We start from the raw sequence: 42,377 nt of genomic DNA on the forward strand, positions 1-42,377 counted from the left end.
TGGCGAGGGCGGGCGCCCCGACCTGGGCGAGGCCGCCGTCCCCCAGCGACCCACCGGCGATCCAGACCAGCACGCCGCTGACCGCGCCCAGCAGGACGCCGCACAGCAGGCCGGCCAGGCCCGCCACCACCGAGCCGCCGTCGCGGTCGGAGAACCAGCGGCCCACGGTGCCGCCGGCCACCAGACCGGCCAGTGCCGGGACCACCTGGGAGACGAACGCGATGAGCGGCACGGCCTGGGTGTCGGGCAGGGCCGCCAACAACGGCAGCGCGGGGACGGCGCCGAGTGTCACCCCGTGCACCGACACCAGGGTTCCCGAGCCGACGAAGAACCCCGGCCCCGCGGCCAGGCCGAGCACCGCGGCGGCGGCGTTGGGCAGCAGCAGGAGGGTCAGCCCGAGCAGACCGAGGGCCCCGGCGCCCGCTCCCCCGAGCGAGCGGGAGAGGGATGCGTACCCGGAGGCGTCCGAGACGAGGGCGACCACGACCACGACGATGCACAGCGCCATCGCGGTCAGCAGGCCGGACAGCACCCCTCGCAGCACCGGGAGGACGAAGCCGGGCAATCGGTCGAGGAGGTCGTCGAGGAGTCCCGACTCCCGGCCGACCCCCCAGCCCACCGCCGTGACGGCAAGCAGGAGGGACCCGATCAGGGGGCGCAGGACCCCGACGCCCACGTCCGCGGTGTCGAGCGGGATCGTCAGCAGGACGCTGATCAGCACGTGCACCAGGACCACGACGACGGCGCCGCGCACCGCCTGCCGGGGAGTGCTCAGGTCGCCGAGGCGCACGATGCCCCGGCCGGCCTGGGCCAGCCCCCACGCGATCGTCAGCGTCAGGAGGAGCGGCGCGAGCACGAGCGGGCCGGAGCCGAGAGCCAGCTCTCCGCCCTGCGCGAGCAGCCACAACCGCCCGGCCAGCGCGATCGAGCCGCCGACGGCCAGCCCGCCGTCGGGGTCGAGGGTCTGGACGACGACGAGGGCGAGACCGAGCCCGAGCAGCCCGACGAGGCTGACCGCCAGCGACGCGGCACCGGCCACCCAGGGCAGCGGCACGGCCGGGTGCCACGAGGCGTCGCGTCCCCGCCGGGAGGTGCGTGCGAGCAGGGAGACCACGTCCCCACTCTCGCAAGCTCACCCGCCGGACGGCGGGCGCACGCGCCGGAGGCGCCCCGGGATTCGGGCGCCTCCGGTCGTCGGATCAGCCGTTCGGGCGCTCACCGGAACCGGGAGTACCCGACCCCTCACCGGACGCGGTCGAACCACCCGACGGGGGCGGTCCGCCGGGCGGGGGACCGTAGGACGACGTCGGCGGCGAGGCCGGCGGCGGAGGCGGAGGCGCGTACTGCTGCTGAGGCCCCGGGTGCCCGTAGCTGCCCTGTCCGTACGGCGGGCCGGGCTGTCCCTGCTGGCCGAAGTTCGGTGCCGGCTGGTTGGCCCACTGCGCAGCGTTGGCGACACCGCCCCGCAGCGCCGGGCGGTTGCGCAGCTCCGGGAGCAGCGAGAGGACGGCGAAGAGCAGGATCACCGTCGCCGTGATCATGCCGAGCAGCGCCCAGACGGAGAAGTCGCCGTCGAAGCTGTCGAGCCACGCGAACAGGGTGAGCAGCCACGCCAGCGCGGTGATGCCGACGGTGACCCACGACCGCGGGAAGCCCAGCTTGAGCTCCGTGAACGCGGGGAGGACCGCCCAGGCCGTCGCCAGCAGGAAGAGCACGAAGGCCGAGGTCACGTTGCCGGAGTCGAAGCCGCTCAGGCTGAACCCGAAGAAGTCGTCCCCGAAGGTGAACCACGGGAAGAACGCCAGGATGAAGTAGACGAGCGTGCCGCCGGCGATGACGTAGTCGGCCATCTTCAGGCGCTTGAGGTCGAACGAGAGACCACCGCCGGTGCCCGCGGGCTGCCCGAACGGGTTGTGCGCGGGCTGGCCGTACGCCTGCGGCGGACCGTAGCCCGGCGGGGGCTGCTGGCCGTAGCCGGGCGGCGGACCGTAGCCCGGGGGCGGGCCGTAGCCGGGCGGCGGCTGCTGGCCGTACCCGGACGGGGGCCCGTAGCCGGGCGGTGGCTGCTGACCGGGGTGCTGCTGACCCTGCTGCTGGCCGTAGCCGGGCGGCGGACCCTGCGGCGGCGGGGGCTGGTGCGGGGGCTGCGGCTGCGCGTGCTGCCCGTGCTCCGGCGGCTGACCGCCCGTGGGCGGCTGCGGCGGCTGGCTGGAGGTCATCGCAGGGGCTCTCCTCGCAGGGCGTCGGGTGTGCGAGGCGAATCGTGGTCGCACCCGGCGTCATGGCGCAACCACGGCACGCGCACCGTCGCCCGTCCGTGATCGTCGTCCCAGCTGCGCAGACGCCGCCGCCCGGCGACCTGGTCGAGGTCGCCGGGCGGCAGTTGGGAGTGGACCGGCCCTACCCTGCGACGATCTCCCGCATGAGCTGGGCCGTCTCCGACGGGGTCTTGCCCACGCGGACCCCGGCGGCCTCGAGGGCCTCCTTCTTGGCCTGTGCGGTACCGGCCGAGCCGGAGACGATCGCGCCGGCGTGGCCCATGGTCTTGCCCTCGGGGGCGGTGAAGCCTGCGACGTAGCCGACGACGGGCTTGGTGACGTTCGCCTTCACGAAGTCCGCGGCCCGCTCCTCGGCGTCGCCACCGATCTCACCGATCATCACGATGGCCTCGGTCTCCGGGTCGTCCTGGAAGGCCTGCAGGCAGTCGATGTGGGTGGTGCCGATGACCGGGTCGCCACCGATGCCGACGGCGGTGGAGAAGCCGATGTCCCGGAGCTCGTACATCATCTGGTAGGTCAGCGTGCCGGACTTGCTGACCAGCCCGATCGTGCCCTGCTTGGTGATGTTGGCCGGGATGATGCCGGCGTTCGAGCGCCCGGGGCTGATGAGGCCGGGGCAGTTCGGGCCGATGATCCGGGTGGAGCTGCCCTGGGCGTGGGCCCAGAAGTAGGTCGAGTCGTGCACGGGGATGCCCTCGGTGATGACGACGGCAAGGCCGATCTGGGCGTCGACGGCCTCGATGACGGCCGCCTTCGCGAACGGCGGCGGCACGAAGATGACGCTGACGTCGGCGCCGGTCTCCTTCATCGCCTCGGCCACGCCGCCGAAGACGGGGACGCTGGCGCCCTCGAAGTCGACGGTCGTGCCGGCCTTCCGGGGGTTGACGCCGCCGACGATGGCGGTGCCCGAGGCGAGCATGCGCTGCGTGTGCTTGCTGCCCTCGGACCCGGTCATGCCCTGGACGATGACCTTGCTGTTCTCGTTGAGGAAGATCGACATCTGTCTGGTGTCCTGTCGGGAGTCGGGGCGGCGATCAGGCGGCGAGTTCGGCGGCCCGGCGCGCGGCGCCGTCCATCGTGTCGACCACGGTCACCAGGGGGTGGTTGGCCTCGGCGAGGATCCGCCGGCCCTCCTCGACGTTGTTGCCGTCGAGCCGGACGACGAGCGGCTTGGTCGCCTCGTCACCCAGGATGTTCAGCGCGGAGACGATGCCGTTCGCCACGGCGTCGCAGGCGGTGATCCCGCCGAAGACGTTGACGAAGACGCTCTTGACCGCCGGGTCGCCGAGGATGATGTGCAGCCCGTTGGCCATCACCTCGGCCGAGGCGCCACCACCGATGTCGAGGAAGTTCGCCGGCTTGACGCCGCCGAACTCCTCACCGGCGTAGGCGACGACGTCGAGGGTGCTCATGACCAGCCCGGCGCCGTTGCCGATGATGCCGACCTCGCCGTCGAGCTTGACGTAGTTGAGGTTCTTCTCCTTGGCGGCCGCCTCGAGCGGGTCGGCCGACGCTGCGTCCTCGAGGGCGGCGTGCTCCGGCTGCCGGAACTCCGCGTTCTCGTCGAGGGTGATCTTGGCGTCCAGGGCGAGCACGGTGCCGTCGGGCGCCTTGGCCAGCGGGTTGACTTCGACCAGCGTGGCGTCCTCCTTGGAGAAGACCTCCCACAGCTGGACGGCGATCGCGATGACCTGGTCGCGGACCTCGGCGGGGAAGTTCGCGGCGTCCACGATCTCCGTCGCCTTGGCCTCGTCGACCCCGGTGGTGGCGTCGATGGGCACCTTGGCGAGTTCGTCGGGCCGCGTGGCCGCGACCTCCTCGATGTCCATCCCACCCGCGACCGAGGCCATGGCCAGGAAGGTGCGGTTGGACCTGTCGAGCAGGTAGGAGAAGTAGTACTCCTCGGCGATGTCACTTGCCTGGGCGACCATCACGCGGTGCGTGATGTGGCCCTTGATGTCGAGGCCGAGGATGTCCTGGGCGCGCGCCTTGGCGTCCTCGGGGTTGTCGGCGAGCTTCACGCCGCCGGCCTTGCCGCGGCCGCCGACCTTCACCTGCGCCTTGACGACGACGGGTTGGGCGATCTCCCGTGCGATCGCCTCCGCCTCGTCGGGCGTCTCGGCGACGCCGCCGGGGAGCACGGGCACGCCGTGCGAGGCCAACAGGTCACGGGCCTGGTACTCGAAGAGATCCACGAACAGGCACCGTAGCCCGCCCGTAACCAGGTCGCTCCCCCGGGCGTTGTAGGGGTGGGGGCCGGGTGGGCCGCATCACAAGGTGCGTCACTCCATCGGGCCCCCCACACTGCCCGGCACGTGCCTGAACGTTCCCCTCGACGACGAGGAGCTCCCAGTGCGACGAGCTGCGACCGCCCTGCTCACCGCCGCACTGACCTCCGCAGGGATCGCCGCGCTCGCGCCACCGGCGGCTGCGACGGGCGACAACGTGCCGCGGAACCTGACCATCACGGTGACGGACCTCGGACCGGAGAAGCGCACCTGCTCGATCGACGCCGACCTGTACGTGCCCGCGGGGGCGACGGACGCGAACCGGGCGCCTGCGCTCCTCACCACCAACGGCTTCGGCGGGACCAAGGTGGACCAGGCCGACTACGCACAGGGCTTCGGGGAGCTGGGCTACGTGACCCTGGCCTACACCGGCCTCGGGTTCGTGGACGGCGACAACTGCCCGATCACGCTGGACGACGTCGAGCACGACGGCGCCGCGGCCAGCCAGCTGCTGCGCTTCCTCGGGGGCGACCCCTCGATCGAGGCCGTCGACGACGTCACGAAGGAGAAGGTCGTCGTCGACTCGGTGCTCCTCGAGGGCGACCCTGCGCGGCACGACCCCGCGGTCGGCATGGTCGGCGGTTCCTACGGTGGGCAGATCCAGTTCGCGGCCGCCGCCGCCGAGCGACGCGCCGGAACCGACCGACTGGACGCGATCGTCCCGCAGATCACCTGGCACGACCTCTCCTACTCCCTGGCACCGGACAACAGCGGCCTGCCTCGCGGCTCGGCGACCAGCGGCTCGGTGAGCTCTCGTGGCACCGGGGTCTTCAAGTACCAGTGGGCGCTGCTGTTCACCACCCTCGGCGTCGGCAACGGTCTCCAGGACGCCCCGAGCGCCGCCGACCCGGCCGCCTGGCGTCAGTTCCTGCGGAACAACTGCGCGAACTTCGAGCCGCAGGTCTGCCAGGCGCTGCTGGAGGTGGCCACCCTGGGCTACCCCAGCGCCGCATCGATCGCCTTTTTGCGGTCGAACTCGGTGGCCAGCTACCTGAGGGAGGTGCGGGTGCCCACACTGCTCGGCCAGGGGCAGGCCGACACCCTCTTCAACCTGCAGGAGTCGGTGGCCACCTACACCGCGCTGAAGGCTCAGCGCACGCCCGTCTCGCTGACGTGGCAGTCGTGGGGCCACAGCGACTCCACCCCCGTCGCCGGCGAGCTCGACGAGCGGAACCCGCGTGGGACCGTGCAGGGTGACGCGATCCTGGCGTGGTTCGACCACTACGTCCGCGGCCAGGGCCCCGCGCCGGCGCAGGACTTCAGCTACTTCCGCGACTGGGAGTACGACGCCACCACCGGGGACGCAGCGGATGCCTATGCGACGGCGCCGTCCTACCCGGTCGGCAGGAAGCAGACGTTCTACCTCTCGGGAGGAGGCGCGAACGGCTCGCTCGTCACAGCCCGGAACCAGGTGCGGTCGGGCACCAGCACCTACAGCAGCGTGGCCCCGATCGGGCCGAACTACACGGAGACGTCCTATCTCGACCAGTCCCGGCCGGTGACCGATCCCCCCGGCACGGCCATCCGGTTCTCGACCGCCCCGCTGACCCAGCCCCTCGACGTGGTGGGCAGCCCGTCCCTCACGGTCACGCTGGACGCCCCGGCCGTCGCGGCGTCGCAGCACCTCGGCCCCGCCGGGCAGCTCGTCGTCTTCGCCAAGCTGTACGACGTCGGGCCGGACGGTGCCGTGGAGCTGCCCCACCGGCTCATCTCCCCCGTCCGCGTCGCCGACGTGACGAAGCCGGTCACCATCGAGCTGCCGGGCATCGTGCACCGCTTCGAGCCCGGCCACCGGCTCGCCGTCGTCCTCGCGGGCGGTGACTTCGCCTACCGCGGCTCGACGCTCCCGCAGCAGGTCAGCCTGGCCACCGGTACGGGCCGGAGCCAGCAGCTGACGGTGCCCGTCGTCCCCTAGGTGCCGGCCGGCGCTCCGACGTGCTGGCGGACCCAGTCGACGATCTGGGTGGTGGTCGCACCCGGTGTGAAGATCTTCGCGACGCCGACGCGCTCGAGTTCGGGGATGTCCTCGTCCGGGATGATCCCGCCACCGAAGACGACGACGTCGTCGACGCCCCGCTCGGCCATGAGCTCGTGCAGCCGGGCGAACAGCGTCATGTGCGCGCCGGACAGCACCGAGAGCCCCACGGCGTCGGCGTCCTCCTGCAGGACGGTCTCGACGATCTGCTCGGGGGTCTGGTGCAGGCCGGTGTAGACGACCTCCATACCGGCGTCCCGCAGGGCGCGGGCCACGATCTTCGCGCCGCGGTCGTGCCCGTCGAGGCCCGGCTTGGCGATGACCACCCGGATCCGTTCGTCCACCATGGCCCGCAGCTTATGGAGCCCGCGTGGGCCCCGTCACGCTCGACCGCGGCGCAGCCGCCAGGCGGCCGCGGTGAGCAGCGCGTAGCCGAGGCCGGTCAGCAGGAGGCCGGCGCCGGGCACCGTCCACTCCAGGTCGTCGGACGACGTCGCGTCCCGCACGCCCGCGAGGCCCGCCGACAGGACGGCGACGGAGATCGCGAGCAGCGCACCGACGGCGGCGAGACGGGGCCGCAGCGACGGGGCGATCACCGAGCACAGGACCAGCGCGCCGGCCAGGAGCAGCCCACCCAACAGCGCAAGTCCGGGACGTTCCAGCAGTGCCTGCGGCCCCTCCTGCGTCACCACCGTCTGCAGCCCCGTGGCCGGATCGGTGACCACGCGGTCGGGGACGTCGGCCGCCGGCAGGGTCAGGCACAGCACCGTGCCGACGCCGAGCAGGACCGCGCCGCCGGCGAGCAGCGAGCGCACCGGGTCCAGGGCGCCGCCGTCCTCCATGACCGTGCGGCCCCACGCGACCGCGCCGGCCATCCCGGCCAGCACGGTCAGGGCGAGCGCCACCAGGCCCAGCACCCAACCAGGCCCGACCTCGACGCTGCTGGTCACGACCCGCTCCCCTGCAAGGACCTCGACCGCCGGACGGGACGTCGAACTGCTGCCCCGGTACACCTCGATCAGCGCCAGGCCGAGGGCCAGCGCGCCCGCCACTCCGGCGTAGGCCAGGCCGAACTTGGGCACGGCGCCGCGCAGCAGCCAGGCGCCGACGGCCGCGGAGGCCACGGGGACGAGCAGGCTCGCCAGGACGCCGCTGACTCCGGTCGCGGTCGACAGCTCCTGACCACCGACGACCAGGTACGTGGGAAAGGCGGCGGCGACGCCGAGGAGCGCAGCCAGCACGAGCAACGCGCCGGTGAGGCGGGCGGCGGGCGGCACGGTCCCGACCACCAGCCCGTCGCCCCGGCCGTCCGCGGTGGCGGGCGTGCCGTTCCGGGAGCGGGCTGCACCGGAGCCGCCGGCTCCGGAACGGGCGGCGGCGGCGCTGCGGCGGGCGGTGCCGGCTGTCCGGCTCGAGTCGGCGCGGTCGCGGGCGGGCCCGGTACGGGCGTCGCGGGCGGACACGGTTCCCCCTTCGGCTGTTTCGGTCACGAACCGGCCTCGATCGGTGACACGTCGGGCACGTCGATGTGACGTCCGCCACACACGCGAGTTACCTTCGGGTCAACGGAGCACATAAGTCGTGCACCACCACCCGCGAGGCCGAACCAGTTGCCACCGCCGGTTGGTCCGACGGGGAGGTATTCGGCCATGCGCGCATCGAGCGGCCCGGGCTCGCGTCCAGAGTCGCACACGGCGGCCGTGACCGACGGAGCGCCACGAGGTGCCCTGCGGAGTCTCTGCAGCACCGCCACCCTGGCGGGCGGAATCACCGAGCTGGCCTGGGTCGGCGCGCACGTGCTGATGTACCCGCTGGGCACGCGGACGACCGTCCTCCGCCCCGATCCCCGCCACCGCCCGGGACTCCAGGCCCCGACGGCCCGCGCCCTGTTCGCCGCCGACCCGCTCGCCGCCCGGATCCCCGTCGTCCTGGTCCACGGTCTCGTGGACAACCGTTCGGTCTTCTCCGTGATGAACCGCAGCCTGCGCCGTCGCGGCTTCGCGCACGTCTGCAGCTGGAACTACAGCCCGCTCCTGACCGACATCGCCCGCGGTGCCGCGGATCTCGGCGCGCACATCGAGGCCATCTGCGAAGCGACCGGGTACGACCGCGTGCACGTCGTGGGCCACAGCCTCGGCGGACTGATCTCCCGCTACTACGTCCAGCGCCTGGGTGGCGACAGCCGGGTGGAGTCACTGGTGACGCTCGGGACCCCGCATGCGGGCTCGGTGTGGGCCAACGTCGCGCCCACCCCGCTGATCCGCCAGCTGCGCCCGGGCTCCCCCGTACTGCAGGAACTCGCCGAACCGGCGCCGGGGTTCCGCACGCGGATGACGGCGGTCTACAGCGACCTCGACCAGATGGTGATCCCGACGTCGTCGGGCAGGTGCGACCACCCGGACCTCGGCGCCCGCAACGTGCTCTTCCACGGGATCGGCCACCTGTCGCTGCCCCGCAACGGCGGCGTGGTCGACGAGGTCGCCGCCACCCTGGCCGGCCGGCGCGAGGCCCTCCCCGCAGCCGTCGCCGCCGTCTCCGTCGCCTGACAGGCCGGTCCGGCGCGTCGTCGTCACGCACTGCACACATTGCGACACGTCTTGTTCGGTGCTTGGTCGCGCCCTGACGCATCGTTACGGTTCGATCACGGCACCGGTAGCCACCGGCGGACACCGCCCCGCGGACCGTCCACAGCCGCCGTCGCTCCCCCGACGGAACGCCTCGCGGCGGCCCAGAGGGAAGCGCTCGTCCGGGAAGGTGCGCCTTGTCTCGCAGCAGTGCACCGCAGGTCCTCGAGCAGACCGTGCGCGAGACCGCTCGTCCCGACGCGGTGGCGCCCGCCATCGCCGAGGCGCAGGCCGCCCTCGCGTCCCGCCGCTCGGCCCCGCGGCTGCTGGCCGGCCGACGCCTCCCGCAGCCCCCGGGACGCCGCGCGCCGCTCTGGTTCGCCGCACTCGTCGCCGGCGCCCTCCTCGCCGCCGCGCCCACCGTGATCGGCAGCCCCCCGGACCACACCGCCACCGCCTCCGACTACGGCCTCGGCGGCGTCTCCGACATCTCGCTGTCCGGTGGCATCGACGATGCCGGCGTCCGCCGCAGCATCACCGAGGCCGAGGCGCAGGCCCGCCTCGGCGAGCTTGCCGCCTCCCGCGCCGCCCGGGCACCGAAGACCGTGCTGCCCACGCAGGGCCGGCTCACCACCTGCTACTGCCAGCGCTGGGGGCAGATGCACTACGGCCTGGACCTGGCCGCCCCACTCGGCACGCCCATCTACTCCGCCGCCGACGGCGTCGTCCTCAAGGCCGGACGAGTCTCCGGGTTCGGCAACGCCGTCTACATCCAGGACGCCGAGGGCTTCGTCCACATCTACGGGCACATGCGCTACTACGACGTCGAGGCCGGGGACGTCGTGCACGCCGGCGACCAGATCGCCAAGGTCGGCAACGAGGGCTTCTCGACCGGACCGCACCTGCACTACGAGATCCACAAGGGCGACATCAACGGCCGCCCGACCGACCCCGAGGCCTGGCTGGCCGACCGCGGCGTCTCGGTCTAGCGGTTGTCCTGTCGCGCCGAGTGGGGCCCGGAGGGCTCCGCGCAGGTGTGACGCAGCGGCTCATCCCGAGTCGGGAACGGCTCGTGGCTGCGGTGTCGTCCGGAGGACGACCGTGTCACAGCTTGACGAGCGGGGCGTACCTCAGCACCAGGCGCTTGGTGCCACCGGAGCCGAAGTCCACCGTGGCCTGCGCCTTGTCGCCGACGCCCGTCACCTCGACGACGGTGCCCAGGCCGAACGCGTCGTGGCTCACCCGGTCGCCCACGTCGACGGAGATGACCGCCCGGTTGCCCGCCCCGCCCCGCAGGCCGCCGGTCGACAGCCCGGTGGCCGCCACCCGGGACTGCGCCGACGAGTAGCTGTTCGACGCCGCCGGCGCCGGCTCGAGCCGCGACCAGTGCACGGTGTCCGGCGGCAGCTCGTCGAGGAACCGGGACGGCGGGTTGTACGAGGGCTGCCCCCAGCTGGTGCGCACCTGCGCCCGCGACAGGAACAACCGCTTCTGGGCCCGGGTGATGCCGACGTAGGCCAGTCGCCGTTCCTCCTCCAGCTCGCGCGGGTCACCGAGCGCGCGCAGGTGCGGGAAGACGCCGTCCTCCAGCGCGGTGAGGAAGACGACCGGGAACTCCAGGCCCTTGGCGGTGTGCAGCGTCATCATCGTGACGACGCCGGCGTCGTCACCGGTGACCGGGATCTGGTCGGCGTCGGCCACCAGCGAGACCTGTTCCAGGAAGTCGGTGACCGTGCCGCCCGGGCTGGCCGCCTCGAACTCCGCGGCGACGGAGATGAGCTCGTTGAGGTTGTCGACCCGGCCCTCGTCCTGCGGATCGGTGCTGGCCTGCAGCTCGGTGAGGTAGCCGGTGCGGTCGAGGATGCTCTCCAGGAGCGCCGCCGGGCCGGATCCCGTCTCGACCAGCTGCTCGAACTCCTCCAGCAGCGCCACGAACTCCTGGATGGCCTTGAGCGAGCGGGTCGCGAGCTCACCGACCTCCGAGCAGCGGCGCAGCGCCGAGGCGAACGGGATCCGCTCGCGGTCGGCGAAGTTCTCGATGCACGCCTCCGCCCGGTCGCCGATGCCGCGCTTCGGGGTGTTGATGACCCGGCGCAGGCTCACGATGTCGGTCGGGTTGGCCACGACCTTCAGGTAGGCCAGCGCGTCGCGGACCTCTTTGCGCTCGTAGAAGCGCACCCCGCCCACGACCTTGTAGGGCATGCCGACGCGGATGAAGACCTCTTCGAACACCCGCGAGGCGTTGTTGGTGCGGTAGAAGACCGCGATGTCCTTCGGCTGGGCCACGCCCTCGTCGACGAGGGCGTCGATCTGCTCGGCGACCCACGCGGCCTCGTCGTGCTCGTTGTCGGCGACGTAGCCCTCGATCAGCTCGCCGTCGCCGGAGTCGGTCCACAGGTTCTTGGGCCGGCGGCCGGTGTTGCGGGAGATGACCTGGTTCGCGGCCTTGAGGATCCGCTGGGTGGAGCGGTAGTTCTGCTCGAGCAGGATGGTCGTCGCGTGCGGGTAGTCGCGCTCGAACTCGTCGATGTTGCGGATCGTGGCGCCGCGGAACGCGTAGATCGACTGGTCGGCGTCACCGACGACGCACAGCTCGGCCTGCGGGACCGGGCCGTTCTCCGGGCCGACCAGCTCCCGCACCAGCATGTACTGGGCGTGGTTGGTGTCCTGGTACTCGTCGACGAGCACGTGCCGGAACCGGCGGCGGTAGTGCTCGGCGACGTCGGGGAACACCTGCAGCAGCTGGACGGTGTTCATGATCAGGTCGTCGAAGTCCATGGCGTGCGCCTGGCGCAGCCGCTGCTGGTAGAGCTTGTAGGCCTCGGCCAGCACCTTCTCCGGCGCCGTCTGCGGGCTGTAGCTCTCCTCGTCGATCAGCTCGTTCTTCAGGTTCGACACCTGCGCGGCGAGGCTGCGGCCGGGGTAGCGCTTGGCGTCCAGGTCGAGGTCGCGGGCGACCATCGTCATCAGCCGGACGGAGTCGCCCTGGTCGTAGATCGTGAACGACGACTTCAGGTTCAGCTTCGCGGCCTCGGCGCGGAGGATCCGCACGCACATCGAGTGGAACGTCGACACCCACATCGCCCGGGCGCGCGGCCCGACCAGCGCGGCCACGCGCTCCTTCATCTCCCCGGCGGCCTTGTTCGTGAAGGTGATCGCGAGGACCTCGCCGGGCTGGGTGTGCCGGGCGCCGAGCAGGTAGGCGATGCGGTGGGCGAGCACACGGGTCTTGCCCGATCCGGCGCCGGCGACGATGAGCAGTGGCCCGCCCTCGTGGACCACTGCCTGCCGCTGGGGGCCGTTGAGACCGGCCAGCATGCGCTCGAGCTCGCGCCCGACGGAGCCCTTGGCGGTGCGCTGGAGGGCCTCCGTCCCGGGCAGGCTGTTCTGGGTGCCGGGGAGTGCCTGCTGGACGCTGCTCATGACCACATCACTGTAAGCCGGACGGGTGACGGTCCCCTCCCGGCTCCAACTGCCGTCACACGCGCACCAGGCAGCGTCGTGGTGGCCGCGGACCGGCTGTGGCACACTCGGCTCCGTGCTCGCCACGGTCAGCTTTTTCTACGGTCACCGGGATCCGGTGTCCGTCACCGCCGGCTGAGCAACCGCCGCAACAGACGCCCCGGGCCCGAAGAGCCCCGGGGCGTTCTTCGTCTCCGGGGTCCGGACGGCCACCAGATCCCGAAGGACGCCCCATGAGCACTCCCACCGCCACTCCCGCGAGCTCCGCGCCGGTCGCCGTCACGGGCGGCGACGTCGAGCGGATCGGCGAGCTGCGCACCGCCATCGACACGTGCGACGCCGAGATCATCGAGCTCGTCCACCGCCGGCTCGCCATCTCGAAGGAGATCGGCGCCCTCCGGGCCGCCAGCGGCGGCACCCGGCTCTCGCTCTCTCGCGAGCAGCAGGTGCTCGACAGGTTCCGCGCCGCGCTGGGTCCGGACGGCGCCGCGCTCGGCATGCTGCTGCTGCGCCAGGGCCGCGGCCGCCTCTAGGAGGCCCCGGCGCGCCAGACCAACACGTCCTCGTCGTCCATCGCGCTGACCTCGAGGACGCCGGCCGGCACCGGCGCCCGGTCCCGGAGCCGCTCGGCCAGGGCACGTCCGAGTGCCAGCGCTGCGGCCGGTTCGTCCGCCGTCCGCTCCGCCGAGACCCGCAGCAGCGCCGGGTCCGCGGGGTCGACCCACACGGCGCCGTCGTCCCCGAGCGCGTCGGCCACCGGTGCCGCCGTCGCGTCGTCCCAGGGCGAGAGTGCGCGCAACGTGACGCCGAGCGTGTAGGTGACCACGACCGCCAGTCTGCAAGCCGCGGCACCTTCCCGCCGCCGTATCCGCGAGATCCCCACCTGCCTCTGGAAGGCATGACGGATCCGCTCCCCGATCTCCCGCCGTTCCCCCACCGGCTGCCGCGGGCCGTCGCCCGCCGGATACGCGCGACGGCCCGCCGGCCACGTCGGAGGACGGCGGTCGTGCCGGTCATCTGCACCTTCGGCGCCGGGGCGTTCCTCGACGTCGACCCCCGGCGCGACCGGGACCACCCGTTCCGCTGAGCCACCCGGCACGGTGCGAGCACCCCCGCCATGACCCAGCGGGGACGTCCCGCACACCGCTGGGGCCGGTTCGTCCGCACGGGCGGGCGCCGGCACGGGGAGCCGGTCGGGTCGCCAGGGGGAGGACCCGACCGGCTTCCGCGGGATCGGATGTCACGTCCGGCGCGTCTCCTCCGTCTCCATGGGTGTTCCCGATGGAGAGGACCCGACATGACCCGCATCCCGCTCGACCCGCCGCGCACTCCCCTCTACCGCCTCGCCGAGTGGTACGCCCGGCGCACCTACGGCGTGGTCCCCGACCCGCTTCCGGCCATGGGGCACAACATGCGGGTCCTGGCCACCGATCTCCGGTTCGAGACCTCGCTGGCCCGCTGGAAGCGGCTCGACCCGACGCTGAAGGCGCTGGCGGTCATGGCGTCCGCCGTCTCGATCGGCTGCTCGTGGTGCGTGGACTTCGGCTACTGGGTGACCACCTCCGACGGCGTCGACCCGGTCAAGATGCGCGACGTCCCCCGCTGGCGGGACAGCGACGCCTACACCGACCTGGAGCGGCAGGTGCTGGCCTACGCCGAAGCCGTCACCGCCACCCCGCCGACCGTCACCGACGACATGGTCGCCGGCCTGCGGCGGCAGTTGGACGACGCCCAGCTGGTCGAGCTCACCATGATGGTCGCCGTGGAGAACGTCAGGTCGCGGTTCAACAGCTCGCTGGGGCTCACCAGCCAGGGCTTCGCGGACCGCTGCGAGATCCCGGCCGCCTCGTGACGGCCGCACTCGACGCGTTCGACCGCCACCGGCGCCTGCTGTTCGGCGTCGCCTACCAGATGCTGGGCAGCGTCGCGGACGCCGAGGACGCCGTCCAGGACACCTGGCTGCGGTGGTCCGCGGCCGACCGCAGCGACGTCGCCGACGCGCGGGCCTACCTCGTGCGGATCACCACCCGGCTGGCGCTCGACCGGCTGGGCTCGGCGCGGGCACGGCGGGAGAGCTACGTCGGGCCGTGGCTGCCCGAACCGCTGCTGACCGGCGGCTCGCCGGTCGGGTCGGGCCCACCGGCGCCGGAACCGGACGCGGCCGCCGAACTCGGCGAGCAGGTGTCGCTCGCGCTGCTCGTCGTGCTCGAGACACTGTCCCCTGCCGAACGGGCGGTGTTCGTGCTGCGCGAGGTCTTCGGTCTGCCGATCGCCGAGGTGGCCGCCGTCCTCGGCCGGAGCGAGGCCGCGGTCCGCCAGATGGGGCACCGCGCCCGCGAGCACGTGCAGGCGCGACAGCCCCGCTTCGACGCCGACCGGGAGGCCCACCGGGAGGTGACCGAGCGTTTCCTCGCCGCCGTCGGCGGTGGCGACCTCGAGGCGCTGCTCGCGGCCCTGGCACCCGACGTCGTCCTGATCAGCGACGGCGGGGGGAGGACGAAGGCGGCCCTGCGTCCGATCACCGGCGCCGACAAGGTGGCCCGCTGGCTCGTGGCCGTCGCGCAGGAGGGCGCTGCCCTCCCGGACGTGCGCATCGCTGTGGCCGAGGTCAACGGCTCGGCGGCGATCGTCGGCTGGTCGGGGACGGAGCCCTTCGGGTCGATCTCCCTCACCGTGGCCGACGGGCGGATCCAGCAGGTGCTGGTGGTCGTCAACCCGGACAAGCTCGCCGGTCTCGTCGCGCCCTCCTAGGCTCCGCCGGGTGACCGCGCCCGCACCTCAACCACCCGCCGAGCACGTCGATCGCGTGCTCTGCGTCCTGGCCCATCCGGACGACGTCGACTTCGGCAGCGCCGGCACCGTCGCGACCTGGACGGCGGCCGGCACGGAGGTCACCTACTGCATCGTCACCGACGGGGACGCGGGCGGGTTCGACGAGACGCCGCGGGAGCAGATGCCGGTGCTGCGCCGGGCCGAGCAGCAGGCCGCGGCGGCGACGCTCGGGGTGAGCGACGTCCGTTTCCTCGGCTATCCCGACGGTCGGCTGGAGCTCACCCTCGACCTCCGGCGCGACATCAGCCGGGTCATCCGGCAGGTGCGCCCGCAGCGGGTGCTCAGCACGTCGCCGGAGCGGTTCTGGGACCGCATCGGCGCCAGCCACCCCGACCACATGACCACCGGCGAGGCGACGATGCGGGCGGTCTACCCCGATGCCCGCAATCCGTTCGCCTTCCCCGAGCTGCTGGCCGACGAGGGCCTGGAGGCGTGGACGGTGTCGGAGGTGTGGCTCGGTGCCAGCCCGCAGGCGAACCACGCGGTCGACGTCACCGAGATGCGCGACCGCAAGATGGCTGCGCTGCGCTGCCACGTCACGCAGACCAGCCACTCCCCCGATCTCGAGCAGTTCGTCACCGGGTGGATGAGCCAGACGGCGCGGCGGTTCGGCCTCCCGGAGGGGCGCCTGGCCGAGGCCTTCCAGATCGTCCACACGGCATGACAGCGTGACCCCATGAGCGACGACCGATGGGAACAGCTGGTCGACCACGCGGAGGGCGGCGAGGTGAGCCGCGGCAGCATGTTCGGCTCGCGGGGGCTGCGGACCGGCAAGAAGTTCTTCGCGATCTGGTGGCAGGAGCAGCTCGTCGTCAAGCTCCCACCCGCCCGGCTGACCGAGCTGGTGGAGGCGGGGCAGGCGGCCCCGTTCGAGCCGATGGAGGGGCGCGCGATGAACGGCTGGGTCGTCGCCGGCGACCCGGCGCAGTGGTCCGGCCTGGTCGAGGAGGCCCGAGAGTTCGTCGCGGCCGAGGCCTCGTCCAGGGGCTCGCCCTGAGCGTGCGAAGGGTGAGGAGGACGAGGTCCTCTCAGAGCAGGCGGTTGGTCGCCGCCCACCGGGTGAGTTCGTTGCGGTTGGACAGCTGCAGCTTGCGCAGCACGTTCGAGGCGTGTGACTCGACGGTCTTCACCGAGATGAACAGCCGCGACCCGATCTCGCGGTAGGTGTAGCCGCGCGCCAGCAGCTGCATCACCTCGCGCTCGCGGGCACTGAGCAGGTCCAGGCCCGGGTCGGTCGCCTCCTCCTCCGGCACGGGCGCGGCCGGACCGGCCGCCGAGAACGCGTCCAGCACGAAGCCGGCCAGCCGCGGGCTGAACACGACGTCGCCCTCGGCCACCCGGTGGACGGCGTCCAGCAGGTCGGCCCCCGAGATGGTCTTCGTGACGTAGCCCCTGGCACCGGCCCGGATGACGGCGATGACGTCCTCGGCGGCGTCCGACACCGACAGCGCCAGCCACTTCACGTCCGGCAGCTCGGCCCGCAGCGTCTCCAGCACCGTCCGGCCGCCGCCGCCCGGCATGTGCACGTCCAGCAGGACGACGTCCGGACGCGTCGCGCGGATGCCCGCGACGGCCGAGGCGACGTCGGCGCCCTCGCCGACCACGGTCACCTCGTCGCCGAGCTCGGCGCGCACCCCGGCGCGGACCATGGCGTGGTCGTCGACCACGAACACCCGGGTCATGCGGCCACCCGGGGAAGCACCAGCTCCACCTCGGTCCCCTCCCCCGGCGCCGACCGGATCTCCGCCGTCCCACCCAGGCGCGTGAGCCGGCCGTGCACCGAATCGCGCAGGCCACGCCGGTCGTCGGACACCGTCGCCGGATCGAACCCCTTCCCGCGGTCGCGGATGAAGACCGACACGCGCTCGGGAGTCACCTCGGTGTAGAGGTCGGCGGCGGTCGCACCCGAGTGCTTGGCGGCGTTGACCAGCGCCTCGCGCGTGGCGGCGCCGAGGTCGGCCAGCGCATCGTCGACCGGGGCGTCACCCACGACGACGGGGTCCACGGTCAGCGCGTGGTCGGACTCGACGTCGGCGACCATGCCGGCGACGAGGCCCGCCCACGTGCCGCCCTCGCGGACCACCTTGGGGTCGTAGAGCCACGCGCGGAGCTCGCGCTCCTGGCCGCGGGCCAGCCGGCTCACCGCCTGCGGCTCCTCGGCGTGCCGCTGGATGAGGGCGAGGGTCTGCAGCACCGAGTCGTGCAGGTGCGCGGCGACGGCGGCGCGCTCCTCGGACCGGATCCGCGCGGTGCGTTCCTCGGAGCGGGAGTCGAGCAACCGTCGCCAGATCGGGGCGGTCGCGAGGACGACGCCGGTCAGGATCACCAGGGTCGCGGCGAAGCCGTTGCGGGCCGCGGCCAGCTGGCCGGTGGTCGCCAGCAGCAGCACCACACCGCCCGCGGCCAGCGCGACACCCCCGGCCAGGGCCCAGCGGACGCCGGGCAGGGCGAGGGTGCGGTCGGTGTCCAGCTGCCGCCAGATGACGGCGAGACCGACCGCGACGAGGATCAGCGGCAGCACCAGGTCGCCGCTGCCCCAGCTGGACACCTGGCCGAGGAACGCCAGCGCGGCGAACCCCAGGACGGCGATCGTGAGCAGCTGGCGCTTCCCCCCGGGCGCACCGAGGGTGATCCGGCCGGGTGAGGGCTCCTCCGAGCCCGGGGCGGCGACCGGCATGGTCAGCCACAGTCCGGCGTACATGACGATGCCGACGCCGAAGGTCGCCAGCACGACGAAGACCACCCGGACGAGCAGGGGGTCCTGGCGGAGGTGGGACGCCGTCCCGGACGCGACGCCGGCGAGCAGGCGACCGGAGCGCGGGCGCACCAACGGCGGCCGCGCGAGGGTCGACCCGGGCGGCGCCGTGGTCGCAGGAGTGGTCACGTACTCGATCGTCGCACCGTGGGGCCCCGCTCCGACACGGGTGATCACCCTGGAAGACCACTTCCGCGCGAACCAGGGTCGGATGGGGGCCTTCCCTGATGGTTTCCGCCGGCCGGCGTCGGCAGTCTTCTGGGCATGACAAGCGCACCGCCCCCCGCTCCTCCACCTCCCGCTCCGCCGCCACCGCTCCCGCCGGCCGACGACCAGGGCGCCTGGCCGCCCCCGCCGCCCGCCGGCCCCGCGCTCCGCTCGCAGCTGCGCCGCAGCCGCAGCGACAAGGTCATCGGCGGCGTCGCCGGCGGCCTCGCCGAGTACAGCGGCATCGACGCGCTGCTCTGGCGGGTCGGCTTCGTCGCCCTGACGCTCGCCGGCGGTACCGGCATCGTCGTCTACCTGCTGCTCTGGTTGCTGATGCCGGTCGGTCCGCACGTCGGGCCGGGCGCGGCGGTCGAGCAGCGCATCCGCCCACCGGCCGGTCCGCGCTCCCCGGTCCCCGGCATCACCATCGCCGCGGTGCTCATCCTCGAGGGCCTGCTCGCGCTCCTGAACCGGGTGTTCGACTGGGACCTCGGACCGACGGCCTTCTTCGGGACCGCACTGCTGACCGTCGGGCTCGGTCTCGTCGCGGCCGCCTTCACCCGTGGCCGGACGGCGCGCGGCGGCCTGATCGCCCTCGGCCTGGTGCTGTCCGTGGCCACGATCGCGGCATCCACCGAGCCGTGGCACGGCGGCGAGAACGGCATCGGGGACCAGGTCTACCGCGAGGTCGACGCCGAGATGGTCCAGCCGGTGTACGACTGCGGGGTCGGCGACTGCACCCTCGACCTCTCCGACGTCGACGTCAGCGACCTCGACGGCCTCATCACCACCCGGCTCAGTGCCGGCCTCGGCGACGTCGAGGTGATCGTGCCCCGCTCCGCCGACGTCCGGGTGTCCGTCGACTCCGGGATCGGGGACGTGCGGATGTTCGGCGAGGAGGACCGCAACGGCGGCTACTTCGACGGCCTCGGGCGGAGCGACTGGACCGGCGACAGGGCAGCCGAGATCGACGTGAGCATCAACGCCGGCATCGGAGACGTGGAGGTGTCCCGTGACTGACTACAGCGAGTTCCCGACCACGCCGACCGCCTGGCAGGAGCAGCAGCTCCGCGACTGGCAGACCGTGACCCCGCTGTCCACCGAGGACCCGGAGCCGCCGGCGCGCCGTCGCAAGGCCGACCTGACCGCCCTCGTCCCCGGCGCCTTCTTCGCCGTCCTCGCGATCGTCCTGATGGCCGGCGCGGACCTGCCGGTCGGCATGTGGGAGGAGGGCGGCTTCCTCTGGGCGGTGCTGATCGGCGTCGGGGTGGCACTCCTCATGTCGGAGGTGCGCAAGGCCCGGCGGAGGCGCTGACTCCCGGAGGGGGTGGGCGGAAGAGCCCGGTGAGCAGTCGCTCACCGGGCTCTTTCGCGTAACGACTCGGTCCGTTCCGTTGCCCCGCACCCCTGCCCGCAGGACATTCCGGACATGACCGACGGCGGACGGCGGGCCGGCGCCCTGCTCCTCGCCGTGCTCGTCGCGGCGACCGGCTGCGGGAACGGGACCGACGCGGCCGACGGGCCGGACGTCACCGGCCAGTGGCAGCTCGTCGAGGGGACGGCGGACGGCGTCACCCTGCCCTCCAACGGGGCGACGCTCCAGCTGGGCAACGGCGAGGCCGGCGGCGTCTCGTACTGCAACCACTACTTCGGGACCTACCGCCTCGACGGCGACACCGTGGTCTTCGAGGGCCTGGGCGGCACCGAGATGGGCTGCGAGCCCGACGTGATGGCGGCCGAGACCGCGTACATGTCGGCCCTCGGTGCGGTCGACACCGCCGCCGTCGAGGCCGACGCGCTGCTGCTCACCGGGGACGGCGTCCGGCTCCGGTTCTCCCCCGTCGCGCCGGTCCCCGCCAGTCCGCTCGAGGGCACCCACTGGGTGCTGGAGACGCTGGTCGAGGGCGAGGTCGCCTCGTCGACGGTGGGCGAGCCGGCGGTCCTGCTGCTGGACCCGGACCGCACCGCCCAGGCGTCCACCGGGTGCCGGACGGTCACCGGCACCTGGCTCCTGGAGGACGAGACGCTGATCATCGACGACCTGCTGGCCGACGGCGCCGAGTGCCCGGCCGACGTCCAGGCACAGGACGAGCTCGTGAGCGGGGTCCTGGGCGCCGGACCGCAGGTCGAGATCGAGGAGAACCGGCTCACCCTCACCGTCCGCGACGGCCGGGCCCTCGTCTACCGGGCGGCCTCGTGAGGCGTCGGCGCTACTCCCACTCGATGGTGCCGGGGGGCTTGCTGGTCACGTCCAGGGTGACCCGGTTGACCTCGGGCACCTCGTTGGTGATCCGCGTCGAGATCTTCGCCAGGACGTCGTAGGGCAGCCGCGTCCAGTCCGCCGTCATCGCGTCCTCGCTGGACACCGGGCGCAGCACGATCGGATGCCCGTACGTGCGGCCGTCGCCCTGGACGCCGACCGACCGGACGTCGGCCAGCAGCACCACGGGGCACTGCCAGATCTCGCGGTCCAGCTTCGCCGCGGTCAGCTCCGCACGGACGATGGCGTCGGCCTTGCGCAGGATGTCCAGCCGCTCCTGGGTCACCTCGCCGACGATGCGGATGCCGAGCCCCGGCCCCGGGAACGGCTGCCGCCAGACCATCGCCTCGGGCAGGCCCAGCTGCAGGCCGACCTCGCGCACCTCGTCCTTGAACAGCGTCCGCAGCGGCTCGACGAGGGCGAACTGCAGGTCCTCGGGCAGTCCACCGACGTTGTGGTGGCTCTTGATGTTCGCCGTCCCGGTGCCGCCGCCGGACTCGACGACGTCCGGGTAGAGCGTGCCCTGCACGAGGAAGTCGACGGTGTCGCCGTGCTCCTTGGCGTCGCCGACGACGTCGAGCGCGGCGACACCGTCGACTTCCTCGTGCAGGGCACGCTCTACCCGGACGTCGTCGAGTCCGGCGGCGGCACCGGGACGGCGAACATCAAGAGCCACCACAACGTCGGTGGACTGCCCGAGGACCTGCAGTTCGCCCTCGTCGAGCCGCTGCGGACGCTGTTCAAGGACGAGGTGCGCGAGGTCGGCCTGCAGCTGGGCCTGCCCGAGGCGATGGTCTGGCGGCAGCCGTTCCCGGGGCCGGGGCTCGGCATCCGCATCGTCGGCGAGGTGACCCAGGAGCGGCTGGACATCCTGCGCAAGGCCGACGCCATCGTCCGTGCGGAGCTGACCGCGGCGAAGCTGGACCGCGAGATCTGGCAGTGCCCCGTGGTGCTGCTGGCCGACGTCCGGTCGGTCGGCGTCCAGGGCGACGGCCGCACGTACGGGCATCCGATCGTGCTGCGCCCGGTGTCCAGCGAGGACGCGATGACGGCGGACTGGACGCGGCTGCCCTACGACGTCCTGGCGAAGATCTCGACGCGGATCACCAACGAGGTGCCCGAGGTCAACCGGGTCACCCTGGACGTGACCAGCAAGCCCCCCGGCACCATCGAGTGGGAGTAGCGCCGACGCCTCACGAGGCCGCCCGGTAGACGAGGGCCCGGCCGTCGCGGACGGTGAGGGTGAGCCGGTTCTCCTCGATCTCGACCTGCGGTCCGGCGCCCAGGACCCCGCTCACGAGCTCGTCCTGTGCCTGGACGTCGGCCGGGCACTCGGCGCCGTCGGCCAGCAGGTCGTCGATGATCAGCGTCTCGTCCTCCAGGAGCCAGGTGCCGGTGACCGTCCGGCACCCGGTGGACGCCTGGGCGGTGCGGTCCGGGTCCAGCAGCAGGACCGCCGGCTCGCCCACCGTCGACGAGGCGACCTCGCCCTCGACCAGCGTCTCCAGCACCCAGTGGGTGCCCTCGAGCGGACTGGCGGGGACCGGCGCGACGGGGGAGAACCGGAGCCGGACGCCGTCCCCGGTGAGCAGCAGCGCGTCGGCCTCGACGGCGGCGGTGTCGACCGCACCGAGGGCCGACATGTACGCGGTCTCGGCCGCCATCACGTCGGGCTCGCAGCCCATCTCGGTGCCGCCCAGGCCCTCGAAGACCACGGTGTCGCCGTCGAGGCGGTAGGTCCCGAAGTAGTGGTTGCAGTACGAGACGCCGCCGGCCTCGCCGTTGCCCAGCTGGAGCGTCGCCCCGTTGGAGGGCAGGGTGACGCCGTCCGCCGTCCCCTCGACGAGCTGCCACTGGCCGGTGACGTCCGGCCCGTCGGCCGCGTCGGTCCCGTTCCCGCAGCCGGTCGCCGCGACGAGCACGGCGAGGAGCAGGGCGCCGGCCCGCCGTCCGCCGTCGGTCATGTCCGGAATGTCCTGCGGGCAGGGGTGCGGGGCAACGGAACGGACCGAGTCGTTACGCGAAAGAGCCCGGTGAGCGACTGCTCACCGGGCTCTTCCGCCCACCCCCTCCGGGAGTCAGCGCCTCCGCCGGGCCTTGCGCACCTCCGACATGAGGAGTGCCACCCCGACGCCGATCAGCACCGCCCAGAGGAAGCCGCCCTCCTCCCACATGCCGACCGGCAGGTCCGCGCCGGCCATCAGGACGATCGCGAGGACGGCGAAGAAGGCGCCGGGGACGAGGGCGGTCAGGTCGGCCTTGCGACGGCGCGCCGGCGGCTCCGGGTCCTCGGTGGACAGCGGGGTCACGGTCTGCCAGTCGCGGAGCTGCTGCTCCTGCCAGGCGGTCGGCGTGGTCGGGAACTCGCTGTAGTCAGTCACGGGACACCTCCACGTCTCCGATGCCGGCGTTGATGCTCACGTCGATCTCGGCTGCCCTGTCGCCGGTCCAGTCGCTCCGCCCGAGGCCGTCGAAGTAGCCGCCGTTGCGGTCCTCCTCGCCGAACATCCGCACGTCCCCGATCCCGGAGTCGACGGACACCCGGACGTCGGCGGAGCGGGGCACGATCACCTCGACGTCGCCGAGGCCGGCACTGAGCCGGGTGGTGATGAGGCCGTCGAGGTCGCTGACGTCGACGTCGGAGAGGTCGAGGGTGCAGTCGCCGACCCCGCAGTCGTACACCGGCTGGACCATCTCGGCGTCGACCTCGCGGTAGACCTGGTCCCCGATGCCGTTCTCGCCGCCGTGCCACGGCTCGGTGGATGCCGCGATCGTGGCCACGGACAGCACCAGGCCGAGGGCGATCAGGCCGCCGCGCGCCGTCCGGCCACGGGTGAAGGCGGCCGCGACGAGACCGAGCCCGACGGTCAGCAGTGCGGTCCCGAAGAAGGCCGTCGGTCCGAGGTCCCAGTCGAACACCCGGTTCAGGAGCGCGAGCAGGCCCTCGAGGATGAGCACCGCGGCGATGGTGATGCCGGGGACCGGGGAGCGCGGACCGGCCGGTGGGCGGATGCGCTGCTCGACCGCCGCGCCCGGCCCGACGTGCGGACCGACCGGCATCAGCAACCAGAGCAGCAGGTAGACGACGATGCCGGTACCGCCGGCGAGCGTCAGGGCGACGAAGCCGACCCGCCAGAGCAGCGCGTCGATGCCGCTGTACTCGGCGAGGCCGCCGGCGACGCCGCCGATGACCTTGTCGCTGCGGCTGCGGCGCAGCTGCGAGCGGAGCGCGGGGCCGGCGGGCGGCGGGGGCGGCCAGGCGCCCTGGTCGTCGGCCGGCGGGAGCGGTGGCGGCGGAGCGGGAGGTGGAGGAGCGGGGGGCGGTGCGCTTGTCATGCCCAGAAGACTGCCGACGCCGGCCGGCGGAAACCATCAGGGAAGGCCCCCATCCGACCCTGGTTCGCGCGGAAGTGGTCTTCCAGGGTGATCACCCGTGTCGGAGCGGGGCCCCACGGTGCGACGATCGAGTACGTGACCACTCCTGCGACCACGGCGCCGCCCGGGTCGACCCTCGCGCGGCCGCCGTTGGTGCGCCCGCGCTCCGGTCGCCTGCTCGCCGGCGTCGCGTCCGGGACGGCGTCCCACCTCCGCCAGGACCCCCTGCTCGTCCGGGTGGTCTTCGTCGTGCTGGCGACCTTCGGCGTCGGCATCGTCATGTACGCCGGACTGTGGCTGACCATGCCGGTCGCCGCCCCGGGCTCGGAGGAGCCCTCACCCGGCCGGATCACCCTCGGTGCGCCCGGGGGGAAGCGCCAGCTGCTCACGATCGCCGTCCTGGGGTTCGCCGCGCTGGCGTTCCTCGGCCAGGTGTCCAGCTGGGGCAGCGGCGACCTGGTGCTGCCGCTGATCCTCGTCGCGGTCGGTCTCGCCGTCATCTGGCGGCAGCTGGACACCGACCGCACCCTCGCCCTGCCCGGCGTCCGCTGGGCCCTGGCCGGGGGTGTCGCGCTGGCCGCGGGCGGTGTGGTGCTGCTGCTGGCGACCACCGGCCAGCTGGCCGCGGCCCGCAACGGCTTCGCCGCGACCCTGGTGATCCTGACCGGCGTCGTCCTCGCGACCGCCCCGATCTGGCGACGGTTGCTCGACTCCCGCTCCGAGGAACGCACCGCGCGGATCCGGTCCGAGGAGCGCGCCGCCGTCGCCGCGCACCTGCACGACTCGGTGCTGCAGACCCTCGCCCTCATCCAGCGGCACGCCGAGGAGCCGCAGGCGGTGAGCCGGCTGGCCCGCGGCCAGGAGCGCGAGCTCCGCGCGTGGCTCTACGACCCCAAGGTGGTCCGCGAGGGCGGCACGTGGGCGGGCCTCGTCGCCGGCATGGTCGCCGACGTCGAGTCCGACCACGCGCTGACCGTGGACCCCGTCGTCGTGGGTGACGCCCCGGTCGACGATGCGCTGGCCGACCTCGGCGCCGCCACGCGCGAGGCGCTGGTCAACGCCGCCAAGCACTCGGGTGCGACCGCCGCCGACCTCTACACCGAGGTGACTCCCGAGCGCGTGTCGGTCTTCATCCGCGACCGCGGGAAGGGGTTCGATCCGGCGACGGTGTCCGACGACCGGCGTGGCCTGCGCGATTCGGTGCACGGCCGGCTCACGCGCCTGGGTGGGACGGCGGAGATCCGGTCGGCGCCGGGGGAGGGGACCGAGGTGGAGCTGGTGCTTCCCCGGGTGGCCGCATGACCCGGGTGTTCGTGGTCGACGACCACGCCATGGTCCGCGCCGGGGTGCGCGCCGAGCTCGGCGACGAGGTGACCGTGGTCGGCGAGGGCGCCGACGTCGCCTCGGCCGTCGCGGGCATCCGCGCGACGCGTCCGGACGTCGTCCTGCTGGACGTGCACATGCCGGGCGGCGGCGGCCGGACGGTGCTGGAGACGCTGCGGGCCGAGCTGCCGGACGTGAAGTGGCTGGCGCTGTCGGTGTCGGACGCCGCCGAGGACGTCATCGCCGTCATCCGGGCCGGTGCCAGGGGCTACGTCACGAAGACCATCTCGGGGGCCGACCTGCTGGACGCCGTCCACCGGGTGGCCGAGGGCGACGTCGTGTTCAGCCCGCGGCTGGCCGGCTTCGTGCTGGACGCGTTCTCGGCGGCCGGTCCGGCCGCGCCCGTGCCGGAGGAGGAGGCGACCGACCCGGGCCTGGACCTGCTCAGTGCCCGCGAGCGCGAGGTGATGCAGCTGCTGGCGCGCGGCTACACCTACCGCGAGATCGGGTCGCGGCTGTTCATCTCGGTGAAGACCGTCGAGTCACACGCCTCGAACGTGCTGCGCAAGCTGCAGCTGTCCAACCGCAACGAACTCACCCGGTGGGCGGCGACCAACCGCCTGCTCTGAGAGGACCTCGTCCTCCTCACCCTTCGCACGCTCAGGGCGAGCCCCTGGACGAGGCCTCGGCCGCGACGAACTCTCGGGCCTCCTCGACCAGGCCGGACCACTGCGCCGGGTCGCCGGCGACGACCCAGCCGTTCATCGCGCGCCCCTCCATCGGCTCGAACGGGGCCGCCTGCCCCGCCTCCACCAGCTCGGTCAGCCGGGCGGGTGGGAGCTTGACGACGAGCTGCTCCTGCCACCAGATCGCGAAGAACTTCTTGCCGGTCCGCAGCCCCCGCGAGCCGAACATGCTGCCGCGGCTCACCTCGCCGCCCTCCGCGTGGTCGACCAGCTGTTCCCATCGGTCGTCGCTCATGGGGTCACGCTGTCATGCCGTGTGGACGATCTGGAAGGCCTCGGCCAGGCGCCCCTCCGGGAGGCCGAACCGCCGCGCCGTCTGGCTCATCCACCCGGTGACGAACTGCTCGAGATCGGGGGAGTGGCTGGTCTGCGTGACGTGGCAGCGCAGCGCAGCCATCTTGCGGTCGCGCATCTCGGTGACGTCGACCGCGTGGTTCGCCTGCGGGCTGGCACCGAGCCACACCTCCGACACCGTCCACGCCTCCAGGCCCTCGTCGGCCAGCAGCTCGGGGAAGGCGAACGGATTGCGGGCATCGGGGTAGACCGCCCGCATCGTCGCCTCGCCGGTGGTCATGTGGTCGGGGTGGCTGGCGCCGATGCGGTCCCAGAACCGCTCCGGCGACGTGCTGAGCACCCGCTGCGGGCGCACCTGCCGGATGACCCGGCTGATGTCGCGCCGGAGGTCGAGGGTGAGCTCCAGCCGACCGTCGGGATAGCCGAGGAAACGGACGTCGCTCACCCCGAGCGTCGCCGCCGCGGCCTGCTGCTCGGCCCGGCGCAGCACCGGCATCTGCTCCCGCGGCGTCTCGTCGAACCCGCCCGCGTCCCCGTCGGTGACGATGCAGTAGGTGACCTCCGTGCCGGCCGCCGTCCAGGTCGCGACGGTGCCGGCGCTGCCGAAGTCGACGTCGTCCGGATGGGCCAGGACGCAGAGCACGCGATCGACGTGCTCGGCGGGTGGTTGAGGTGCGGGCGCGGTCACCCGGCGGAGCCTAGGAGGGCGCGACGAGACCGGCGAGCTTGTCCGGGTTGACGACCACCAGCACCTGCTGGATCCGCCCGTCGGCCACGGTGAGGGAGATCGACCCGAAGGGCTCCGTCCCCGACCAGCCGACGATCGCCGCCGAGCCGTTGACCTCGGCCACAGCGATGCGCACGTCCGGGAGGGCAGCGCCCTCCTGCGCGACGGCCACGAGCCAGCGGGCCACCTTGTCGGCGCCGGTGATCGGACGCAGGGCCGCCTTCGTCCTCCCCCCGCCGTCGCTGATCAGGACGACGTCGGGTGCCAGGGCCGCGAGCAGCGCCTCGAGGTCGCCACCGCCGACGGCGGCGAGGAAACGCTCGGTCACCTCCCGGTGGGCCTCCCGGTCGGCGTCGAAGCGGGGCTGTCGCGCCTGCACGTGCTCGCGGGCGCGGTGCCCCATCTGGCGGACCGCGGCCTCGCTCCGGCCGAGGACGGCGGCCACCTCGGCGATCGGCAGACCGAAGACCTCGCGCAGCACGAACACCGCCCGTTCGGCAGGGGACAGTGTCTCGAGCACGACGAGCAGCGCGAGCGACACCTGCTCGCCGAGTTCGGCGGCCGCGTCCGGTTCCGGCGCCGGTGGGCCCGACCCGACCGGCGAGCCGCCGGTCAGCAGCGGTTCGGGCAGCCACGGCCCGACGTAGCTCTCCCGCCGTGCCCGCGCCGAGCCCAGCCGGTCGAGCGCCAGCCGGGTGGTGATCCGCACGAGGTAGGCCCGCGCGTCGGCGACGTCGCTGCGGTCGGCCGCGGACCACCGCAGCCAGGTGTCCTGGACGGCGTCCTCGGCGTCCGCGACGCTGCCCAGCATCTGGTAGGCGACGCCGAACAGCAGGCGCCGGTGGCGGTCGAACGCGTCGAGTGCGGCCGTCACGAGGCGGCCGGGATCTCGCAGCGGTCCGCGAAGCCCTGGCTGGTGAGCCCCAGCGAGCTGTTGAACCGCGACCTGACGTTCTCCACGGCGACCATCATGGTGAGCTCGACCAGCTGGGCGTCGTCCAACTGCCGCCGCAGGCCGGCGACCATGTCGTCGGTGACGGTCGGCGGGGTGGCGGTGACGGCTTCGGCGTAGGCCAGCACCTGCCGCTCCAGGTCGGTGTAGGCGTCGCTGTCCCGCCAGCGGGGGACGTCGCGCATCTTGACCGGGTCGACGCCGTCGGAGGTGGTCACCCAGTAGCCGAAGTCCACGCACCACGAGCAGCCGATCGAGACGGCGGACGCCATGACCGCCAGCGCCTTCAGCGTCGGGTCGAGCCGCTTCCAGCGGGCCAGCGAGGTCTCGAACCGGAGATCGGTGGCCAGGACCCGCATGTTGTGCCCCATGGCCGGAAGCGGGTCGGGGACCACGCCGTAGGTGCGCCGGGCGTACCACTCGGCGAGGCGGTAGAGGGGAGTGCGCGGCGGGTCGAGCGGGATGCGGGTCATGTCGGGTCCTCTCCATCGGGAACACCCATGGAGACGGAGGAGACGCGCCGGACGTGACATCCGATCCCGCGGAAGCCGGTCGGGTCCTCCCCCTGGCGACCCGACCGGCTCCCCGTGCCGGCGCCCGCCCGTGCGGACGAACCGGCCCCAGCGGTGTGCGGGACGTCCCCGCTGGGTCATGGCGGGGGTGCTCGCACCGTGCCGGGTGGCTCAGCGGAACGGGTGGTCCCGGTCGCGCCGGGGGTCGACGTCGAGGAACGCCCCGGCGCCGAAGGTGCAGATGACCGGCACGACCGCCGTCCTCCGACGTGGCCGGCGGGCCGTCGCGCGTATCCGGCGGGCGACGGCCCGCGGCAGCCGGTGGGGGAACGGCGGGAGATCGGGGAGCGGATCCGTCATGCCTTCCAGAGGCAGGTGGGGATCTCGCGGATACGGCGGCGGGAAGGTGCCGCGGCTTGCAGACTGGCGGTCGTGGTCACCTACACGCTCGGCGTCACGTTGCGCGCACTCTCGCCCTGGGACGACGCGACGGCGGCACCGGTGGCCGACGCGCTCGGGGACGACGGCGCCGTGTGGGTCGACCCCGCGGACCCGGCGCTGCTGCGGGTCTCGGCGGAGCGGACGGCGGACGAACCGGCCGCAGCGCTGGCACTCGGACGTGCCCTGGCCGAGCGGCTCCGGGACCGGGCGCCGGTGCCGGCCGGCGTCCTCGAGGTCAGCGCGATGGACGACGAGGACGTGTTGGTCTGGCGCGCCGGGGCCTCCTAGAGGCGGCCGCGGCCCTGGCGCAGCAGCAGCATGCCGAGCGCGGCGCCGTCCGGACCCAGCGCGGCGCGGAACCTGTCGAGCACCTGCTGCTCGCGAGAGAGCGAGAGCCGGGTGCCGCCGCTGGCGGCCCGGAGGGCGCCGATCTCCTTCGAGATGGCGAGCCGGCGGTGGACGAGCTCGATGATCTCGGCGTCGCACGTGTCGATGGCGGTGCGCAGCTCGCCGATCCGCTCGACGTCGCCGCCCGTGACGGCGACCGGCGCGGAGCTCGCGGGAGTGGCGGTGGGAGTGCTCATGGGGCGTCCTTCGGGATCTGGTGGCCGTCCGGACCCCGGAGACGAAGAACGCCCCGGGGCTCTTCGGGCCCGGGGCGTCTGTTGCGGCGGTTGCTCAGCCGGCGGTGACGGACACCGGATCCCGGTGACCGTAGAAAAAGCTGACCGTGGCGAGCACGGAGCCGAGTGTGCCACAGCCGGTCCGCGGCCACCACGACGCTGCCTGGTGCGCGTGTGACGGCAGTTGGAGCCGGGAGGGGACCGTCACCCGTCCGGCTTACAGTGATGTGGTCATGAGCAGCGTCCAGCAGGCACTCCCCGGCACCCAGAACAGCCTGCCCGGGACGGAGGCCCTCCAGCGCACCGCCAAGGGCTCCGTCGGGCGCGAGCTCGAGCGCATGCTGGCCGGTCTCAACGGCCCCCAGCGGCAGGCAGTGGTCCACGAGGGCGGGCCACTGCTCATCGTCGCCGGCGCCGGATCGGGCAAGACCCGTGTGCTCGCCCACCGCATCGCCTACCTGCTCGGCGCCCGGCACACCCAGCCCGGCGAGGTCCTCGCGATCACCTTCACGAACAAGGCCGCCGGGGAGATGAAGGAGCGCGTGGCCGCGCTGGTCGGGCCGCGCGCCCGGGCGATGTGGGTGTCGACGTTCCACTCGATGTGCGTGCGGATCCTCCGCGCCGAGGCCGCGAAGCTGAACCTGAAGTCGTCGTTCACGATCTACGACCAGGGCGACTCCGTCCGGCTGATGACGATGGTCGCCCGCGACCTCGACCTGGACGCCAAGCGCTACCCCGGCCGCAGCCTCGCCGCGCAGGTGTCGAACCTGAAGAACGAGCTGATCGACGAGGAGAGCTACAGCCCGCAGACGGCGCCGGAGAAGGTGCTGGCCGAGGCCTACAAGCTCTACCAGCAGCGGCTGCGCCAGGCGCACGCCATGGACTTCGACGACCTGATCATGAACACCGTCCAGCTGCTGCAGGTGTTCCCCGACGTCGCCGAGCACTACCGCCGCCGGTTCCGGCACGTGCTCGTCGACGAGTACCAGGACACCAACCACGCCCAGTACATGCTGGTGCGGGAGCTGGTCGGCCCGGAGAACGGCCCGGTCCCGCAGGCCGAGCTGTGCGTCGTCGGTGACGCCGACCAGTCGATCTACGCGTTCCGCGGCGCCACGATCCGCAACATCGACGAGTTCGAGCGCGACTACCCGCACGCGACGACCATCCTGCTCGAGCAGAACTACCGCTCCACCCAGCGGATCCTCAAGGCCGCGAACCAGGTCATCTCCCGCAACACCGGCCGCCGGCCCAAGAACCTGTGGACCGACTCCGGCGACGGCGAGCTGATCGAGGGCTACGTCGCCGACAACGAGCACGACGAGGCCGCGTGGGTCGCCGAGCAGATCGACGCCCTCGTCGACGAGGGCGTGGCCCAGCCGAAGGACATCGCGGTCTTCTACCGCACCAACAACGCCTCGCGGGTGTTCGAAGAGGTCTTCATCCGCGTCGGCATGCCCTACAAGGTCGTGGGCGGGGTGCGCTTCTACGAGCGCAAAGAGGTCCGCGACGCGCTGGCCTACCTGAAGGTCGTGGCCAACCCGACCGACATCGTGAGCCTGCGCCGGGTCATCAACACCCCGAAGCGCGGCATCGGCGACCGGGCGGAGGCGTGCATCGAGAACTTCGCCGACCGCGAGCGGATCCCGTTCGCCTCGGCGCTGCGCCGCTGCTCGGAGGTCGGTGAGCTCGCGACCCGCTCGCTCAAGGCCATCCAGGAGTTCGTGGCGCTGCTGGAGGAGTTCGAGCAGCTGGTCGAGACGGGATCCGGCCCGGCGGCGCTCCTGGAGAGCATCCTCGACCGCACCGGCTACCTCACCGAGCTGCAGGCCAGCACCGATCCGCAGGACGAGGGCCGGGTCGACAACCTCAACGAGCTCATCTCCGTCGCCGCGGAGTTCGAGGCGGCCAGCCCGGGCGGCACGGTCACCGACTTCCTGGAACAGGTCTCGCTGGTGGCCGACGCCGACCAGATCCCGGTCACCGGTGACGACGCCGGCGTCGTCACGATGATGACGCTGCACACCGCCAAGGGCCTGGAGTTCCCGGTCGTCTTCCTCACCGCGCTGGAGGACGGCGTCTTCCCGCACCTGCGCGCGCTCGGTGACCCGCGCGAGCTGGAGGAGGAACGGCGACTGGCCTACGTCGGCATCACCCGGGCCCAGAAGCGGTTGTTCCTGTCGCGGGCGCAGGTGCGCACCAGCTGGGGGCAGCCCTCGTACAACCCGCCGTCCCGGTTCCTCGACGAGCTGCCGCCGGACACCGTGCACTGGTCGCGGCTCGAGCCGGCGCCGGCGGCGTCGAACAGCTACTCGTCGGCGCAGTCCCGGGTGGCGGCCACCGGGCTGTCGACCGGCGGCCTGCGGGGCGGGGCGGGCAACCGGGCGGTCATCTCCGTCGACGTGGGCGACCGGGTGAGCCACGACGCGTTCGGCCTGGGCACCGTCGTCGAGGTGACGGGCGTCGGCGACAAGGCGCAGGCCACGGTGGACTTCGGCTCCGGTGGCACCAAGCGCCTGGTGCTGAGGTACGCCCCGCTCGTCAAGCTGTGACACGGTCGTCCTCCGGACGACACCGCAGCCACGAGCCGTTCCCGACTCGGGATGAGCCGCTGCGTCACACCTGCGCGGAGCCCTCCGGGCCCCACTCGGCGCGACAGGACAACCGCTAGACCGAGACGCCGCGGTCGGCCAGCCAGGCCTCGGGGTCGGTCGGGCGGCCGTTGATGTCGCCCTTGTGGATCTCGTAGTGCAGGTGCGGTCCGGTCGAGAAGCCCTCGTTGCCGACCTTGGCGATCTGGTCGCCGGCGTGCACGACGTCCCCGGCCTCGACGTCGTAGTAGCGCATGTGCCCGTAGATGTGGACGAAGCCCTCGGCGTCCTGGATGTAGACGGCGTTGCCGAACCCGGAGACTCGTCCGGCCTTGAGGACGACGCCGTCGGCGGCGGAGTAGATGGGCGTGCCGAGTGGGGCGGCCAGGTCCAGGCCGTAGTGCATCTGCCCCCAGCGCTGGCAGTAGCAGGTGGTGAGCCGGCCCTGCGTGGGCAGCACGGTCTTCGGTGCCCGGGCGGCGCGGGAGGCGGCAAGCTCGCCGAGGCGGGCCTGCGCCTCGGCCTCGGTGATGCTGCGGCGGACGCCGGCATCGTCGATGCCACCGGACAGCGAGATGTCGGAGACGCCGCCGAGGCCGTAGTCGGAGGCGGTGGCGGTGTGGTCCGGGGGGCTGCCGATCACGGTGGGCGCGGCGGCGAGGAGGGCGCCGGCGACGAGTGCGGCGAACCAGAGCGGCGCGCGGCGTCCCGGGGGCTGCGGGAGGCGTCGGCCGGCCAGCAGCCGCGGGGCCGAGCGGCGGGACGCGAGGGCGGCCTGCGCCTCGGCGATGGCGGGCGCCACCGCGTCGGGACGAGCGGTCTCGCGCACGGTCTGCTCGAGGACCTGCGGTGCACTGCTGCGAGACAAGGCGCACCTTCCCGGACGAGCGCTTCCCTCTGGGCCGCCGCGAGGCGTTCCGTCGGGGGAGCGACGGCGGCTGTGGACGGTCCGCGGGGCGGTGTCCGCCGGTGGCTACCGGTGCCGTGATCGAACCGTAACGATGCGTCAGGGCGCGACCAAGCACCGAACAAGACGTGTCGCAATGTGTGCAGTGCGTGACGACGACGCGCCGGACCGGCCTGTCAGGCGACGGAGACGGCGGCGACGGCTGCGGGGAGGGCCTCGCGCCGGCCGGCCAGGGTGGCGGCGACCTCGTCGACCACGCCGCCGTTGCGGGGCAGCGACAGGTGGCCGATCCCGTGGAAGAGCACGTTGCGGGCGCCGAGGTCCGGGTGGTCGCACCTGCCCGACGACGTCGGGATCACCATCTGGTCGAGGTCGCTGTAGACCGCCGTCATCCGCGTGCGGAACCCCGGCGCCGGTTCGGCGAGTTCCTGCAGTACGGGGGAGCCCGGGCGCAGCTGGCGGATCAGCGGGGTGGGCGCGACGTTGGCCCACACCGAGCCCGCATGCGGGGTCCCGAGCGTCACCAGTGACTCCACCCGGCTGTCGCCACCCAGGCGCTGGACGTAGTAGCGGGAGATCAGTCCGCCGAGGCTGTGGCCCACGACGTGCACGCGGTCGTACCCGGTCGCTTCGCAGATGGCCTCGATGTGCGCGCCGAGATCCGCGGCACCGCGGGCGATGTCGGTCAGGAGCGGGCTGTAGTTCCAGCTGCAGACGTGCGCGAAGCCGCGACGGCGCAGGCTGCGGTTCATCACGGAGAAGACCGAACGGTTGTCCACGAGACCGTGGACCAGGACGACGGGGATCCGGGCGGCGAGCGGGTCGGCGGCGAACAGGGCGCGGGCCGTCGGGGCCTGGAGTCCCGGGCGGTGGCGGGGATCGGGGCGGAGGACGGTCGTCCGCGTGCCCAGCGGGTACATCAGCACGTGCGCGCCGACCCAGGCCAGCTCGGTGATTCCGCCCGCCAGGGTGGCGGTGCTGCAGAGACTCCGCAGGGCACCTCGTGGCGCTCCGTCGGTCACGGCCGCCGTGTGCGACTCTGGACGCGAGCCCGGGCCGCTCGATGCGCGCATGGCCGAATACCTCCCCGTCGGACCAACCGGCGGTGGCAACTGGTTCGGCCTCGCGGGTGGTGGTGCACGACTTATGTGCTCCGTTGACCCGAAGGTAACTCGCGTGTGTGGCGGACGTCACATCGACGTGCCCGACGTGTCACCGATCGAGGCCGGTTCGTGACCGAAACAGCCGAAGGGGGAACCGTGTCCGCCCGCGACGCCCGTACCGGGCCCGCCCGCGACCGCGCCGACTCGAGCCGGACAGCCGGCACCGCCCGCCGCAGCGCCGCCGCCGCCCGTTCCGGAGCCGGCGGCTCCGGTGCAGCCCGCTCCCGGAACGGCACGCCCGCCACCGCGGACGGCCGGGGCGACGGGCTGGTGGTCGGGACCGTGCCGCCCGCCGCCCGCCTCACCGGCGCGTTGCTCGTGCTGGCTGCGCTCCTCGGCGTCGCCGCCGCCTTTCCCACGTACCTGGTCGTCGGTGGTCAGGAGCTGTCGACCGCGACCGGAGTCAGCGGCGTCCTGGCGAGCCTGCTCGTCCCCGTGGCCTCCGCGGCCGTCGGCGCCTGGCTGCTGCGCGGCGCCGTGCCCAAGTTCGGCCTGGCCTACGCCGGAGTGGCGGGCGCGCTGGCCCTCGGCCTGGCGCTGATCGAGGTGTACCGGGGCAGCAGTTCGACGTCCCGTCCGGCGGTCGAGGTCCTTGCAGGGGAGCGGGTCGTGACCAGCAGCGTCGAGGTCGGGCCTGGTTGGGTGCTGGGCCTGGTGGCGCTCGCCCTGACCGTGCTGGCCGGGATGGCCGGCGCGGTCGCGTGGGGCCGCACGGTCATGGAGGACGGCGGCGCCCTGGACCCGGTGCGCTCGCTGCTCGCCGGCGGCGCGGTCCTGCTCGGCGTCGGCACGGTGCTGTGCCTGACCCTGCCGGCGGCCGACGTCCCCGACCGCGTGGTCACCGATCCGGCCACGGGGCTGCAGACGGTGGTGACGCAGGAGGGGCCGCAGGCACTGCTGGAACGTCCCGGACTTGCGCTGTTGGGTGGGCTGCTCCTGGCCGGCGCGCTGGTCCTGTGCTCGGTGATCGCCCCGTCGCTGCGGCCCCGTCTCGCCGCCGTCGGTGCGCTGCTCGCGATCTCCGTCGCCGTCCTGTCGGCGGGCCTCGCGGGCGTGCGGGACGCGACGTCGTCCGACGACCTGGAGTGGACGGTGCCCGGCGCCGGCCTCCTGCTGACCGGCCTCGGCTACGCGCTGCTCACCGCGGCCGCCTGGCGGCTGCGCCGCGGTCGAGCGTGACGGGGCCCACGCGGGCTCCATAAGCTGCGGGCCATGGTGGACGAACGGATCCGGGTGGTCATCGCCAAGCCGGGCCTCGACGGGCACGACCGCGGCGCGAAGATCGTGGCCCGCGCCCTGCGGGACGCCGGTATGGAGGTCGTCTACACCGGCCTGCACCAGACCCCCGAGCAGATCGTCGAGACCGTCCTGCAGGAGGACGCCGACGCCGTGGGGCTCTCGGTGCTGTCCGGCGCGCACATGACGCTGTTCGCCCGGCTGCACGAGCTCATGGCCGAGCGGGGCGTCGACGACGTCGTCGTCTTCGGTGGCGGGATCATCCCGGACGAGGACATCCCCGAACTCGAGCGCGTCGGCGTCGCGAAGATCTTCACACCGGGTGCGACCACCACCCAGATCGTCGACTGGGTCCGCCAGCACGTCGGAGCGCCGGCCGGCACCTAGGGGACGACGGGCACCGTCAGCTGCTGGCTCCGGCCCGTACCGGTGGCCAGGCTGACCTGCTGCGGGAGCGTCGAGCCGCGGTAGGCGAAGTCACCGCCCGCGAGGACGACGGCGAGCCGGTGGCCGGGCTCGAAGCGGTGCACGATGCCCGGCAGCTCGATGGTGACCGGCTTCGTCACGTCGGCGACGCGGACGGGGGAGATGAGCCGGTGGGGCAGCTCCACGGCACCGTCCGGCCCGACGTCGTACAGCTTGGCGAAGACGACGAGCTGCCCGGCGGGGCCGAGGTGCTGCGACGCCGCGACGGCCGGGGCGTCCAGCGTGACCGTGAGGGACGGGCTGCCCACCACGTCGAGGGGCTGGGTCAGCGGGGCGGTCGAGAACCGGATGGCCGTGCCGGGGGGATCGGTCACCGGCCGGGACTGGTCGAGATAGGACGTCTCCGTGTAGTTCGGCCCGATCGGGGCCACGCTGCTGTAGGTGCTGGTGCCCGACCGCACCTGGTTCCGGGCTGTGACGAGCGAGCCGTTCGCGCCTCCTCCCGAGAGGTAGAACGTCTGCTTCCTGCCGACCGGGTAGGACGGCGCCGTCGCATAGGCATCCGCTGCGTCCCCGGTGGTGGCGTCGTACTCCCAGTCGCGGAAGTAGCTGAAGTCCTGCGCCGGCGCGGGGCCCTGGCCGCGGACGTAGTGGTCGAACCACGCCAGGATCGCGTCACCCTGCACGGTCCCACGCGGGTTCCGCTCGTCGAGCTCGCCGGCGACGGGGGTGGAGTCGCTGTGGCCCCACGACTGCCACGTCAGCGAGACGGGCGTGCGCTGAGCCTTCAGCGCGGTGTAGGTGGCCACCGACTCCTGCAGGTTGAAGAGGGTGTCGGCCTGCCCCTGGCCGAGCAGTGTGGGCACCCGCACCTCCCTCAGGTAGCTGGCCACCGAGTTCGACCGCAAAAAGGCGATCGATGCGGCGCTGGGGTAGCCCAGGGTGGCCACCTCCAGCAGCGCCTGGCAGACCTGCGGCTCGAAGTTCGCGCAGTTGTTCCGCAGGAACTGACGCCAGGCGGCCGGGTCGGCGGCGCTCGGGGCGTCCTGGAGACCGTTGCCGACGCCGAGGGTGGTGAACAGCAGCGCCCACTGGTACTTGAAGACCCCGGTGCCACGAGAGCTCACCGAGCCGCTGGTCGCCGAGCCGCGAGGCAGGCCGCTGTTGTCCGGTGCCAGGGAGTAGGAGAGGTCGTGCCAGGTGATCTGCGGGACGATCGCGTCCAGTCGGTCGGTTCCGGCGCGTCGCTCGGCGGCGGCGGCCGCGAACTGGATCTGCCCACCGTAGGAACCGCCGACCATGCCGACCGCGGGGTCGTGCCGCGCAGGGTCGCCCTCGAGGAGCACCGAGTCGACGACGACCTTCTCCTTCGTGACGTCGTCGACGGCCTCGATCGAGGGGTCGCCCCCGAGGAAGCGCAGCAGCTGGCTGGCCGCGGCGCCGTCGTGCTCGACGTCGTCCAGCGTGATCGGGCAGTTGTCGCCGTCCACGAACCCGAGGCCGGTGTAGGCCAGGGTCACGTAGCCCAGCTCCCCGAAGCCCTGTGCGTAGTCGGCCTGGTCCACCTTGGTCCCGCCGAAGCCGTTGGTGGTGAGGAGCGCAGGCGCCCGGTTCGCGTCCGTCGCCCCCGCGGGCACGTACAGGTCGGCGTCGATCGAGCAGGTGCGCTTCTCCGGTCCGAGGTCCGTCACCGTGATGGTCAGGTTCCGCGGCACGTTGTCGCCCGTCGCAGCCGCCGGTGGCGCGAGCGCGGCGATCCCTGCGGAGGTCAGTGCGGCGGTGAGCAGGGCGGTCGCAGCTCGTCGCACTGGGAGCTCCTCGTCGTCGAGGGGAACGTTCAGGCACGTGCCGGGCAGTGTGGGGGGCCCGATGGAGTGACGCACCTTGTGATGCGGCCCACCCGGCCCCCACCCCTACAACGCCCGGGGGAGCGACCTGGTTACGGGCGGGCTACGGTGCCTGTTCGTGGATCTCTTCGAGTACCAGGCCCGTGACCTGTTGGCCTCGCACGGCGTGCCCGTGCTCCCCGGCGGCGTCGCCGAGACGCCCGACGAGGCGGAGGCGATCGCACGGGAGATCGCCCAACCCGTCGTCGTCAAGGCGCAGGTGAAGGTCGGCGGCCGCGGCAAGGCCGGCGGCGTGAAGCTCGCCGACAACCCCGAGGACGCCAAGGCGCGCGCCCAGGACATCCTCGGCCTCGACATCAAGGGCCACATCACGCACCGCGTGATGGTCGCCCAGGCAAGTGACATCGCCGAGGAGTACTACTTCTCCTACCTGCTCGACAGGTCCAACCGCACCTTCCTGGCCATGGCCTCGGTCGCGGGTGGGATGGACATCGAGGAGGTCGCGGCCACGCGGCCCGACGAACTCGCCAAGGTGCCCATCGACGCCACCACCGGGGTCGACGAGGCCAAGGCGACGGAGATCGTGGACGCCGCGAACTTCCCCGCCGAGGTCCGCGACCAGGTCATCGCGATCGCCGTCCAGCTGTGGGAGGTCTTCTCCAAGGAGGACGCCACGCTGGTCGAAGTCAACCCGCTGGCCAAGGCGCCCGACGGCACCGTGCTCGCCCTGGACGCCAAGATCACCCTCGACGAGAACGCGGAGTTCCGGCAGCCGGAGCACGCCGCCCTCGAGGACGCAGCGTCGGCCGACCCGCTCGAGGCGGCCGCCAAGGAGAAGAACCTCAACTACGTCAAGCTCGACGGCGAGGTCGGCATCATCGGCAACGGCGCCGGGCTGGTCATGAGCACCCTCGACGTCGTCGCCTACGCCGGTGAGGAGTTCGGCGGCGTCAAGCCGGCGAACTTCCTCGACATCGGTGGTGGCGCCTCGGCCGAGGTGATGGCCAACGGGCTGCACATCATCCTCGGCGACCCGGCGGTCAAGAGCGTCTTCGTCAACGTCTTCGGCGGGATCACCGCCTGCGACGCCGTGGCGAACGGCATCGTCTCCGCGCTGAACATCCTGGGTGACGAGGCGACCAAGCCGCTCGTCGTCCGGCTCGACGGCAACAACGTCGAGGAGGGCCGGCGGATCCTCGCCGAGGCCAACCACCCCCTGGTGACCGTGGTCGACACGATGGACGGCGCCGCGCGCCGGGCCGCCGAACTCGCCGCCTGATCGCCGCCCCGACTCCCGACAGGACACCAGACAGATGTCGATCTTCCTCAACGAGAACAGCAAGGTCATCGTCCAGGGCATGACCGGGTCCGAGGGCAGCAAGCACACGCAGCGCATGCTCGCCTCGGGCACCGCCATCGTCGGCGGCGTCAACCCCCGGAAGGCCGGCACGACCGTCGACTTCGAGGGCGCCAGCGTCCCCGTCTTCGGCGGCGTGGCCGAGGCGATGAAGGAGACCGGCGCCGACGTCAGCGTCATCTTCGTGCCGCCGCCGTTCGCGAAGGCGGCCGTCATCGAGGCCGTCGACGCCCAGATCGGCCTTGCCGTCGTCATCACCGAGGGCATCCCCGTGCACGACTCGACCTACTTCTGGGCCCACGCCCAGGGCAGCTCCACCCGGATCATCGGCCCGAACTGCCCCGGCCTCATCAGCCCCGGGCGCTCGAACGCCGGCATCATCCCGGCCAACATCACCAAGCAGGGCACGATCGGGCTGGTCAGCAAGTCCGGCACGCTGACCTACCAGATGATGTACGAGCTCCGGGACATCGGCTTCTCCACCGCCGTCGGCATCGGTGGCGACCCGGTCATCGGCACCACCCACATCGACTGCCTGCAGGCCTTCCAGGACGACCCGGAGACCGAGGCCATCGTGATGATCGGTGAGATCGGTGGCGACGCCGAGGAGCGGGCCGCGGACTTCGTGAAGGCGAACGTCACCAAGCCCGTCGTCGGCTACGTCGCAGGCTTCACCGCCCCCGAGGGCAAGACCATGGGCCACGCCGGCGCGATCGTCTCCGGCTCGGCCGGTACCGCACAGGCCAAGAAGGAGGCCCTCGAGGCCGCCGGGGTCCGCGTGGGCAAGACCCCGTCGGAGACGGCCCAGCTCATGCGGGAGATCGTCGCAGGGTAGGGCCGGTCCACTCCCAACTGCCGCCCGGCGACCTCGACCAGGTCGCCGGGCGGCGGCGTCTGCGCAGCTGGGACGACGATCACGGACGGGCGACGGTGCGCGTGCCGTGGTTGCGCCATGACGCCGGGTGCGACCACGATTCGCCTCGCACACCCGACGCCCTGCGAGGAGAGCCCCTGCGATGACCTCCAGCCAGCCGCCGCAGCCGCCCACGGGCGGTCAGCCGCCGGAGCACGGGCAGCACGCGCAGCCGCAGCCCCCGCACCAGCCCCCGCCGCCGCAGGGTCCGCCGCCCGGCTACGGCCAGCAGCAGGGTCAGCAGCACCCCGGTCAGCAGCCACCGCCCGGCTACGGGCCCCCGTCCGGGTACGGCCAGCAGCCGCCGCCCGGCTACGGCCCGCCCCCGGGCTACGGTCCGCCGCCCGGCTACGGCCAGCAGCCCCCGCCGGGCTACGGTCCGCCGCAGGCGTACGGCCAGCCCGCGCACAACCCGTTCGGGCAGCCCGCGGGCACCGGCGGTGGTCTCTCGTTCGACCTCAAGCGCCTGAAGATGGCCGACTACGTCATCGCCGGCGGCACGCTCGTCTACTTCATCCTGGCGTTCTTCCCGTGGTTCACCTTCGGGGACGACTTCTTCGGGTTCAGCCTGAGCGGCTTCGACTCCGGCAACGTGACCTCGGCCTTCGTGCTCTTCCTGCTGGCGACGGCCTGGGCGGTCCTCCCCGCGTTCACGGAGCTCAAGCTGGGCTTCCCGCGGTCGTGGGTCACCGTCGGCATCACCGCGCTGGCGTGGCTGCTCACCCTGTTCGCGTGGCTCGACAGCTTCGACGGCGACTTCTCCGTCTGGGCGCTGCTCGGCATGATCACGGCGACGGTGATCCTGCTCTTCGCCGTCCTCTCGCTGCTCCCGGAGCTGCGCAACCGCCCGGCGCTGCGGGGCGGTGTCGCCAACGCTGCGCAGTGGGCCAACCAGCCGGCACCGAACTTCGGCCAGCAGGGACAGCCCGGCCCGCCGTACGGACAGGGCAGCTACGGGCACCCGGGGCCTCAGCAGCAGTACGCGCCTCCGCCTCCGCCGCCGGCCTCGCCGCCGACGTCGTCCTACGGTCCCCCGCCCGGCGGACCGCCCCCGTCGGGTGGTTCGACCGCGTCCGGTGAGGGGTCGGGTACTCCCGGTTCCGGTGAGCGCCCGAACGGCTGATCCGACGACCGGAGGCGCCCGAATCCCGGGGCGCCTCCGGCGCGTGCGCCCGCCGTCCGGCGGGTGAGCTTGCGAGAGTGGGGACGTGGTCTCCCTGCTCGCACGCACCTCCCGGCGGGGACGCGACGCCTCGTGGCACCCGGCCGTGCCGCTGCCCTGGGTGGCCGGTGCCGCGTCGCTGGCGGTCAGCCTCGTCGGGCTGCTCGGGCTCGGTCTCGCCCTCGTCGTCGTCCAGACCCTCGACCCCGACGGCGGGCTGGCCGTCGGCGGCTCGATCGCGCTGGCCGGGCGGTTGTGGCTGCTCGCGCAGGGCGGAGAGCTGGCTCTCGGCTCCGGCCCGCTCGTGCTCGCGCCGCTCCTCCTGACGCTGACGATCGCGTGGGGGCTGGCCCAGGCCGGCCGGGGCATCGTGCGCCTCGGCGACCTGAGCACTCCCCGGCAGGCGGTGCGCGGCGCCGTCGTCGTGGTCCTGGTGCACGTGCTGATCAGCGTCCTGCTGACGATCCCGCTCGACACCGCGGACGTGGGCGTCGGGGTCCTGCGCCCCCTGATCGGGTCCCTCCTGCTTGCCGTCACGGCGGTGGGCTGGGGGGTCGGCCGGGAGTCGGGACTCCTCGACGACCTCCTCGACCGATTGCCCGGCTTCGTCCTCCCGGTGCTGCGAGGGGTGCTGTCCGGCCTGCTGACCGCGATGGCGCTGTGCATCGTCGTGGTCGTGGTCGCCCTCGTCTCGGACGCCTCCGGGTACGCATCCCTCTCCCGCTCGCTCGGGGGAGCGGGCGCCGGGGCCCTCGGTCTGCTCGGGCTGACCCTCCTGCTGCTGCCCAACGCCGCCGCCGCGGTGCTCGGCCTGGCCGCGGGGCCGGGGTTCTTCGTCGGCTCGGGAACCCTGGTGTCGGTGCACGGGGTGACACTCGGCGCCGTCCCCGCGCTGCCGTTGTTGGCGGCCCTGCCCGACACCCAGGCCGTGCCGCTCATCGCGTTCGTCTCCCAGGTGGTCCCGGCACTGGCCGGTCTGGTGGCCGGCGGCACCGTGGGCCGCTGGTTCTCCGACCGCGACGGCGGCTCGGTGGTGGCGGGCCTGGCCGGCCTGCTGTGCGGCGTCCTGCTGGGCGCGGTCAGCGGCGTGCTGGTCTGGATCGCCGGTGGGTCGCTGGGGGACGGCGGCCTCGCCCAGGTCGGGGCGCCCGCCCTCGCCA

At 73.0% G+C, this 42,377-nt stretch carries 44 protein-coding genes and 2 pseudogenes; 23 read left to right on the forward strand and 23 right to left on the reverse strand.

All coding sequences use genetic code 11. The features are described from left to right. The 4 genes from E4P40_RS08725 to sucC (E4P40_RS08740) form a co-directional block, all read right to left on the reverse strand. Window positions 1-1,114: DUF6350 family protein (locus E4P40_RS08725; protein WP_135158305.1), on the reverse strand; the 1,114-nt coding region annotated here is incomplete at its 3' end. Between the two features lie 85 nt (window positions 1,115-1,199). Continuing rightward, on the reverse strand, window positions 1,200-2,219 hold the full coding sequence (locus E4P40_RS08730) for a hypothetical protein (protein ID WP_135158306.1): 1,020 nt from the start codon (window positions 2,217-2,219) through the stop codon (window positions 1,200-1,202). Window positions 2,220-2,400: 181 nt separating this feature from the next. Then, entirely contained in the window at window positions 2,401-3,279 is an 879-nt protein-coding gene (sucD, locus tag E4P40_RS08735; RefSeq protein WP_135158307.1) for a succinate--CoA ligase subunit alpha, read from the reverse strand. A 34-nt stretch (window positions 3,280-3,313) separates the two neighbouring features. Next, the gene (gene sucC, locus E4P40_RS08740; RefSeq protein ID WP_135158308.1) at window positions 3,314-4,474 is read right to left on the reverse strand and encodes an ADP-forming succinate--CoA ligase subunit beta; all 1,161 of its coding nucleotides are present in this window, start codon (window positions 4,472-4,474) and stop codon (window positions 3,314-3,316) included. A gap of 157 nt (window positions 4,475-4,631) precedes the next feature. On the opposite strand from sucC (E4P40_RS08740), the gene E4P40_RS08745 reads away from it, so the two are divergent. Further along, a complete protein-coding gene (locus tag E4P40_RS08745) occupies window positions 4,632-6,482 on the forward strand; it encodes a CocE/NonD family hydrolase (RefSeq protein WP_167762159.1) in 1,851 nt (616 codons plus the stop codon). Here E4P40_RS08745 and E4P40_RS08750 read toward each other — a convergent pair. Both E4P40_RS08750 and E4P40_RS08755 read right to left on the reverse strand, forming a co-directional pair. Next, complete coding sequence (locus E4P40_RS08750) at window positions 6,479-6,889, reverse strand: cobalamin B12-binding domain-containing protein (RefSeq protein ID WP_209305230.1); 411 nt, start codon at window positions 6,887-6,889, stop codon at window positions 6,479-6,481. The genes E4P40_RS08745 and E4P40_RS08750 overlap by 4 nt on opposite strands. 33 nt (window positions 6,890-6,922) lie before the next feature. Next, entirely contained in the window at window positions 6,923-8,005 is a 1,083-nt protein-coding gene (locus E4P40_RS08755; protein WP_245160217.1) for a hypothetical protein, read from the reverse strand. Window positions 8,006-8,242: 237 nt separating this feature from the next. Here E4P40_RS08755 and E4P40_RS08760 point away from each other — a divergent pair, with 237 nt between their 5' ends. Together E4P40_RS08760 and E4P40_RS08765 are read left to right on the forward strand one after the other, a co-directional pair. Further along, window positions 8,243-9,088 carry an alpha/beta fold hydrolase gene (locus E4P40_RS08760; protein WP_245160218.1) on the forward strand — a complete coding sequence of 282 codons (846 nt, stop codon included), beginning with the start codon at window positions 8,243-8,245 and terminating at the stop codon, window positions 9,086-9,088. Window positions 9,089-9,303: 215 nt separating this feature from the next. Continuing rightward, on the forward strand, window positions 9,304-10,095 hold the full coding sequence (locus tag E4P40_RS08765) for a M23 family metallopeptidase (protein WP_135158311.1): 792 nt from the start codon (window positions 9,304-9,306) through the stop codon (window positions 10,093-10,095). Between the two features lie 115 nt (window positions 10,096-10,210). Here the strand turns inward: E4P40_RS08765 and pcrA (E4P40_RS08770) are convergent, their stop codons facing one another. Continuing rightward, window positions 10,211-12,529: a DNA helicase PcrA gene (gene pcrA / locus E4P40_RS08770; protein WP_135158312.1), complete on the reverse strand. Its 2,319-nt coding sequence runs from the start codon at window positions 12,527-12,529 to the stop codon at window positions 10,211-10,213. A 272-nt stretch (window positions 12,530-12,801) separates the two neighbouring features. Here pcrA (E4P40_RS08770) and E4P40_RS08775 point away from each other — a divergent pair, with 272 nt between their 5' ends. Then, window positions 12,802-13,101 (forward strand): chorismate mutase, encoded by a 300-nt coding sequence (locus E4P40_RS08775; RefSeq protein ID WP_135158313.1) that lies wholly within the window; start codon window positions 12,802-12,804, stop codon window positions 13,099-13,101. Here E4P40_RS08775 and E4P40_RS08780 read toward each other — a convergent pair. Beyond that, the gene (locus tag E4P40_RS08780) at window positions 13,098-13,394 is read right to left on the reverse strand and encodes a hypothetical protein (RefSeq protein ID WP_135158314.1); all 297 of its coding nucleotides are present in this window, start codon (window positions 13,392-13,394) and stop codon (window positions 13,098-13,100) included. The genes E4P40_RS08775 and E4P40_RS08780 overlap by 4 nt on opposite strands. A 72-nt stretch (window positions 13,395-13,466) precedes the next feature. On the opposite strand from E4P40_RS08780, the gene E4P40_RS08785 reads away from it, so the two are divergent. From E4P40_RS08785 to E4P40_RS08805, 5 genes are all read left to right on the forward strand, one after another. After that, a complete protein-coding gene (locus tag E4P40_RS08785) occupies window positions 13,467-13,655 on the forward strand; it encodes a hypothetical protein (protein WP_135158315.1) in 189 nt (62 codons plus the stop codon). A 210-nt stretch (window positions 13,656-13,865) separates the two neighbouring features. Beyond that, on the forward strand, window positions 13,866-14,420 hold the full coding sequence (locus E4P40_RS08790) for a carboxymuconolactone decarboxylase family protein (RefSeq protein WP_135158316.1): 555 nt from the start codon (window positions 13,866-13,868) through the stop codon (window positions 14,418-14,420). Beyond that, a complete protein-coding gene (gene sigJ, locus E4P40_RS08795) occupies window positions 14,417-15,319 on the forward strand; it encodes an RNA polymerase sigma factor SigJ (RefSeq protein WP_135158317.1) in 903 nt (300 codons plus the stop codon). Before E4P40_RS08790 ends, sigJ (E4P40_RS08795) begins: the two co-directional genes overlap by 4 nt. A gap of 10 nt (window positions 15,320-15,329) precedes the next feature. Next, the gene (locus tag E4P40_RS08800) at window positions 15,330-16,064 is read left to right on the forward strand and encodes a PIG-L deacetylase family protein (protein WP_135158318.1); all 735 of its coding nucleotides are present in this window, start codon (window positions 15,330-15,332) and stop codon (window positions 16,062-16,064) included. A gap of 12 nt (window positions 16,065-16,076) precedes the next feature. Next, the gene (locus tag E4P40_RS08805) at window positions 16,077-16,397 is read left to right on the forward strand and encodes a TfoX/Sxy family protein (protein ID WP_135158319.1); all 321 of its coding nucleotides are present in this window, start codon (window positions 16,077-16,079) and stop codon (window positions 16,395-16,397) included. Between the two features lie 31 nt (window positions 16,398-16,428). Here E4P40_RS08805 and E4P40_RS08810 read toward each other — a convergent pair whose 3' ends face one another. Next, window positions 16,429-17,082, reverse strand: a complete 654-nt coding sequence (locus E4P40_RS08810) for a response regulator transcription factor (protein WP_135158320.1) — start codon at window positions 17,080-17,082, stop codon at window positions 16,429-16,431. Next, the gene (locus E4P40_RS08815; protein WP_135158321.1) at window positions 17,079-18,284 is read right to left on the reverse strand and encodes an ATP-binding protein; all 1,206 of its coding nucleotides are present in this window, start codon (window positions 18,282-18,284) and stop codon (window positions 17,079-17,081) included. Before E4P40_RS08815 ends, E4P40_RS08810 begins: the two co-directional genes overlap by 4 nt. 135 nt (window positions 18,285-18,419) lie before the next feature. On the opposite strand from E4P40_RS08815, the gene E4P40_RS08820 reads away from it, so the two are divergent. The 3 genes from E4P40_RS08820 to E4P40_RS08830 all read left to right on the forward strand — a co-directional run bounded on the left by E4P40_RS08820 (window position 18,420) and on the right by E4P40_RS08830 (window position 20,562). Then, window positions 18,420-19,382 carry a PspC domain-containing protein gene (locus tag E4P40_RS08820; RefSeq protein WP_135158322.1) on the forward strand — a complete coding sequence of 321 codons (963 nt, stop codon included), beginning with the start codon at window positions 18,420-18,422 and terminating at the stop codon, window positions 19,380-19,382. Further along, on the forward strand, window positions 19,375-19,677 hold the full coding sequence (locus tag E4P40_RS08825) for a hypothetical protein (protein ID WP_135158323.1): 303 nt from the start codon (window positions 19,375-19,377) through the stop codon (window positions 19,675-19,677). The genes E4P40_RS08820 and E4P40_RS08825 overlap by 8 nt, the downstream gene beginning before the upstream one ends. A gap of 114 nt (window positions 19,678-19,791) precedes the next feature. Next, window positions 19,792-20,562 (forward strand): META domain-containing protein, encoded by a 771-nt coding sequence (locus tag E4P40_RS08830; protein WP_135158324.1) that lies wholly within the window; start codon window positions 19,792-19,794, stop codon window positions 20,560-20,562. A gap of 10 nt (window positions 20,563-20,572) precedes the next feature. Here the strand turns inward: E4P40_RS08830 and E4P40_RS08835 are convergent. Then, window positions 20,573-21,163 (reverse strand): annotated as a pseudogene (locus E4P40_RS08835) (GMP synthase (glutamine-hydrolyzing)); the annotation flags it as partial. 51 nt (window positions 21,164-21,214) lie between these two features. On the opposite strand from E4P40_RS08835, the pseudogene E4P40_RS08840 reads away from it, so the two are divergent. After that, window positions 21,215-21,805, forward strand: a pseudogene (locus E4P40_RS08840) (GMP synthase (glutamine-hydrolyzing)); the annotation flags it as partial. A 10-nt stretch (window positions 21,806-21,815) separates the two neighbouring features. Here the strand turns inward: E4P40_RS08840 and E4P40_RS08845 are convergent. From E4P40_RS08845 to E4P40_RS08855, 3 genes are all read right to left on the reverse strand, one after another. Beyond that, entirely contained in the window at window positions 21,816-22,586 is a 771-nt protein-coding gene (locus tag E4P40_RS08845; protein WP_135158324.1) for an META domain-containing protein, read from the reverse strand. Between the two features lie 114 nt (window positions 22,587-22,700). Then, a complete protein-coding gene (locus tag E4P40_RS08850; RefSeq protein WP_135158323.1) occupies window positions 22,701-23,003 on the reverse strand; it encodes a hypothetical protein in 303 nt (100 codons plus the stop codon). Further along, window positions 22,996-23,958 carry a PspC domain-containing protein gene (locus tag E4P40_RS08855; RefSeq protein ID WP_135158322.1) on the reverse strand — a complete coding sequence of 321 codons (963 nt, stop codon included), beginning with the start codon at window positions 23,956-23,958 and terminating at the stop codon, window positions 22,996-22,998. Before E4P40_RS08855 ends, E4P40_RS08850 begins: the two co-directional genes overlap by 8 nt. Window positions 23,959-24,093: 135 nt before the next feature. On the opposite strand from E4P40_RS08855, the gene E4P40_RS08860 reads away from it, so the two are divergent. Next, window positions 24,094-25,299: an ATP-binding protein gene (locus E4P40_RS08860; protein WP_135158321.1), complete on the forward strand. Its 1,206-nt coding sequence runs from the start codon at window positions 24,094-24,096 to the stop codon at window positions 25,297-25,299. Further along, window positions 25,296-25,949, forward strand: coding sequence for a response regulator transcription factor (locus E4P40_RS08865; protein ID WP_135158320.1), 654 nt, complete (start codon window positions 25,296-25,298; stop codon window positions 25,947-25,949). The genes E4P40_RS08860 and E4P40_RS08865 overlap by 4 nt, the downstream gene beginning before the upstream one ends. Before the next feature lie 31 nt (window positions 25,950-25,980). Here E4P40_RS08865 and E4P40_RS08870 read toward each other — a convergent pair whose 3' ends face one another. The 5 genes from E4P40_RS08870 to E4P40_RS08890 form a co-directional block, all read right to left on the reverse strand. Beyond that, entirely contained in the window at window positions 25,981-26,301 is a 321-nt protein-coding gene (locus tag E4P40_RS08870) for a TfoX/Sxy family protein (protein WP_135158319.1), read from the reverse strand. A 12-nt stretch (window positions 26,302-26,313) separates the two neighbouring features. Further along, window positions 26,314-27,048: a PIG-L deacetylase family protein gene (locus tag E4P40_RS08875; protein ID WP_135158318.1), complete on the reverse strand. Its 735-nt coding sequence runs from the start codon at window positions 27,046-27,048 to the stop codon at window positions 26,314-26,316. 10 nt (window positions 27,049-27,058) lie between these two features. Then, window positions 27,059-27,961 carry an RNA polymerase sigma factor SigJ gene (gene sigJ / locus E4P40_RS08880; RefSeq protein WP_135158317.1) on the reverse strand — a complete coding sequence of 301 codons (903 nt, stop codon included), beginning with the start codon at window positions 27,959-27,961 and terminating at the stop codon, window positions 27,059-27,061. After that, window positions 27,958-28,512, reverse strand: coding sequence for a carboxymuconolactone decarboxylase family protein (locus tag E4P40_RS08885; RefSeq protein ID WP_135158316.1), 555 nt, complete (start codon window positions 28,510-28,512; stop codon window positions 27,958-27,960). The genes sigJ (E4P40_RS08880) and E4P40_RS08885 overlap by 4 nt, the downstream gene beginning before the upstream one ends. Before the next feature lie 210 nt (window positions 28,513-28,722). Continuing rightward, entirely contained in the window at window positions 28,723-28,911 is a 189-nt protein-coding gene (locus E4P40_RS08890) for a hypothetical protein (RefSeq protein ID WP_135158315.1), read from the reverse strand. Between the two features lie 72 nt (window positions 28,912-28,983). Between E4P40_RS08890 and E4P40_RS08895 the strand changes: the two genes are divergently transcribed. Beyond that, the gene (locus E4P40_RS08895) at window positions 28,984-29,280 is read left to right on the forward strand and encodes a hypothetical protein (RefSeq protein ID WP_135158314.1); all 297 of its coding nucleotides are present in this window, start codon (window positions 28,984-28,986) and stop codon (window positions 29,278-29,280) included. Here E4P40_RS08895 and E4P40_RS08900 read toward each other — a convergent pair. After that, complete coding sequence (locus E4P40_RS08900; protein WP_135158313.1) at window positions 29,277-29,576, reverse strand: chorismate mutase; 300 nt, start codon at window positions 29,574-29,576, stop codon at window positions 29,277-29,279. The two genes, E4P40_RS08895 and E4P40_RS08900, sit on opposite strands and share 4 nt — an antisense overlap. 272 nt (window positions 29,577-29,848) lie before the next feature. On the opposite strand from E4P40_RS08900, the gene pcrA (E4P40_RS08905) reads away from it, so the two are divergent. Continuing rightward, window positions 29,849-32,167 carry a DNA helicase PcrA gene (gene pcrA / locus E4P40_RS08905; protein ID WP_135158312.1) on the forward strand — a complete coding sequence of 773 codons (2,319 nt, stop codon included), beginning with the start codon at window positions 29,849-29,851 and terminating at the stop codon, window positions 32,165-32,167. Between the two features lie 115 nt (window positions 32,168-32,282). On the opposite strand, the gene E4P40_RS08910 is transcribed toward pcrA (E4P40_RS08905), so the two are convergent. Both E4P40_RS08910 and E4P40_RS08915 read right to left on the reverse strand, forming a co-directional pair. Continuing rightward, window positions 32,283-33,074, reverse strand: coding sequence for a M23 family metallopeptidase (locus tag E4P40_RS08910; protein ID WP_135158311.1), 792 nt, complete (start codon window positions 33,072-33,074; stop codon window positions 32,283-32,285). 215 nt (window positions 33,075-33,289) lie between these two features. Beyond that, window positions 33,290-34,135 carry an alpha/beta fold hydrolase gene (locus E4P40_RS08915; RefSeq protein ID WP_245160218.1) on the reverse strand — a complete coding sequence of 282 codons (846 nt, stop codon included), beginning with the start codon at window positions 34,133-34,135 and terminating at the stop codon, window positions 33,290-33,292. A gap of 237 nt (window positions 34,136-34,372) precedes the next feature. Here E4P40_RS08915 and E4P40_RS08920 point away from each other — a divergent pair, with 237 nt between their 5' ends. Together E4P40_RS08920 and E4P40_RS08925 are read left to right on the forward strand one after the other, a co-directional pair. Continuing rightward, the gene (locus E4P40_RS08920; RefSeq protein WP_245160217.1) at window positions 34,373-35,455 is read left to right on the forward strand and encodes a hypothetical protein; all 1,083 of its coding nucleotides are present in this window, start codon (window positions 34,373-34,375) and stop codon (window positions 35,453-35,455) included. A gap of 33 nt (window positions 35,456-35,488) precedes the next feature. Further along, the gene (locus E4P40_RS08925) at window positions 35,489-35,899 is read left to right on the forward strand and encodes a cobalamin B12-binding domain-containing protein (RefSeq protein WP_209305230.1); all 411 of its coding nucleotides are present in this window, start codon (window positions 35,489-35,491) and stop codon (window positions 35,897-35,899) included. Here E4P40_RS08925 and E4P40_RS08930 read toward each other — a convergent pair. Further along, window positions 35,896-37,746, reverse strand: a complete 1,851-nt coding sequence (locus E4P40_RS08930; RefSeq protein ID WP_167762159.1) for a CocE/NonD family hydrolase — start codon at window positions 37,744-37,746, stop codon at window positions 35,896-35,898. The genes E4P40_RS08925 and E4P40_RS08930 overlap by 4 nt on opposite strands. A 157-nt stretch (window positions 37,747-37,903) precedes the next feature. Between E4P40_RS08930 and sucC (E4P40_RS08935) the strand changes: the two genes are divergently transcribed. The 4 genes from sucC (E4P40_RS08935) to E4P40_RS08950 form a co-directional block, all read left to right on the forward strand. After that, on the forward strand, window positions 37,904-39,064 hold the full coding sequence (gene sucC, locus E4P40_RS08935; RefSeq protein ID WP_135158308.1) for an ADP-forming succinate--CoA ligase subunit beta: 1,161 nt from the start codon (window positions 37,904-37,906) through the stop codon (window positions 39,062-39,064). 34 nt (window positions 39,065-39,098) lie between these two features. Next, entirely contained in the window at window positions 39,099-39,977 is an 879-nt protein-coding gene (sucD, locus tag E4P40_RS08940) for a succinate--CoA ligase subunit alpha (protein WP_135158307.1), read from the forward strand. Window positions 39,978-40,158: 181 nt separating this feature from the next. Continuing rightward, window positions 40,159-41,178, forward strand: coding sequence for a hypothetical protein (locus E4P40_RS08945; protein ID WP_135158306.1), 1,020 nt, complete (start codon window positions 40,159-40,161; stop codon window positions 41,176-41,178). A gap of 85 nt (window positions 41,179-41,263) precedes the next feature. After that, the coding region (locus tag E4P40_RS08950; RefSeq protein ID WP_135158305.1) for a DUF6350 family protein at window positions 41,264-42,377 on the forward strand (1,114 nt) is incomplete at its 3' end.

This window comes from Blastococcus sp. CT_GayMR20 (genome assembly GCF_004570345.1).

Coding starts and splice junctions, on each gene's coding strand:
- E4P40_RS08730 (WP_135158306.1), bottom strand. CDS start 2,219: ATGACCTCCAGCCAGCCGCCGCAGCCGCCCACGGGCGGTCAGCCGCCG.
- sucD (WP_135158307.1), bottom strand. CDS start 3,279: ATGTCGATCTTCCTCAACGAGAACAGCAAGGTCATCGTCCAGGGCATG.
- E4P40_RS08750 (WP_209305230.1), bottom strand. CDS start 6,889: ATGGTGGACGAACGGATCCGGGTGGTCATCGCCAAGCCGGGCCTCGAC.
- pcrA (WP_135158312.1), bottom strand. CDS start 12,529: ATGAGCAGCGTCCAGCAGGCACTCCCCGGCACCCAGAACAGCCTGCCC.
- E4P40_RS08775 (WP_135158313.1), top strand. CDS start 12,802: ATGAGCACTCCCACCGCCACTCCCGCGAGCTCCGCGCCGGTCGCCGTC.
- E4P40_RS08785 (WP_135158315.1), top strand. CDS start 13,467: ATGACGGATCCGCTCCCCGATCTCCCGCCGTTCCCCCACCGGCTGCCG.
- E4P40_RS08790 (WP_135158316.1), top strand. CDS start 13,866: ATGACCCGCATCCCGCTCGACCCGCCGCGCACTCCCCTCTACCGCCTC.
- E4P40_RS08805 (WP_135158319.1), top strand. CDS start 16,077: ATGAGCGACGACCGATGGGAACAGCTGGTCGACCACGCGGAGGGCGGC.
- E4P40_RS08810 (WP_135158320.1), bottom strand. CDS start 17,082: ATGACCCGGGTGTTCGTGGTCGACGACCACGCCATGGTCCGCGCCGGG.
- E4P40_RS08820 (WP_135158322.1), top strand. CDS start 18,420: ATGACAAGCGCACCGCCCCCCGCTCCTCCACCTCCCGCTCCGCCGCCA.
- E4P40_RS08830 (WP_135158324.1), top strand. CDS start 19,792: ATGACCGACGGCGGACGGCGGGCCGGCGCCCTGCTCCTCGCCGTGCTC.
- E4P40_RS08845 (WP_135158324.1), bottom strand. CDS start 22,586: ATGACCGACGGCGGACGGCGGGCCGGCGCCCTGCTCCTCGCCGTGCTC.
- E4P40_RS08855 (WP_135158322.1), bottom strand. CDS start 23,958: ATGACAAGCGCACCGCCCCCCGCTCCTCCACCTCCCGCTCCGCCGCCA.
- E4P40_RS08865 (WP_135158320.1), top strand. CDS start 25,296: ATGACCCGGGTGTTCGTGGTCGACGACCACGCCATGGTCCGCGCCGGG.
- E4P40_RS08870 (WP_135158319.1), bottom strand. CDS start 26,301: ATGAGCGACGACCGATGGGAACAGCTGGTCGACCACGCGGAGGGCGGC.
- E4P40_RS08885 (WP_135158316.1), bottom strand. CDS start 28,512: ATGACCCGCATCCCGCTCGACCCGCCGCGCACTCCCCTCTACCGCCTC.
- E4P40_RS08890 (WP_135158315.1), bottom strand. CDS start 28,911: ATGACGGATCCGCTCCCCGATCTCCCGCCGTTCCCCCACCGGCTGCCG.
- E4P40_RS08900 (WP_135158313.1), bottom strand. CDS start 29,576: ATGAGCACTCCCACCGCCACTCCCGCGAGCTCCGCGCCGGTCGCCGTC.
- pcrA (WP_135158312.1), top strand. CDS start 29,849: ATGAGCAGCGTCCAGCAGGCACTCCCCGGCACCCAGAACAGCCTGCCC.
- E4P40_RS08925 (WP_209305230.1), top strand. CDS start 35,489: ATGGTGGACGAACGGATCCGGGTGGTCATCGCCAAGCCGGGCCTCGAC.
- sucD (WP_135158307.1), top strand. CDS start 39,099: ATGTCGATCTTCCTCAACGAGAACAGCAAGGTCATCGTCCAGGGCATG.
- E4P40_RS08945 (WP_135158306.1), top strand. CDS start 40,159: ATGACCTCCAGCCAGCCGCCGCAGCCGCCCACGGGCGGTCAGCCGCCG.